Source organism: Rhodococcus sp. NKCM2511, assembly GCF_014905595.1.
Taxonomy (GTDB): Bacteria; Actinomycetota; Actinomycetes; order Mycobacteriales; family Mycobacteriaceae; genus Rhodococcoides; species Rhodococcoides fascians.
In genome coordinates this window covers 234206-291876 of sequence record NZ_BNHJ02000001.1, presented here as the reverse complement: position 1 = coordinate 291876, position 57671 = coordinate 234206, and the positions used below count along the sequence as shown (strand labels likewise).

Genomic DNA, 57671 nt, shown 5'->3' with positions numbered 1-57671 from the left:
AGCAGAACCGACTGCATGATCACCACGATCACGACGGCTACCGACTTGCCGCCGATGATTCCCCACCGTGGGAGTGGCGTGGCACCGAGTCTCTTGAGGGCGCCGTAGCGACGATCGAACCCGACGGCAATCGCCTGTCCGGTGAATGCCGTCGACATGATGGCCACCATCATCACCGCCGGCACGACCCGCGCGACGCGGTCGTCGCCGAGCTCGCCGAACGGCAGCAGGGTGAGTCCGATCAACAGCGTGATCGGAATGAACATCGTCAACAGCAGCTGCTCACCGTTGCGCAGCAACAACTTCAGCTCGAGACGCGACTGTGCGAACAGCATCCGGGCGGCCGACGCCGGCTGTGGGCGCGGCGCGAACAGTCCTGTCTCGAAACGGTTGTCGGCGAGCCGGGCTTCTCTGCGCACCGTCACATCCTCAATTCTCTGCCGGTCAGTTCGAGGAAGACGTCCTCGAGCCGCCGCTGATCGACCTGCAACTCCGTCGCCAGCACGTTCTGTTGTGCGCACCAGGAGGTGACGACCACCAGGATCTGCGGTTCGATCACTCCGGTGACCACGTACGACCCCGGTGACGTCTCCGACGGTACGTAACCGGAGGGCAGGGCCGCGTCGAGCAGGGACAGATCGAGACCGGGGGGAGCGGAGAAGCGCAACTGTCCCTCGGCTCCCTGCTTGGTGAGCTCGGACGGGGATCCGGAGGCGACGACGCGACCGTTGTCGATGATCGTCAACCGATCCGCCAGCTGCTCGGCCTCGTCCATGAGATGTGTGGTCAGCAGAACGCCGACGCCGTCGCGTCGAAGTGCGTCGATCAATTCCCACACCAGCAGTCGGGCCTGGGCGTCTAGTCCCGCTGTCGGTTCGTCGAGAAACACCAACTCGGGGCGGCCGACGATGGCACAGGCCAACGCCAGTCGCTGCTGCTGGCCACCGGACAACCGCCGATAGGGTGTGCGGACCGCCGAGGTCAGGCCCAGACAGTCGAGCAGCCACGTCGTGTCGAGAGGGTCGGCCGAGTACGAGGCGACGAGCTCGAGCATTTCGCCTGCCTTGGACCCCGGGTAGGCACCGCCTCCCTGCAGCATGACGCCGATGCGGGGTCGGAGCTGGGCGGACTCGGCGATGGGGTCGAGGCCGAGGATTCTGACCGTGCCGCTGTCGGGTACGACGAAGCCTTCGCACATCTCGACGGTGGTGGTCTTTCCGGCACCGTTCGGGCCGAGCAGCGCGAGAACTTCACCCGCACCGATGCTCAGGCTCAGTCCGTCGACGGCGGTGGTGCCGTCGTAGGACTTGCGCACGTCGGTCAACTGCACGACAGGTTGCGCCGCATTCGACGTCCCGGAGATCACGAGGACTCAGCGTATTCGTCGGTGTGCCGCTCGGGTGCCGGTGGTCCGATGCGCGTGGGCCATGGCAGCCGGTTCCGTGTCAGCAGATACAACACGACGATGGTCAGGATGGTTATCACTGCGGCCTGCACGATCTGGAACGGCTGGTATTCGCTGCCGTTCGGCATGAGGATCACGCTGACCAGAGACGAGAAGGCAATGGCGGGACGCCGGAAGGACGGAGTGGTGGCCCATGCGGCCAGCGGAATCACCGCCCACAGCAGGTACCAGGGCTGGACTACCGGGAACAGCAGAACCACTGCTCCCAGCGCCACCCCCAGCGCTCCCACCGAGTGCAGTCGGCCCCTCAGGACAGCGACCAGCATGCGGATCACGATGACGCCGGCGACGACGGCTGCGATCGGCCGAGTGAGACTCAACACAGCGGTGGTGTGATCGCCGAGGCCGAGCAGCACGCCGACGAATCCGGTAGCCAGGCCGAGAATCGTGGGAATCGACATCCAGCTGCGCACCACCCCCGCGGTACCCAGAGTGTGGATCCAACCGAATCCGAGTCCGCTACCCAGGCTCACGGCGACTTGGACGGCAACGGCGATCGTGCCGAGCAGCAGCGCAGCGTAGACGACCGATCTCAGAGTGCCGCCCCACCGTCTCGACAGCGCCATGCCGACGAACCCCAGCGCTATCAGCGACGGGATCTTGATCGTCGACGAGAGTGCGATCACACCCGCTCCGCCGATGAGGAACGCGATATCGGTGCTGCGCAACGCACCCGGGCGCTCGATCGCACGCAGCGCCAGTTCGGTACCCGCGAGCATGAGCCCGATCATCAGGGCCTCGTTGTGAATTCCGGCGACCAGGTGGAACAGCAACAGCGGGTTCGCTGCACCGAGCCACAGTGCCGTGACCGACGCGACCCCGCAGCGGCGTGCGAGACGCGGCAGCGCCCAAACGATCAGCGCGACTCCCGCCAAGGCGAGCAGTCGGTGCAGGAAGATGCCGGCGACGATGTTCTCGCCGGTCAAGTACGTGATCCCGCGCCCCATCCACAGGAACAGCGGACCGTAGGGTGCCGGAGTCTCTCGCCAGATGTTGGGCACCGTCCGGGTCAGGACGTTGTCGGCCCCCAGTGCATCCACGGGGCCGATCTCGTAGGGGTCGAGACCGCGGGCCGTGATCTCGCTCTGGGCCAGGTAGGAGTAGACGTCGCGCGAGAACATCGGCGGTGCGACGCTCAGCGGCAGGATCCACAGCAGCAGAGTTCGGTCCATCTGCGATCGGGACAGGCGGCGAGGAGTCGCGCCCGATCGCGTCCGCCCCAACGCGAACCTGCCGAGCAGTAGCCACGCGAGGACCACGACGACGGTTCCCGTCATGGTCACCGTCAGAGCCGACGTGGCCATGCGCGACGGCAGGCTCAGTAACCGGACGCCCGCGATCGGGTTCTGCAGTACCGGCTGCGCACCCGCGCCGAGCGCGCCGATCGCCATCAGCAGCGCGCCCGCGGCTCCGAAACGGCGAATGTTGCGTAGCTGAACGGTCTCGGCGGGATCGAGACCGGGCGCCTCCGGCTCGTCGCCGTGCAACGTGGCGACACCGGCACCCGGTGGGGTCGGTTCCAGGCCGAACACGCGCCGAGCAGGGGTGAGAATCATCCTGTGCAGCAGCGTGCCGCGCGTGGATTCGGGGTTCTCGGGATCGGGGGACGAGCTGGCACCGGTCGCGGAAGGCGAGTTCTCGGAACTCTGCTCACTCTCGGTCGATGGCACAGTGGGAGCGTAGCTGTGTGCCATGGCGCGATTCACCCGGTCCTCCGGACTCCGCGGCCTGCGTCGCCCGGCTCGGATTCACCTGAGGGATAGGGCACCCTTGCTGGACCAGGTGAAACAATTCCGTCACACTGGTGTTGTGAAAACAACCGAGAGCTCGCTCGTGCGTCCGGAAAGCGTCGATCCATCGACCGCCGGAGCAGGCGCGTCGTCGGTGCGACCGGCATCGGCCCCCGAGGGGCAGACGCGGGGCGCAGTGGTCACCCTACTGCTCGAAGAAGGCCCCATCACCGCGTCCGATATCGGCACTCGCCTGGGATTGAGCGCGGCCGGTGTCCGGCGCCACCTCGATGCGCTCATCGATGCAGGCGAGGCCAGGATCACCACCCCGGCGGGAGCACGTCAGCGTGGACGCGGGCGACCGGCCAAGCATTTTCAGCTCACGGCAGCCGGCCGCAATCGGCTGGGCCACACCTACGACGATCTGGCCGGAGCCGCCATGCGGCAGCTGCGCAAGATCGGTGGCAACGACGCCATCGAGACGTTCGCGCGGCAACGCGTCAACACCATCGTTGCCGACGTCGAACCCGCGACCGGTTCCGACACACATGCCGTGGAAACGGCGGCGGGAAGAATTGCCGACGCGTTCAGTGCGGCGGGATTCTCGGCCACCACGCGGCAAGTCGGCAACGGAGTGCAGATCTGCCAACACCATTGCCCGGTGTCGCACGTCGCAGCAGAGTTTCCCGAACTGTGCGAGGCCGAACAAGCAGCGTTCGCCGAGATCCTCGGCACGCATGTGCAGCGTCTTGCCACCATTGCGAACGGCAACTGCGCTTGCACCACACACGTACCGCTCACCTCGACGCGATCGAGGAGCGGTCGATCCGATACCGACGTATCGACAGATAGTTCACACAAGATGACGTCCGACACGCAGCCCCGTGTCGGAGAACGCACACGCCTCCGGAAGGAGCCCGCATGACCGTCACACCAGACCAGGTGACACCCGCCGCGCCGCTGACTCAGGACGAGACCATCGCATCGCTCGGCACCTACGGATACGGCTGGGCCGATTCCGACGTGGCCGGCGCGAGCGCCAAGCGCGGCTTGTCCGAGGCTGTCGTCCGTGACATCTCGGCCAAGAAGAGCGAGCCCGAGTGGATGCTCGAAGCCCGTCTGAAGGCTCTCAAGACCTTCGACCGCAAGCCCATGCCCAACTGGGGTTCCGACCTGGACGGCATCGACTTCGACAACATCAAGTACTTCGTGCGGTCCAGCGAGAAGCAGGCCGCTACGTGGGACGACCTGCCCGAGGACATCAAGAACACGTACGACAAGCTCGGCATCCCCGAGGCCGAGAAGCAGCGCCTCGTGTCCGGTGTCGCCGCTCAGTACGAGTCCGAGGTCGTCTACCACTCGATCCGTGAGGACCTCGAGGCGCAGGGTGTGTTGTTCCTCGACACCGACACCGCACTCAAGGAGCAGCCGGAGCTGTTCCGCGAGTACTTCGGCACCGTCATTCCGGCAGGCGATAACAAGTTCTCTGCGTTGAACACCGCAGTGTGGTCCGGTGGATCGTTCATCTACATCCCGCCGGGCGTGCACGTCGACATCCCGCTGCAGGCCTACTTCCGGATCAACACCGAGAACATGGGCCAGTTCGAGCGCACGCTGATCATCGTCGACGAGGGTGCCTACGTGCACTACGTCGAGGGCTGCACCGCGCCGATCTACAAGTCCGATTCGCTGCACTCCGCCGTGGTCGAGATCATCGTCAAGAAGGGTGGTCGTTGCCGGTACACGACCATTCAGAACTGGTCGAACAACGTCTACAACCTGGTCACCAAGCGCGCCAAGGCAGAAGCAGGCGCAACGATGGAGTGGGTCGACGGCAACATCGGCTCCAAGGTCACCATGAAGTACCCGGCTGTGTGGATGACCGGCGAATACGCCAAGGGCGAGGTTCTCTCGGTCGCGTTCGCAGGGCCCGATCAGCACCAGGACACCGGTTCCAAGATGCTGCACCTGGCACCGCACACGTCGTCGAACATCGTCAGCAAGTCCGTCGCCCGTGGCGGTGGACGGACGTCCTACCGCGGTCTGATCCAGATCAACAAGGGCGCGCACGGCTCGCGTTCGACGGTCAAGTGCGACGCCCTACTGGTCGACACGATCAGTCGGTCCGACACCTACCCGTACGTCGACATCCGTGAGGACGACGTGTCGATGGGTCACGAGGCCACTGTCTCGAAGGTCAGCGACGATCAGTTGTTCTACCTGATGAGCCGTGGCATGACCGAGGACGAAGCGATGGCCATGGTCGTCCGCGGATTCGTCGAGCCCATTGCTCGCGAACTGCCGATGGAGTACGCGCTCGAGCTCAACCGGCTCATCGAGTTGCAGATGGAAGGGTCGGTCGGATAAGTGAACAACCCCCTCACCGGAGTCATGGGTGCCGTGGCATCCGAGAACCCCGATTCCGCCAAGGAAGACAAGTCGAAGCTCGTCGCCAACAAGGGCGCTCAGTTCACGTCGTACGACGTGAACGCGTTCGAGGTGCCGTCGGGCCGCGACGAACTGTGGCGCTTCACGCCGCTGCGTCGTCTTCGCGGCCTGCACGACGGTTCGGCAGTCGCCGACGGGACCGCTCAGGTCACCGTCGGGGCTGCGGACCAGGTGGTCGTGGAGACCGTGGGACGTGACGACGATCGACTCGGGAAGGCCGGCGTGCCTGCCGATCGGATTGCCGCACAGGCATATTCGGCCTTCACCGAGGCCACGATCGTCAGTGTTCCCAACGAGGTCGAGGTAGCGGAGCCGATCGAGATCACGATCGACGGACCGGGCGTCGACCACGTCGCCTACGGACACGTGCAGATTCGCCTCGGCACGTTCGCTCGCGCCACCGTGGTGATCGATCAGCGCGGCAGCGGCACGTACGCCGAGAACGTCGAGTTCGTGCTGGGTGACAGCTCGCAGTTGCACGTCGTGCTGATCCAGGACTGGCAGTCGGACGCGGTGCACGTGGCCGCCCACCACGCCCTGCTCGGACGTGACTCGGTGTTGCGCCACTACAACGTCAGCCTCGGCGGCGACTTGGTGCGCATCAGCCCGACCGTGCGCTACAGCGCGCCCGGCGGTGACGCGAACATGCTCGGTGTGTACTTCGCCGACGCCGGTCAACACCTCGAGCAGCGACTGCTCGTCGACCATTCGGCTCCGCATTGCAAGTCGAACGTGATGTACAAGGGCGCGCTCCAGGGCGAAACCGGACCCGGCACCGTCGACGCACACACCGTATGGATCGGCGACGTTCTCATTCGCGCCGAGGCCGAGGGCACCGAGACGTACGAACTGAACCGAAATCTCGTGCTCACCGACGGCGCTCGCGCCGATTCGGTACCGAACCTGGAAATCGAAACCGGCGAGATCGTCGGAGCAGGGCACGCCAGTGCTACCGGCCGATTCGACGACGAGCAGCTGTTCTACCTACGTGCTCGCGGCATCTCGGAGGAGGTGGCCCGCCGACTGGTCGTCCGCGGCTTCTTCCACGAAATCATCGACAAGATTCCGGTCCCCGCCGTACGCGAGCGTCTCGATGCTGCCATCGAGACCGAGCTCGCCGTCGTCGGCGCGTAGGCCCAACCGAACCTTTCTCGACTGCACAAAGGAACTTTGATGTCCACACTCGAAATCCGCGATCTGCACGTCAGCGTCGCCAACACCGACTCGTCCGCCGAGCCGATCGACATCCTCAAAGGTGTCGATCTGACCGTGAAGTCCGGCGAGACGCACGCGATCATGGGACCCAACGGCTCCGGCAAGTCCACCTTGTCGTACGCCATTGCCGGCCACCCGAAGTACACCGTCACCTCCGGCACCATCACCCTCGACGGTGAAGACGTTCTCGAGATGAGCGTCGACGAGCGCGCCCGCGCAGGTCTGTTCCTGGCGATGCAGTACCCGGTGGAGGTGCCCGGAGTGTCGATGTCGAACTTCCTGCGCACCGCCGCCACCGCCGTGCGCGGCGAAGCCCCCAAGCTGCGGCACTGGGTCAAGGAAGCCAAGACCGCCATGAGCGAGCTCGAAATCGAGGCGAACTTCCTCGAGCGCAACGTCAACGAGGGTTTCTCCGGCGGCGAGAAGAAGCGTCACGAGATCCTGCAGCTGGGACTGCTCAAGCCGAAGATCGCCATTCTCGACGAGACCGATTCCGGCCTCGACGTCGACGCTTTGCGCGTGGTGTCCGAGGGCGTGAACAAGTACAAGGAGCGTGAAGACGGGGGAGTGCTGCTGATCACGCACTACACCCGCATTCTTCGCTACATCAAGCCCGACTTCGTGCACGTCTTCGTCAACGGTGAGATCGTCAAGTCCGGCGGCGCCGAGCTGGCCGACGAGCTCGAGGCCAACGGCTACGCCGGCTACACGCAGGCCGCGACCACCGGAGCATGAGTATGGCTGCACCGGCAGCTGTGACGGTAGCGACATCGTTCGATGTCGCTACCGTTCGCCGCGATTTTCCTATCCTCTCGCGCACCGTCCGCGACGGAAAGCCGTTGGTGTATCTGGATTCCGGCGCAACCTCGCAGCGGCCGGTGCAGGTACTCGACGCCGAACGCGAGTTCCTCACCACCTGTAACGCGGCGGTGCACCGCGGGGCGCATCAGCTGGCCGAGGAGGCCACCGACGCGTACGAGGGAGCCAGGGCGGATATCGCCGCGTTCGTCGGTGCAGACGTCGACGAGATCGTCTTCACCAAGAACGCAACCGAGTCGCTCAACCTCGTGACGTACGTGTTGGCCGATCAGCGCTTCGATCGTCATCTCGGACCCGGTGACGAGATCGTCGTCACCGAACTCGAACACCACGCCAATCTCGTTCCGTGGCAAGAGCTTGCGGCCCGTACCGGCGCAACTCTGCGGTGGTACGGGGTGACCGACGACGGTCGAATCGACCTCGACTCGCTGGAATTGTCGTCCGCGGTGAAGGTCGTCGCGTTCACCCACCAGTCGAACGTGACCGGTGCCGTCGCTCCCGTCGAGGAGTTGGTGCGTCGCGCCCGAGCTGTCGGCGCGCTCGTCGTTCTCGACGCGTGCCAATCCGTGCCCCATATGAAGGTCGATTTCCACGACCTCGATGTCGACTACGCAGCGTTCTCCGGCCACAAGATGCTGGGACCCTCAGGTGTCGGAGTGTTGTACGGAAAGGCCGCGCTGCTCGATGCGATGCCGCCGTTCATCACCGGCGGATCGATGATCGAGACGGTCACGATGGAGAAGACGACGTTCGCGCCTCCGCCGCAACGCTTCGAGGCCGGTGTGCCCATGACGTCGCAGGTCATCGGGCTCGGTGCCGCCGTTAGGTACCTCGACAACATCGGTATCGACGCCGTGGCAGCTCACGAAAAGACCTTGGTCGCAGCGACTCTCGCCGAGTTCGCAAAGATCGACGGCGTTCGAGTCATCGGCCCGACGGAGAACGTCGATCGAGGTTCGGCAGTGTCGTTCGTCGTCGACGGTATCCACGCACACGACCTTGGGCAGATTCTCGACGACGAAGGCGTCGCCATTCGCGTCGGTCATCATTGCGCGTGGCCACTGCATCGGCGCTTCGGAGTGGCAGCGACCGCGCGGGCGTCTTTCGCGTTGTACAACACGGTCGAGGAAGTGCAGGTGCTCGCGAACGCGATTCGTCGCGCGCAATCGTTCTTCGGCACCGACCGCAATGGTGAGGAGGGACACGCCTGATGCGAATGGAACAGATGTACCAGGAAGTGATCCTCGATCACTACAAGCATCCGCACGGTCGTGGACTGCGCGAGCCGTTCGGTGCGGAGGTGCACCACGTCAATCCCACCTGCGGCGACGAGGTGACTCTGCGGGTTCACGTCGACAACGGCACCGTTGCGGACGTCTCGTACGACGGCCAGGGTTGCTCGATCAGCCAAGCCGCCACGTCGGTGCTGACCGATCAGGTGGTCGGATTGTCAGTCGAGGACGCCTTGAAGACCGTGGATTCGTTCAGCGAGATGGTCGGCAGCAGAGGTACCGTCGAGGGAGACGAAGACGTCATCGGCGACGGCATTGCGTTCGCCGGTGTGGCCAAGTACCCGGCTCGCGTGAAATGCGCCTTGCTGGGTTGGATGGCTTTCAAGGATGCGGTTGTTCAAGTAGTGGACGCAGAAACGACAGCTACGACGGGCGAGACCGCCCAGTCGGCACTTTCCGGAGGACAGCAATCATGACCGACGCAACAGAGACCACACCGGCTGTGACGACGACGCCGGTGAAACTCACCGCCGACGAGATCAAGGTGCTCGAGGACCTCGAAGAAGCGATGCGCGACGTCGTCGACCCCGAGCTGGGAATCAACGTCGTCGATCTCGGTTTGGTCTACGACATCAAGATCGACGCCGAGGACATCGTCACCGTCGACATGACACTGACATCGGCGGCCTGCCCGTTGACGGACGTCATCGAGGATCAGGCCCGTGGTGCGCTCGTGCGCAGTGGGCTCGCCGCCGACCTCAAGATCAACTGGGTCTGGATGCCGCCGTGGGGACCGGACAAGATCACCGACGACGGACGCGAGCAGCTTCGGGCCCTCGGCTTCACCGTCTGACGGTCTGGTCCGGCTGCCCCGTCACGCACCCTTCGCTTCGTCGGTCGACGGGGCAGCCTTCTTTGCTGCGGCCTTCTTGGCCGGAGCCTTCTTTGCCGGGGTCTTCCGCGCGGTGGTCTTCTTGGCAGCGGTCTTCTTGGCCGGTGTCTTCGACGACGAAGATTTCGAAGATGATGATGTCGACGAATCGGACCCCGACTTCGCGTTCTTTCCCGCGGCCTCGACGCTGCGCTGGAGCGCGGCGACCAGATCCACGACCTCCGCGTCCTCGCCGTCGTCCTGTGACTCGGCCTCGGTGTGGATGACCTTCTCGCCACCGTTCGCCAGTGTCTCGTCGATCAGTTTGCGCAGTTCGATCTGGTAATCGTCGGTGTACTCCGTCGGATCGAATTCCGAGGACATGCTCTCGACGAGCGACGTCGCCATCTTCACTTCTTGCGGGCGCGCCGACGGTGCGTCGTCGAGCGACGGGAATTCTGCGGCTCGTACCTCGTCCGGCCACAGCAGAGTCTGGATGACCAGCACGTTGTCACGGACCCTCAAAGCGGCCAGCCGCGTCTTCTGTCGCAGCGTGAAATGGACCAGCGCGGTGCGTTCGGTTTCTTCCAGCGTCTCTCGCAGCAGTACGTACGCCTTGGGCGACGACGAGTCGGGCTCCAGGAAGTAACTCTTGTCGTAGAGGATCGGATCGATCTGCTCGGTCGGAACGAATTCGAGAACGGGGATCTCGTGCTTCTCGGCAGCGGGGAGTTTGTCGAAGTCGTCGTCGGTGAGGATCACGCGCTCGCCGTCGGGCGAGTCGTACGCCTTGTCGATATCGGCGAACTGGACCGATTTTCCGCATTCCTGGCAGATGCGGTCGTACTTGATTCGTCCGCCGTCCTTTGCGTGCACTTGATGAAACCGGATGTCGTGTTGCTCGGTGGCCGAGTAGACCTTCACCGGAACGTTGACGAGTCCGAAGGCGATCGAGCCTTTCCAAATGCTGCGCATGTGTTCATGATCGCCGACCGGGCGCCTGTGTGTCGACCGTTGCCGAGAAACTCAGCCGCGTCTCGGAGCGTGGACGACGGTGCGCGCGATGGCGAGCCTGGCCGAGACCGGAAGCGTAGGGAACATTCTCAGCATTGCGGTCATGGTCCCCATGGCGTCGTCGTGGCCGGACAGGTAGGAGCGTTGCAGTTCGACCGGCAGCGAGAAGAAGCTGGCGAAGAACTGCGGAACCATCTCCGGCTCGAGGCTCAACGCAGTGCGCAGACCTAGATTGCGTAGCTTCTGCACCGTCCAGGTGTGGAGTGCACGTCGGCTCCCCGGCTTGCCGGTGCGAAGTCCGTCGACCAGGTGATCGGCAGACGCCAACGACGCGGCGACGCTGTATCCCGTCGCCGGATGCATCAGATTCGACCGCGACCCGAACAAGACGGGACCGCTTCGTGGGGTGTGCAGCCGCGAGCGCGGCGGAGGTTCGACCGAAAAGCGCACCCGCTCGACGTCCTCGGTCCCGGTCGGCACGAGATCGCGTCGGGCGAGACGATGATGCAGACGAGTCCGGAGTACATCGAGGTGGAGGGCAGGCCTGCCGACCAGGCACGTTTCTTCGAGCAGAACGCGGTGGTCGTCGAGTGCGACGGCATAGAGAAAACTCGGAACTTCACCGGGTCGTACGCCGTTGTCGGTACGCCAATCCATGAACCAGGCGTCGGAGCCTTCCAGAACGGGCTCGGCGCGTTCCCGCTCGACGACGATTCCGTATGCGGTCTGTTGCGCCAGATCACGCGAGTCGAGCGTTCCTCGCGCATCGACGACGTGGCGAGCCGTGACGACCGTCCCGTCGACGGTGGTGACGCGGGTGCCGGTGACGTCGACTGCGGTGCCCGCGTGCACTCGTACGAGTTCGAGAGACAGCGAGGCTTGCAGGGCATGCGTGTCGAGCACGCAGTACGTCCGGTCGATGACGCGATGTCGATCGGTCCACACTGCGGGCCTGCGTGCAGTCGAGGCGATTGCGGACTCCGAGAGCCATGACGGCAATTCGTCCGCCCATGCCGAGTAGGTCGGCGTCCAGGTTCTGGACGGGTGCGGATCGAGTGCGAGAACGTCCATACCCGCGGCCGCGCAGCGGTGGGCGATCGCGCGACCCGCCGGTCCCAGCCCGATCACGGCGACGTCGGCCGACAGGTCGCTCACATTCCGCCGGTGGCGAGCAGGCCACCGTCGACGCGCACCGTCTCGCCGGTGATCCACGAGGACGCGTCCGAGACCAGGAACGCGACGAGCGATGCCACGTCCTCGGGGGTACCGAGCCGCTTCATCGGGTAGCCGGCCGCTGCTGCTTCTTCACCGCCGGCGAACAACGCCTCGGCGAACTTGGTCTTCACCACGCCCGGCGCCACCGCGTTGACGCGGATCTTCGGACCGAGCTGCCATGCCAGCTCCTCGGTGAGCCGAATCAACGCAGCTTTGGATGCGCCGTACGCGGCAATGACTCCGGTGGAGCGGATGCCTGCGACGCTGGCGATGTTGACGACCGCACCGCCGTGTTCGCCCATCCACGCATGGAACGCGTTCTGCACGAAGCCGAGCGTGCCGACGACGTTGGTGTCGAAGATCTTGCTGACACCGACGAGGTCGGCATCCATCAGCGAGCCGTAGACGGGGTTGATACCGGTGTTGTTGACCAGGATGTCCAGCGAACCGAAGGTCTCGACGGTGCGGTCCACTGCGGTGCGCCGGTGTTCCGGGTCGCCCGCGTTACCGTCCAGCGCGAGTACGGAGTCGCCGAGTTCCGCCGCGACGGCCAGCAACGGTTCCCGCTTACGCGCAGTGATGGCCACGTTGGCACCGCGCGCGAGCAGTTCTGCGGCGATCGCGCGGCCGATGCCTCGACTACCCCCGGTGACCAGTGCGGTCCGTCCGGTGAGGTCGAGGGGCAGGGCTGGGCGGGCAGTGGCCGTTTCGGTGACGTCGGTCATCGCTCAGACGTTACCGGGGTCACCTGCGTTCCTGGGTGGAGGCACGTGAATGCTGAGCTAAAATGGGGGTTTGCTGTGCCGACCTACGGCGCTTTCATTGCTCGCTCGTCGGTCGACGAGCACTCATCTTGTTCGGCAATCGCTAGGAGCTCACGCGTGATCACCGCCACCGACCTCGAAGTTCGTGCCGGTGTGCGGACCCTTCTGTCCACCGAGGGGCCCGCGCTCCGCGTGCAGGCAGGTGACCGCATCGGGCTGGTCGGCCGCAACGGTGCCGGAAAAACCACCACGCTGCGCATCCTGGCGGGCGAGGGCGAACCGTATGCCGGTGAGGTCGTACGCACCGGAGACCTCGGCTACCTCCCGCAGGATCCCAAAGAGGGCGATCTGGACGTGCTGGCCAAGGACCGGGTGCTGTCGGCCCGCGGGCTGGACACCCTCCTGCACAGTATGGAGAAGCAGCAGGCTCTGATGGCCGAGGTTGCCGACGAGACATTGCTCGACAAAGCCGTCCGTAAGTACGGCGAGCTGGAAGAGCGGTTCGCGTCCCTCGGCGGCTACGAAGCCGAGAGCGAAGCGGCTCGCATCTGCAACAGCCTCGGCTTGGCCGACCGCATTCTCGGTCAACCGCTGCGAACCCTGTCCGGTGGTCAGCGCCGACGCGTCGAACTCGCTCGCATTCTGTTCGCCGCATCCGACGGCAGTGGCGGACGCTCGAACACCACATTGCTGCTCGACGAGCCCACCAACCACCTCGACGCCGATTCCATCACCTGGTTGCGCAGTTTCCTGCAGAACCACGAGGGCGGACTCATCGTGATCAGTCACGATGTCGAACTGCTCGGTGATGTCGTGAACAGGGTGTGGTTCCTCGATGCCGTGCGCGGTGAGGCCGACATCTACAACATGAACTGGAAGAAGTACCTCGACGCACGCGCCACAGACGAGCAACGGCGCCGTCGCGAACGCGCGAACGCGGAGAAGAAGGCGGGTGCGCTGCGCGTCCAGGCTGCCAAGATGGGTGCCAAGGCAACCAAAGCCGTTGCGGCACAGAACATGGCCAAACGAGCAGACAAGCTGATGGCCAACCTCGATGCGGAGCGCGTATCGGACAAGGTTGCGCACATTCGCTTCCCTGAGCCTGCCCCTTGCGGCAAGACACCGTTGATGGCCAAGAACCTGACCAAGATGTACGGGTCGCTCGAGATCTTCGCCGGCGTCGATCTGGCGATCGACCGCGGAAGTCGAGTGGTGGTGCTCGGGCTCAACGGTGCGGGCAAGACGACGCTGCTCCGGATCCTGGCCGGAACCGAGAAGGCCGACACCGGCGAGATCGAACCCGGCCACGGCATGCGCGTAGGTTACTTCGCCCAGGAGCACGACACCCTCGACGACATGGCGTCGGTGTGGGAGAACATCCGGCATGCGGCACCCGACACCGGCGAGCAGGAGCTCAGATCGCTACTCGGCGCCTTCATGTTCACCGGACCCCAGCTCGAACAGCCCGCAGGAACGCTGTCCGGCGGCGAGAAGACGCGTCTGGCGCTGGCCGGGCTGGTGTCTTCGGCTGCGAACGTTCTGCTACTCGACGAACCGACCAACAACCTCGATCCGATCTCACGCGAGCAGGTTCTCGACGCACTGCGCAGTTACAAGGGTGCTGTCGTTCTGGTGACTCACGATCCGGGTGCCGCCGAGGCGCTCTCACCGGAACGTGTCATCCTCCTTCCCGACGGCACCGAGGACCACTGGTCGCAGGACTACCTGGAACTGATTCAGCTGGCCTGACCCGGGTCGCGCCTGCGTACCGATTCTTCGACCAGATCCAGAATGGCCGACAGGTTCGACCCGCCGTTGCCCGACGCGATTCTGGCGACCAGACCGTCGAGAACGAGGTCCAGATAGTCGGCCAGAACGTCGTTGGGAACGTCGTCCCGCAGTTTTCCTGCCGTTTTCTGGCGTTCGAGTCGGCCGAGTGTCGCGTCGGTCAGCTCGGCCGACCGCTCGGCCCAGCTGGTTCGGAAGTCGGCGTCGGTTCGTAGTCGTCGGGTGATCTCGAGCCGCGTTCCGAGCCACTCGAACTGCTCGGGCTGGGCCAGCATGTCTCGCATCACCTGAACCAGACCCTGCGTCGCCGCGACTTCGGCCATACGCCGGGCGTCCTCCTGCGCCAACGCGAGGAAGAGACCGTCCTTGTCCTTGAAGTGGTGAAAGATGGCTCCGCGGGAGAGGCCTGTCGCCTCCTCGAGGCGTCGCACGGTGGCACCCTCGTAGCCGAACTCTCCGAAGCATTTACGCGCACCGTCGAGAATTTCGCTGCGGCGGGCCGCCAGGTGGTCTTCACTGACCTTGGGCACGTGTGAAACTCCTACTTTCCGATGAAGGGGCCCGTACCGATACGGCGATGGGCCCGAAACACGTATCGAGTTCCGGGCCCATCGCTGTGCGTGGCGTTTATCAACAGTGCCGTGTGACTAGCCTCTGATCATGTTGCGCAGGACGTACTGCAGGATTCCGCCGTTGCGGTAGTAGTCCGCTTCACCGGGGGTATCGATACGGACCACGGCGTCGAACTCGACCTTGGTTCCGTCTTCCTTGGTCGCGGTCACCGCCATCGTCTTCGGGGTGGTGCCCTCGTTCAGCTTCTCGACGCCGATGATGTCGAACGTCTCGGTGCCGTCGAGCTTGAGCGACGCGGCGCTCTCGCCTGCCGGGAACTGCAGCGGAACGACGCCCATGCCGATGAGGTTGGAGCGGTGGATGCGCTCGAACGACTCGGTGATGACCGCCTTGACGCCCAGGAGCGAGGTGCCCTTGGCCGCCCAGTCACGGGAGCTTCCGGAGCCGTACTCCTTGCCGCCCAGCACGACCAGCGGGATGCCGGCCTTCTGGTAGTTCTGCGACGCATCGTAGATGAACGACTGCGGGCCACCGTCCTGGGTGAAGTCGCGGGTGTAGCCACCCGAGACGTCGTCGAGCAGCTGGTTCTTCAGACGGATGTTCGCGAACGTTCCGCGAATCATGACCTCGTGGTTGCCACGACGCGATCCGAGCGAGTTGTAATCCTTGCGCTCCACGCCGTGCGAATCGAGGTACTGAGCGGCAGGCGTACCGGCCTTGATGGGTCCTGCCGGGCTGATGTGGTCGGTGGTGACCGAATCGCCGAGCAGGGCCAGCACGCGGGCACCCTTGATGTCCTCGACCGGAGCCGGGTCCATCGTCATGCCGTCGAAGTACGGAGGCTTCCGCACGTACGTCGAGTTGGGATCCCACTCGAACGTGTCGCCCTCGGGGGTCGACAGGTTCTGCCAGCGGCTGTCACCGGCGAAGATCGTCTCGTAGGACTTGCTGAACATGTCCCGGCTGATCGAGGACTTGATCGTGTCCTCGATCTCCTGCGACGACGGCCAGATGTCCTTGAGGTACACCGGGTTGCCCTCGTGGTCGTTACCGAGCGCGTCGGTCTCGAAGTCGAAGTCCATCGTGCCCGCGAGGCCGTAAGCGATGACCAGCGGAGGAGAGGCCAGGTAGTTCATCTTGACGTCGGGGGAGATGCGACCCTCGAAGTTGCGGTTGCCCGACAACACGGCGGTCACCGAAAGATCGTTGTCGTTGATCGCCTTCGAGATCGGCTCGAGCAACGGGCCGGTGTTACCGATGCACGTGGTGCAGCCGTAGCCGCCCAGGAAGTAGCCGAGCTTCTCGAGGTACGGCCACAGGCCGGCCTTCTCGTAGTAGTCGGTCACGACCTGCGAACCGGGTGCCATGTTGGTCTTGACCCACGGCTTGGTGGACAGGCCCTTTTCGACGGCGTTGCGAGCGAGCAGTGCTGCGCCGAGCATGACCGACGGGTTGGAGGTGTTGGTGCAGGAGGTGATACCTGCCACCACGACGGCGCCATGGTCGAGAACGAACTCGCCTGCTTCGTCGGTGATGACACGAACCGGCTTGCTCGGGCGACCTTCGGAGCCGTATGCGGCGGACCGCACGTCGACTGCATCGTCTTCTGCGAAGCTCAGCGACGCGGGATCGCTGGCCGGGAACGACTCGTTGAGGGCCTCGTCCAGCTTGCTGTCACCCTCGTGCGCCGGGTGGTTCTCCTCGACGTAGTTGTGGATGTCCTTGCGGAACGCAACCTTGGACTCGGACAACAGGATTCGGTCCTGCGGGCGCTTCGGGCCTGCGATGGACGGGACAACCGTGTTGAGGTCGAGCTCGATGTACTCGGAGTACACGGCTTCGTTCTTCGGGTCGTGCCACATGCCCTGTTCCTTGGCGTACGCCTCGACGAGAGCGAGCTGCTCGTCGCTGCGGCCGGTGAGGCGCAGGTAGTTGATCGTCTCTTCGTCGATCGGGAAAATGGCTGCGGTGGAGCCGAATTCGGGGCTCATGTTGCCGAGGGTGGCGCGGTTGGCGAGGGGAACCTCGGCCACACCTTCGCCGTAGAACTCGACGAACTTTCCGACGACGCCGTGCTTGCGCAGCATCTCGGTGGCGGTCAGAACGACGTCGGTGGCCGTGACGCCCGGCTGAATCTCGCCCGAGAGCTTGAAGCCGACGACACGGGGGATCAGCATCGACACGGGCTGGCCGAGCATGGCAGCTTCGGCTTCGATTCCGCCGACGCCCCAGCCGAGCACGCCGAGGCCGTTGACCATCGTCGTGTGCGAGTCGGTTCCGACGCAGGTGTCGGGGTACGCCTGGCCCTTGCGGGTCATGACGGTCGGTGCGAGGTACTCGATGTTGACCTGGTGCACGATGCCCATGCCGGGCGGGACGACCTTGAAGTCGTCGAAGGCACCCTGGCCCCAACGCAGGAACTGGTAACGCTCGCCGTTGCGCTCGTACTCGAGGTCGACGTTGCGCTCGAGTGCATCGGCGCGGCCGAACACGTCGAGGATGACCGAGTGGTCGATGACCATGTCGGCGGGGGAAAGGGGGTTGACCTTGTTGGGGTCGCCGCCGAGGGTGGTCACGGCCTCACGCATGGTGGCGAGGTCCACGACACACGGAACGCCGGTGAAGTCCTGCATGATGACTCGCGCAGGGGTGAACTGGATTTCGATACTCGGGTCGGCCGAGGGATCCCACGACGCGATCGAGCGAATATGGTCGGCGGTGATGTTGGCACCGTCCTCGGTGCGAAGGAGGTTCTCCGCGAGGACCTTCAGTGCATAGGGCAGTTTCTCGGCACCGGGCAAGGCCGACAGCCGAAAGATCTCGTACGAGTTCTCTCCGACTTCGAGGGTGCCCTTTGCACCGAATGAATTGTTACTTGCGGTCACTTCAGCTCCACTCGTCTATGAGGCACACCGCCGACGGGGCTGTGTCGACGGTTGAAGCGAGGCGCTGACCGTGTGTCTCGGCATGGCATCCGGCGTGCGGATTGCTTGCGGACCCTCGGGCAGTGTCTCGATGGAAGTCTAACAGTACGCTTGTCCTGTGAAAACGTGCGGGTCCGTTTCGCGGTGGACACCGAGAGAACGACCCACGTCACAATCCTCACGTAGTGCTTCGTGCGACGCAATGAAGGGCGGCCTCAGTTGCCGCGTCGGGCATACCTGCCTCCCGAGAATCGACGGCACCGTGACGTAGGGTTCCACGCGACTGGTTCCTACCGACTGGACGCGAGAGATGACTGAGCCGATCCACGCTGTTTCCCCACTTGCCACCGATATCCCGGCAGGTCTGGACGTCGACAGCATCGTCGCCACGGTCCGCGAGTCAGGAGTCAGTGCTCCTGCGGCAGAGCAGGACGGACTGACTGCCGCCGTGAACCGAGCCGAGGACCACGGAATCGATCTGAGCATCGTGATCGTCCCCGACGAACCGCGCCACGATTCGCAGCTACGCGACCTCGCCACTGCGGTCGGTGCCCGCGAGGGCGGAACGGTGTTGGTGCTGAGCCCGGGGCAGGTCGGAACGTTCAGCGACTCGATCAGCCGAGTGACACTCGAAGCCGGGCAGGATCGCACCTACACCGGAAATCACGTCGTCGCCGCCGACAACTTCGTCGACACCCTCGTCGAGGACCAGACTCCGTGGGGCTTGCTGACGGGTGGGTTGGTGGTGATCGTCGCCGCGGTGGCCGCGTTGACAGCAGCTGTGAAGGTCCGGCGATACCGCGCGCGGTCGGCCACTGCCGACCCGCACGAAGCGCAGCCCGTCGAGCGCTGACGTAGCGCGCACATTCGTCATTCGACCGACCGACACCGACGCGCGATTACGCCACCGGACGTCGGTCCGGAAAAAGTCCGAAAAATTGTTTCGGGCAAACACCGAGTTCACGGCATTGTGCCTGGTGGAATTACAAATGTGTCATTTGTGACTGGAGTTTCTTTAGTGTGCGAAGTGTCGTACGGTGCCATTGGCACTGCTGGGGAAGGAGTGTCGCAGAAGGCAGGTGTCGTCCGTGGGGAACTCGGGAGGCCACTGCTTCGGGTGTGACTGACGTGGTTCGCACCTGTCGTGTCGCTGCGCGCCACTTTCCCGCCCGGCGAACATGTTCACCGTCACCTGCGATCGGGGTGGGAACGGGGAACGCCTCGACGGCACGACGGTCCTCTCGGGACCCGAGTGAATGCCGGACCCGAGGGAGACATTTGTGAGCCGACGTCCAGTTCGCGGCACGCGCCGCAGAGCGCTCGTCCGTACCCGATTCGTACTGGCAGGTGCCGGTCTGGTTCTCGCGCTGACCGCGACCATGCCCGGAGTCGCCGCCGCGGTACCGCCACCCCCGCCCAACCCGTCCGATACCGACATCGCCGCGGCCGGCAGCGCCGTCGACTCACGCCTGGGGCAGGTCGGACAGCTGATCGGCGCGATCGCATCCGCCAACCAGCAACTCGCACAGCTCGACGACGAGGTTGCCGTGAAGCGAGAAGGCGTCAACAAAGCCCTGGTCGACCTGCAGAACGCCCGGGACGCCGCCGACGTGGCCGCAGCAGTCGTGGGAGCAGCGCAGCAGGCGCTCGCCGATGCAGGCACACAGATTCAGGCAGCCCAGCGCAAGTTCGACGAATTCGCCAAATCGAGCTACACCCAGGGCTCGGGCGTCGCCTCGATGGCGTCGTTCCTCGGTTCGAGCGGACCGGACGACGTTCTCGACCGCGCCCAGGTCCTGAAGGTGCTGTCCAACAGCCAGAATGCCGTGCTCGACAGCCTCCAGCGGGCCCGAACCGAGCAGGCGAACCGGGACTCTGCCGCCCGCGAATCCAAGCAGCAGGCGGACGCGGCAGCGTCCGAAGCCGAATCGAAGAAAGCCGAGGCCGAGCAGGCCATCGCTGCAGCGCAGGCAGCGTTGCAAGCCGAGGCCGATCAGAAAGCCGCTATCGAGTCCCAGCGAGACGCCGCTCAGACCGAGCTCGACGCTGCCCGGAGCAATGTGGCCGGCCTCCAGGGTCAACGAGCCGCATACAGCGACTGGGAGGCGCAGAAGGCAGCAGAGGACGCAGCAGTAGCAGCAGCCGCAGCTGCCGCTCGTGAGGCCGCGGTTCAGGCAGCGGCCCGGGTGTCGGCCAACCTGGCCGCGCAGCAGCGAGCCGCTGCGATCGCCGAGGGCCAACGCTCGCACGTCGATGTCGACGACGACTCGAGTTCGTCCACCGACTCCGACAGTTCGAGCGGAACCACGACTCCGACCCAGCCCACACCCAGCAAGCCCACTCCCAGCAAACCCAAGCCCTCGACCACACCGTCGGTGACGGGCAGTGCTGCCGTGGAATTGGCGATCGACCGCGGGATGAGCCAGCTCGGTGTTCCGTATTCCTGGGGCGGCGGCGACGAGAACGGGCCGACCAAGGGAATCCGAGACGGCGGAGTTGCAGACAGTTACGGCGACTACAACAAGGTCGGCTTCGACTGCTCCGGCCTGATGATCTACGCATTCGCAGGTCTGGGTATCTCTCTGCCCCACTACACCGGCTACCAGTACACGGCAGGCAAGCAGGTTCCGTCGTCGCAGATGAAGCGTGGCGACATGATCTTCTACGGACCGAACGCCAGTCAGCACGTCGCGCTCTACCTCGGCGACGGGAAGATGCTCGAGGCTCCGCAATCGGGATCGGTGGTCAAGGTCTCCGACGTCAGATACAGCGGTATGACGCCGTACGCCGTGCGCATGGTGTCCTGAGCTCGCTGTTGCTCCCGAGGTCGCTGTTCGGTACTTCTGCGTCGTTCCGCAGGCTCCACTCCGGCGCGCGGGTCAGGGGTGGGTTTCGGCGCGCGCGAGCATCACCTGGAATAGTTGATCTCGGCGGTATGGAACGTGCCCGACGATGATCGACTGAAAGCGGTGAATTCTTGGTGACATCACGTGACGGCCGGATTTCGAACGACGAGGAGCCGACACAGATCGGGTCTTCGAGTCCGAATCCGCAGGGTGGGGAGCCGGAGCGGGTGGACAGTCCCGATCTCGCCGACGACGTTCGGCTTCTCGAGAAGGCCGTGTACGAGGTCAAAAGGGTGATCGTCGGTCAGGATCGTCTGGTCGAGCGCATTCTGGTCGGCTTGTTGGCCCGTGGGCACGTGCTGCTGGAAGGCGTTCCCGGCGTGGCGAAGACCCTCGCAGTGGAGACGTTCGCCCGCGTTGTCGGTGGCTCGTTCTCCCGTGTCCAGTTCACCCCGGACCTGGTACCCACCGACCTGGTCGGAACCCGCATCTACCGTCAGGGCCGCGAAGAGTTCGACACCGAACTCGGCCCGGTCGTCGCGAACTTCGTCCTTGCCGACGAGATCAACCGAGCACCGGCGAAGGTCCAGTCGGCGCTGCTCGAAGTCATGGCCGAGCGGCACGTGACCATCGGTGGCAGGACGTTCCCCATGCCCGATCCTTTCCTGGTGATGGCGACGCAGAACCCCATCGAGAACGAAGGCGTGTACCCGCTCCCGGAAGCCCAGCGCGACCGCTTCCTGTTCAAGATCGTCGTCGACTATCCGACGGTGGAAGAAGAACGCGAGATCGTCTACCGCATGGGGATCAAGGCCCCCGAGCCCAAGCAAATACTCGACCCTGTCGAATTGGTCCGTCTGCAGAACCTGGCCAGTTCGGTGTTCGTGCACCACGCGCTCGTCGACTACGTGGTTCGGGTCATCGCCGCCACCCGCACGCCCGAACAGTTCGGATTGGACGATGTCGGCAGCTGGATCGCATACGGGGCCTCCCCGCGTGCCACCCTCGGCATCATCGCTGCGTCCCGCGCCCTCGCCCTGCTGCGAGGCCGCGACTACGTCGTTCCTCAGGACGTGCTCGAGGTGATTCCCGACGTGCTCCGGCATCGGCTGGTGCTGTCCTACGATGCCCTCGCCGACGAAGTGACGCCCGAGACCGTGATCTCCCGCATTCTGCAGACCGTCGGACTACCGCAGGTGTCGCCGCAGGCGGTTCCGATGTCGCAGGACAACGGCACCGCACCCGGTCAGCCCTTCGGTGGCCAACAGGGCACACCGCAGTTCCCGGGAGCGGGGCCGCAGTATCCGGCTCAGGGACCGTATCCGGCCCAGGGGCAGTACCCGGGGCAGGGACAGAGTCCGGCCCAGGGACCGAATCCGGGGCAGGGACAGAGCCCGGCCCAGGGGCAGTACCCGGGTCAGCCGCAGTTCCCCGGGCAAGGGCCCGGCTCGGCACCCCAGCCCGGACCCGAGCAGCGCCCACCGGGCGGTCCGGCCGGCGAACCCGCTCCGTCGCTGCACAAGCCGTCGGGTGATGCATCGTCGACCGGTTCGCCGGGTCAGTGAGCGCAGCCGACAGAGCCGGCCGAGGTGCGGTCTCACGGCCGCCGTCGTTTCGGTCCGGCGAACTGCGTGATCCGAAGTTGGCCGCTGCGCTGCGCACGCTCGAGATAACGGTACGTAGGCGTCTCGACGGCGTTCTGCACGGCGACCACCTCGGCCTGATACCCGGCCCGGGATCCGAACCGGGGGACGCGCGCGAGTATCAGCCCGGTGACGACGTTCGGCAGATGGACTGGTCGGTCACTGCCCGGACGACACACCCACACGTGCGGCAGTCGGTGGCCGATCGCGAACTGGAAACGTGGCTTGTCGTCGATCTGTCGGCCAGCCTCGACTTCGGAACCGCGGGGTGCGAGAAGCGCGATCTCGCGGTCGCGGCCTCGGCCGCCATCACCCACCTGACCGGCGGCGGTGGTAATCGCATCGGAGCTGTCGTGGCCACCGGCGCGACGACGACGCGAATCCCAGCGCGCGGGGGGCGGGTGCACAGCCAGTCGATGCTGCGGACGATCGCTACGACACCGTCCGCCGCGGACGGCGTCCGAGGAGATCTTCGCGATGCCGTCGAGGCGCTGCGGCGTCCCGAACGCCGTCGCGGTCTGGCCGTGGTGATCAGCGACTTCCTCGGCCCGATCGACTGGGAGCGATCGCTGCGGGCGATCTCTGCCAGACACGACGTACTTGCCGTCGAGGTGCTCGATCCGCGAGATCTCGAACTTCCGGATGTGGGAGACGTGGTTCTGCACGACCCGGAGTCCGGCCGCACTCGGGAGTTCGCCGCGACGCCCCGGCTCCGCGCCGACTTCGCGCGAGCAGCCGAAGCACACCGCGACGACGTGGAGAAAGCGTTGCGCCGATGCGGGGCACCGCGTTTGACTCTGCGCACCGACGGTGACTGGATCGCCGATGTCGTCCGCTTCGTCACTGCTCGCAGGCACACCATCGGCTCCGGTTTCACCAATACCGCTAGGGCAGGTTCGCGATGAGCCTCACCGATTTCTCTGCGCCGTGGTGGCTCGCGTTTCTGGTCGTCGTCATCGCCCTGACGGCGGGGTACGTCTGGATTCAACGCCGCAAGCAGAAGCACGTGCTGCGTTTCTCCAACATGGAGTTGCTCGAGTCGGTCGCGCCGAACCGGCCCAATCGTCTGCGTCATCTCCCGACCGCACTGGTACTGGTCGGGCTGATGTTCCTGACCGTCGCGTTGGCCGGCCCCACTGCCGATCAACGTGTTCCACGCAACCGCGCGACGGTCATGCTCGTCATCGATGTGTCGCTGTCCATGGAAGCGACGGACGTCGAACCCACTCGGCTGGCTGCGGCCCAAGAAGCAGCGAAGTCGTTCGCCGATGGCCTCACGCCCGGCATCAACCTCGGTCTCGTCGCGTTCGCCGGCACTGCCTCGGTACTGGTCTCACCCACGGCCAACCGCGACGCCACCAAGTCGGCAATCGACAAACTGCAGCTCAGCGAGCGTACGGCCACCGGTGAAGCAATCTTCACCTCGCTGCAGTCGATCGACACTCTCGGCGCGATCCTCGGGGGTGGCGACGCGGCACCGCCGGCCCGCATCGTGCTGCTCTCCGACGGTAAGCAAACCGTTCCCCAGAACCTCGACGATCCACGAGGCGGCTACACCGCAGCGCGCGCAGCCAAGGACAAGGGAGTGCCGATCTCGACGATCTCGTTCGGCACCAGCTACGGGTCGGTCGAGATCGAAGACGAAGGTGGAGGCGGGGTCGAGCGCGTGCCCGTTCCGGTCGACGACCCGTCGTTGCGCGAGATCGCGACTCTGTCCGGGGGAAGTTTCTTCACGGCCTCCTCGCTCGAGGGCCTCCGAGACGTCTACGACACCCTGGAGGAGCAAATCGGCTTCGAGATCACCCGCGGGGACGCATCGCGACCCTGGTTGATCCTCGGTGTCCTGTGCATCTCGGCCGGGCTCGGTTCGGCGTTGGTGATGCGGCAACGATTGCCGTGATCGCTGTTATTACTCACCAGTAAGTTTCGCTTTGTCATTCCAGGACGAACAGATAGGTTGCTAGGCATGTCCACACCTGACTTCATCGCGCGATCGGTACTCGTCACCGGAGGTAACCGGGGTATCGGTCTGGCCATCGCCCAACGGCTCAGTGCCGACGGACACAAGGTGGCCGTCACCCACCGCGGATCCGGGGCTCCCGACGGATTGCTCGGGGTCGTCTGCGACGTCACCGACTCCGATTCGGTCGACGCGGCCTTCAAGGAGGTCGAGGAGAAGCACGGACCCGTCGAGGTACTCGTCGCCAACGCGGGCATCACCGACGACACCCTGCTGATGCGTATGACCGAGGAGCAGTTCCAGCGGGTCATCGATGCGAACCTGACCGGAGCCTTCCGAGTCGCCAAACGCGCCAACCGGGCCATGCTGCGCGCGCGCTGGGGTCGGATGATCTTCCTCAGTTCCGTTGTCGCGATGGCCGGCGGGCCGGGGCAGATCAATTACGCGGCGTCCAAGGCCGGAGTCATCGGCATGGCCCGGTCGATCACGAGGGAGTTGGGTTCGCGGTCCATCACGGCGAACGTCGTCTCACCGGGATTCATCGAAACCGACATGACCGCAGAGTTGTCGGACGACTTGCGCGGCAAGGCGAAGGAATACATTCCACTTCAGCGTCTCGGTCAGCCCGAGGACGTTGCAGCAGTCGTGAGTTTCCTTGCGGGTCCGGACTCGTCGTACGTGTCCGGTGCTGTCATTCCCGTCGACGGCGGCATGGGCATGGGGCACTGAGAAACCCTCTCGCACAACGATTTCGATAGATATTCACCTCCGAATTAAGGACGCAGCATTATGGGCGGATTGCTCGAAGGCAAGACCATTCTCATCACCGGCATCATCACCGACGCGTCGATCGCGTTCCACGCCGCGGCCATGGCGCAGGAGCAGGGTGCCAAGGTGATCATCACCGGGTTCGATCGGCTGCGGCTCATCGACCGCATCGCGCAGCGGCTGCCCAAGGAGGTGCCCCCGGCGATCGAGCTCGACGCCACCAACGAAGAGCACCTCGCCGCGCTGGCGGACCGAATTCGTGAAGTAGCGCCGGAGGGTATCGACGGAGTTCTGCACTCCATCGCATTCGCACCTCGCACCCTGATGGGCCCGGACGCCAAGCCGTTCCTCGACGGCCCCGGCCCCGACGCGGCGAGGGCATTCGAGATCTCGGCGTGGAGCTACGCATCTCTCGCGCGTGCCGTGCTCCCGGTCATGAACGAGGGTGGCTCGATCGTCGGAATGGACTTCGATCCGCGGACGTCGATGCCGTACTACAACTGGATGGGCGTAGCCAAGGCTGCTCTCGAGTCGGTGAATCGTTACGTGGCACGGGAAGTGGGCGCAGCCAAGCGTATCCGCTCCAATCTCGTTGCAGCAGGACCGATCAGGACTCTTGCCGCCAAGGCGATTGCGGGCACCGCGACCGGCGATGCGGCCAAGATGGACCAGCTGAACGTGTACTGGGACGGCGCCGCTCCCATCGGATGGGACGTCAACGATCCGACCGTCGTCGCCAAGTCGATCGTCGCGTTGCTGTCGGATTGGCTGCCCGGAACCACCGGGTCGATCGTGTACGTCGACGGCGGAGCGAGCCACAACACGTACCTGCCCGAAAACATGTGACACGTCGGTGAGTGGAGTCCGACGTGGGCTCGCTCACCGTAGGTTTCGTCGACCGATTGCGCCCCTGCCGCAGCCCTGCTGCGACAGGGGCACAATGGATTCATGACCACCCCTGGAGATTTCGACGCACTGTTGGTGCTCTCGTTCGGCGGACCGGAAAAGCCCGCCGACGTTCGCCCGTTTCTCGAGAACGTCACTCGCGGACGTGGTGTGCCGCCCGAGCGTCTCGACGCCGTCGTCGAGCACTACATGCACTTCGGTGGCGTGTCACCGATCAACGAACTCAATCGCGACATCATCGCCGCGCTGCAGGCCGAGTTCGATTCGGCCGGAATCGAATTGCCGATCTACTTCGGTAATCGCAATTGGCATCCGATGGTCGAGGACACCGTTGCGACGATGAAGGCGGACGGCGTCCGCTCCGCGCTCGTCTTCCCGACTTCCGCGTGGGGCGGGTATTCCGGGTGCAGGCAGTACCACGAGGACATCGCCAGGGCCCGTGCATCGGTGGGGGACGACGCCCCGCATTTGCTCAAGATCCGTCAGTACTACGACCACCCGTTGATGGTCGAGGCGTTCGCCGAGGCCGTCGATGCCGCGCGCAGGTCTCTGCCGGAGGAGCATCGGGCAGGAGCGCGGCTGGTGTTCACCGCGCATTCCATTCCGTCGGCAGCCGACGCCAATGCAGGCCCACCCGCGGATGGTGGCCACCTGTACAGCCGGCAGGTTGCGGAGGCGTCGCGCCTGGTGGCGGCCGCATCCGGCAGCACCGAATACGATCTGGTGTGGCAGTCTCGTTCCGGACCACCGCAGGTTCCGTGGCTCGACCCCGACATCTGCGATCATCTCGAAGCGCTGTCCGAGAAGTCCGTCGACGCGGTGATCGTGTGCCCGATCGGTTTCGTGTCCGACCACCTCGAAGTGGTGTGGGATCTGGACACCGAAGCCGAGGAGAAGGCCCGTGAACTCGGGATGGCGTTCGCTCGCGCGGGTACGCCCGGTTCCGATGCTCGATTCCCGAAGATGATCAGGGAGCTGGTGGACGAGTATCGCGTCGGCGGGACGTGCCGAGGACTCGGCAGCGTTCCCGGCTACGGATCCACCCTCGACGGCAATCGATGTGCCGTCGGATGTTGCGAGCAGCCGACGCGTCCGTCACGGCCTGCGACGGCACCTGCCTGACTGGCGGCTCCTGCCTGACGGGTGGCTTCTTGCCTGTCTCGCGACCCAGCCCCGACAGGACCGCTACGTGTCGGTCCTGTCGGTCATCGGGCCGACTGCATCGAGGCACCGATGCTCGTCGCCACGGCGATGGTCCGGGCCGTGCGCACGGCGGCCCACAGCGGCCGGACGAGTTCTTCTCGGGCGGCCGCTGCGGCGGCAGTCGGTGCCTCCGACGGAGCCGATCCGGCGGCGACGGTGAGGATGGCCGCAACCCGATCGGCCGATTCGAGCACTCGGAAGGCGCGTTCGGACATCTCGGGGGGATAGCGGTGCCGTGCAGCGTCGGCGATCAGCTCGGCGATGCGAGTGCGCGGGTCGGCCTCGAGAGTGCGGGTGGGGAGCGATTGCATCTGTGCGAGTGCATCCGCCGCGCCGCGCACGGCCTCGCGCATCTCGTACTCGGCCTCACCGAGACCTCGATCTCGGTGGGCGTGAGAGGGAACGTCGATCGAATACACGGTCCAGCGCAGCACGTCGGGGCCCTCGACGACGGGTACCACCCCGATTCCGGCGGAGCCCGGGGTACCGATCATCACCGCCTGCTCGGCACCGATCGCTGCACGAGAGAATTCTGTCCGAGCCGGCAGTTCGGCCACTGCGCCCGCTGCGGGCAGCACCAGACGTATCCGTTCCTCCCCGGCTGCGGGTGAGGGTCCTGCGTTCGCGGCGGTTCGGACCGCGGCGAGCGCCCCGGCGATGCCCTCTGCGTAGCCCGGAAATCGAAGCCCGTACGTCGTTGCTGCCTCGTCGTCACCGGCACCGACCAGATGCATCGGTGCCCACTCGGACATCGCGTCGATGACGTCGTCCGGCGAACCGACACCGGCCAGCCAGGAACCGGCCCACAGGGCAAGACTTGCACTCGGAGAACACACGACTCACGAGCATAGGTCGGCGTGGCGAACCGTGCTCGGGACGCCGGTATCGCTAGCGTTGGTCGCCGTGAACGACATGTACGGCGGAGACATTCTCAAAGGGCACAGTCGCATGCGGAAGGTCCCGGCACCGGAGGTGCCGGCCGAGCGCGGCATGGTGGTCGAGGACGCGGGTTCGGGTTATTGCGGTGCTGTGGTCGGCTTCGAGCGCACATACGACGGAGATTTCGTCCGACTCGAGGACGGTGCCCGAACGACGCGACTGTTCGCCCTGCGCGAGGCCGCATTCCTGATCGACGGCCGTCGGGTGACGCTGGTCCGCCCGAAGCCCGCGACCGCGGCGAAGCCGACCAGATCGGCGTCCGGATCCACCAAGGTCGAGGGCCTGCGGGCCCGGACGGCTCGTGCCAGCCGTATCTGGGTCGAGGGTGTGCACGACGCGGCCCTGGTGGAAAGCGTGTGGGGACACGACCTTCGAGTGGAGGGCGTGGTCGTCGAACATCTCGAGGGCCTGGACAATCTGGGGGAGCGGTTGGCCGATTTCGGCCCCGGCCCGGGCCGTCGCGTCGGGGTCCTGGTCGACCACCTGGTGACCGGGTCCAAGGAATCGAAGATGACCAGATCGTTGGGCGAACACGTTCTCGTCACCGGCCATCCGTTCATCGACGTGTGGGAGGCCGTCAAGCCGTCGGCGGTCGGCATTGGGGCGTGGCCGAAGATTCCGCGCGGTCAGGACTGGAAGACCGGAATCTGTCGAGAGCTGGGCTGGGGAACTCCGCAGGATGGATGGCGGCGGGTGTACTCGTCGGTGTCGAGCTTCCGAGATCTGGAGGCTCCATTGATCGGTGCCGTCGAACAGTTGGTCGATTTCGTCACCGAGTAGCTGTTACGACCAGCTGATCCGTCGGCGGATGTCCGATTCGTGCCAGGATGGAGCTTGTGGCAGCGATCTTGTGGCTCATAGCGGCGGTTGTGCTTGCCGGTGCCGAAGCACTGACGGGGGACTTCTTCCTACTGATGATCGCCGGCGGTGCGCTCGGTACCGCCGGGGTGTCGGCGTTGACCGACTTCCCGGTATGGGCAGACGCAATCGTTTTCGGCGTGTTGTCGTTGGCGTTGGTTCTGGGTCTGCGTCCGATCTTGTTGCGGCGCTTCGCACATCCGCCGGACACCCCGATGGGGGTTGCGGCTCTCACCGGTAAGAGCGCAGTCGTGCTCGAACAGGTCACTGCGCACGAAGGCCAGATCAAACTCGGTGGCGAGGTGTGGACCGCGCGTCCGTTGGACGAGACAGAGGTCTACGCCCCCGGTACCACCGTGACCGTGATGGAAATCGACGGTGCCACCGCCGTCGTATGGAAGGGACCGTAAAGCCAGTGGAAGCACTCATAGCACTGGCCGTCATCGTTGCGTTCGTCGCCGTGTTGATGGCCAAGTCCATCTCGATCGTCCCGCAAGCCGAGGCAGCAGTGATCGAAAGACTCGGTCGGTACACGCGTACCGTGTCCGGTCAGCTCACGTTCCTCGTCCCGTTCGTCGATCGCATCCGTGCGAAAGTCGATCTGCGAGAACGGGTCGTCTCGTTCCCGCCGCAGCCGGTCATCACCAAGGACAACCTGACGGTGTCGATCGACACCGTCGTCTATTTTCAGGTGACCAATCCACAGTCGGCCGTGTACGAGATCAACAACTACATCGTCGGTGTCGAGCAGTTGACCACCACCACGCTGCGTAACGTCGTCGGCGGAATGACGTTGGAAGAGACTCTGACGTCCCGTGATTCGATCAACGGTCAGCTCCGAGTGGTGCTGGACGAGGCCACCGGTCGGTGGGGTCTTCGAGTCGCCCGCGTCGAGCTCAAGAGCATCGACCCGCCACCCTCGATTCAGGAATCGATGGAGAAGCAGATGAAGGCCGACCGCGAGAAGCGCGCGACCATTCTCACGGCCGAGGGGCACCGTGAATCGGCGATCAAGACAGCCGAGGGCGACAAGCAGAGTCGAATCCTCGCTGCCGAAGGCGGTAAGCAGGCGGCCATCCTCACTGCCGAGGGTGAGCGGCAGTCCAGAATTCTGCGGGCTCAGGGTGATCGCGCCGCGAAGTACCTCGAGGCGCAGGGGCAGGCGAAGGCCATCGAGAAGGTCTTCGGTGCCATCAAGGCGGGTAAGCCCACTCCAGAACTGTTGGCCTACCAGTACATGCAGACGTTGCCTCAGATGGCGCAGGGCGACGCGAACAAGGTGTGGATGATCCCGAGCGATTTCGGCGACGCTCTCAAAGGGTTCGCCAAGACCCTCGGAGCCCCAGGCGAGGACGGGGTGTTCCGATACGAGCCCAACGAGTCCGCGGGCAACGAGCCGAAACCCGAGGACGACTCGGACGAGGTTGCGGAGTGGTTCGAGACCAAGACCGATCCGGCTGTCGCCGAAGCCGTCAAGGCCGCCGAGGCGGTGGCCCGTAAGCCGGTGGACACATCGTTGGCCGCATCTCCGGAGCTGTCCAAGGGTATGGATATCGGTGCCCTGTCGGCATCTCCCGAGGCAGAACCGGAAGCGCGCTGATCACGAATTGATCGCGAATCCCACGCCCGCTGCCGCCAGTGCCCACAGAACGCTGGCGAAGGTGCCGATGATGAACTGTTCGGAGGCGTGGGATTCGCGCAGTTCGGGGTAGCGCGCAAGTCCTTTGACCGCCAGTACGATGGCGATTCCCTCGGGCCAGCCGGTGAGAATGGATACCGCAACCGCTACACGTTCGAGAATTCCTATCGTCAACCCTCCACGCAGCGGCTCGACCGGCTCGTCGTCGGTCGAGTCGTTCTGTCGTCTGGCGACGCGAAAGACGCTCGGCACCACGGCAGTGCCGCCGACGGCGGCCACGGCAACGCTCAGGACGACTCCGACTGCATGACCGACGCCGTGTGCCGGCCCGGCGAGCGTGGCAAGCACAGCGGCTGCGGTGAGCAGAGTCGAGGCAGCCACAGTGGGGACCCACAGCCTGATGCGGTCGCCGGCCGGGACGAGGGCGACACCTGCCGTCAGAGCCAGAAGAACGAGGGCGACGACGATCATGACGTGTGACTTCCTGTCGCGTCAGCCGCGTTCAACAACCTCGCGGCAAGGGTGCGGCCGGCATTTTCGACGTGCCAGCCGGCGACGGAAAGTCGTTGCGACATAGCCTGTTTGCTGATACCGAGCCTTTCGGCCGCGTCGGTCTGCGACATTCCCTCTGCCATGAGCGCAACCGCCTCTCGGCCCTGGTCCGAGCGACGAGCGACGAGTATGGCAACCAAGGTCGATGCGGTTTCGGCGTCCTCGGCCGCTTCCGGCTCGGGTCCGGTGACGGCGAGCGCAGCAGGCGCATTCTTCGCTCTGGTGACGGCGTCTCGGGCAGCCTCGAATGCCTGGCCCCGGCCGGCGCGCGTCGTGTCGGGTAACGGAAGCTCGACCGAACCGACGCCGATTCCCACGCTCCAATGTGGCGTCGCCACCAGGTCGAGGGCGATCGCGACGACGGTTGCTGCGTCCTCACAGACGGCCTGGACCTCGTCGCCTGCGGTGCGTTCGAACGGGCGGATCAGATCGAAATCGCGATACCGGTCCAGTAGATCGGGCACGCGATCGATGTCACGTCTGCTGCGACGCTGGTCGACGGTCATCACGAACATGCGACAAGGCTAGAGCGTTGATTTGATCAAGTCAAGCTTCCAGGCTTGATTGTCCCGAATCAAGGTTCTCGCCCTGACGCCTGTTCTCCGGTGCCGATGCGGCCTCACGAGTCCGCGACAAACGCCAGTCGACGAACAACCCGCTCACGCCGATCGCAATGCAGATTCCGGACAGCACCAGCAGTACCGGATGGGTCTGCCCGCCGATTGCTCCACCGATCACCACGATCCCGAGGGTGCCGGGCAGCATGCCGGCGGCAGTGGCCAGAGCGAAGGGGACAAGCCGAACCGCCGACACACCGCAGGCGTAGTTCACCAGAGAGAAAGGCACCGGGGCGATCAATCGCAGAGAGCCGACCGCGAGCCACCCTCGTCGGCGCAGGCTCTCGTCGACAGAGTCGAGAGCTGAATGCGACATTCGCGCCGCCACGGCTTCTCGCCCGATCGCCCGAACCAACAGCAGGGCGAGGACCGCGCTGACCGTAGAGGCGCCGATCGTCACCGCCAGACCGGTGAATGGCCCGAACAGCACTCCGGCGCTCAATGTGAACAGGGTTCTGGGAATGGGTGCAATGGTCACCAGTGCATGGACGGCGAAGAACACGAGCGGAAACGCAGGACCGACCGAGGTGCCCCACTGGCGCATCTGCTCGACACTCGGATGCGGGGCGAACACCGCAACGACAGCCAGGACGACGATCACCGCCAGTAGCGCGATCAGACGAAGGTCGCGCAGGTGCCGGGTCACGAGAGGCAAGAGTACCGGCGTGAGATGACAGAACGGTTCGGGAGCGGAGCCTGCGGAGTGACCCAGGGGGGCGGGAGCGGAGCCTGCGGAGTGACCGAAAGGGGGCGGGAGCGGAGCCTGCGGAGTGACCAGACGGTTCGGGAGCGGAGCCTGCGGCGTGGGTCACCGAACGTGAGGTGATCCTCACGATAGCCTGCATGTAGGTGGGGTTAGCATCACTTCAAGTCGGGTGTAGGACTGCCCGCCGAACCGAGGGAGCAGCACACGTGTCCATCGCGTCGCACGAAGATGCCGCACGCAGTGCCCACGCGGCCTGGCAGCAGGCGGTGGCCGGGGTCCTGGCGAAGTCTCGCCGGGTCGATGTGGCGGATCTGCCTGCCGATCCCGAACATCTTCTCGATTCCACGACGTACGACGGAATCACGGTGTCTCCGCTGTACACCGCGTTCGACGAGCGCCCCGAGGGTCCGTTGCCGGGGCAGTTTCCGTACCTGCGGGGGCGTGATCCGCATCGGGACGTCAATGCGGGCTGGAAGGTGTGCACGCGTCACGGTTCCGACGTTCGTGACGGTGTGCCCGCGCTGAACGGTCAGATCCTCGATTCGCTCGCCAACGGCACCAGTGCCCTCTGGTTGACGGTGGGGTCGCGTGGGTTGGATCCGTCGGATCTGTCGGAGGCTCTCCGTGGTGTGCTGCTCGAGCTGGCCCCGTTGACGATCGATGCCCGCAGGGATGTTCGCGCGGCAGCGACGGCACTGTTCGACGTTCTCGATGCGGCAGAGATCGACGATCGCGCCGCCGTCGACGTCAGACTCGGAGTGGACACTCTCACTGCTGCAGTGGCAGGCACGGAATCCATAGAGATGGCCGATGCACTCGACCTGGCTCGCGCGTGCATCGACCGCGCCGAGTCGATGCGTGCCATCACCGTCGACGGCACCGTGTTCCATAATCTCGGTGCGTCGGATGCGCAGGAACTGGGTGCGTCGATCGCGGCCGGGCTCGAGTACGTCCGATCGATGACCGAGAACGGTGTGGCCGTCTCGGATGCTTTGCGCCAGATCGAGTTTCGATTCGCAGCAACCGACGACCAGTTCCAGACCATCGCCAAGTTTCGCGCTGCTCGCATTCTGTGGGCACGGATTGCGCAGGTGTGCGGTGCGCCCGACGCCGGTGATGCTCCTCAGCATGCGGTGACGTCGGAAGCGATGATGTCTCAGCGCGATCCGTGGGTGAACATGCTGCGTACCACTCTTGCGTCGTTCGGGGCCGGAGTGGGTGGTGCGGATTCGGTGACGGTGCTGCCGTTCGACGCGGCACTGAACGGTGGCGCCGCCGGAGTGTCCAAGACGTTCGCTGCCCGTATCGCGAGAAACACTCAATTGCTCCTGCTGGAGGAAGCCCATCTGGGTCGGGTTCTGGATCCGGGTTCGGGCTCGTGGTACATCGAGGAACTCACGGCTGCGGTTGCCGCGACGGCGTGGGACTTCTTCCGGCGCGCCGAGGCTTCGGGCGGATTCGCTGCAGCAACCGCGGACGGTTCGCTGGTCGCCGACATCGAGAAGACCCGTGCAGAGCGCGAGTCCGACATCGCGCATCGCATCACTCCGCTGACCGGTGTCAACGAGTTTCCCAATCTGGCCGAGGCCCCCCTGACTCCCGAGCAGACGCAGCCTGCCGGCTCGGCACCCGTGTATCGGTACGGCCGGGCATTCGAGTCGCTCAGAGATCGATCGGATTCTTATCTGGCCCAACATGATTCGCGGCCCCAGGTGCTACTGGTCCCGTTGGGGACCGTCGCCGAGCACAACGTCCGGACGACCTTCGCGTCCAATCTGTTGGCGTCGGGGGGAATCGAAGCGGTCAACCCCGGCCCCCTGGGCGTGGACGCTGTCGCCGGTGCTGTCGAAGCGTCGGGAGCCTCGATCGCCGTGGTGTGCGGAACCGACAAGCGCTACGGCGACGAGGCCGCTACTGCCGTGGACGCTCTGCGTGCAGCAGGGGTCTCGCGGGTTTTGCTCGCCGGCCCGGAAAAGATCTTCGCCGGCGTCGACGGCCCGTCCCGTCCCGACGGATTCCTGACCGCCAAGGTCGACGCCGTCGCCGTGCTGACCGAACTTCTCGACACGCTGGGAGCCTCGAAGTGAGTACCGACGAGAACCGAATCTCGCACACCATCGGCAGTTTCGCCGACGTACCGCTGGTCGATCCCGACGAGCCGACGCCGTCGCCGCCGTCCGCGGAGGACGTGGCCACACACGTGAAGAACGGTGCCAAGGCGAACTTCTACACCCCCGAGCAGGTGGTGTGGTCCACTCCCGAGGGCATCGACGTCAAGCCGGTGTACACCGAGGCAGACCGGGACGCCGCCGAGGCCGAGGGCTACCCGTTGCACAGCTATCCGGGTGCCCCGCCGTTCCTCCGCGGGCCGTATCCCACGATGTACGTCAACCAACCGTGGACCATTCGTCAGTACGCCGGATTCTCCACCGCGGCCGAGTCCAACGCCTTCTACCGCCGCAACCTCGCGGCCGGGCAGAAAGGCCTGTCGGTGGCGTTCGATCTGGCCACGCACCGGGGCTACGACTCCGATCACCCGCGAGTGCAGGGTGACGTCGGAATGGCCGGTGTGGCAATCGATTCCATTTACGACATGCGTCAGCTGTTCGACGGTATCGACCTCGGTAGCGTCTCGGTGTCGATGACGATGAACGGAGCGGTGCTGCCGATTCTGGCGCTGTACGTCGCCGCCGCGGAGGAGCAGGGCGTCGGGCCGGAGAAACTCGCCGGCACCATCCAGAACGACATCCTCAAAGAGTTCATGGTGCGCAACACCTACATCTATCCGCCGAAGCCGTCGATGCGCATCATCTCGGATATCTTTGCGTACACCAGCGAGAAGATGCCGAAGTACAACTCGATCTCCATCTCCGGCTACCACATCCAAGAAGCCGGTGCCACAGCCGATCTCGAACTCGCCTACACCCTCGCGGACGGTGTCGAGTACATCCGGGCCGGCCTGGACGCCGGCATGGACATCGACACGTTCGCGCCGCGGTTGTCGTTCTTCTGGGCCATCGGAATGAACTTCTTCATGGAGGTTGCCAAGCTCCGCGCCGGGCGGCTGCTGTGGGCCGAGCTCGTCCAACAATTCGAGCCCAAGAGTGCCAAATCCCGTTCCCTGCGCACTCATTCGCAGACGTCGGGTTGGTCGCTGACCGCACAGGACGTGTTCAACAACGTCGCCCGCACCTGTGTCGAAGCCATGGCCGCGACCCAGGGCCATACGCAGTCCCTGCACACCAACGCGCTCGACGAGGCACTGGCGTTGCCGACCGATTTCTCGGCCCGTATCGCCCGCAACACTCAGCTGCTCATCGCGCAGGAATCCAACACCGTTCGGCCGATCGATCCGTGGGGCGGGTCGCACTACGTCGAGTGGCTCACCCATCAGCTGGCGAATCGGGCTCGCGCACACATTGCGGAGGTCGAGGAAGCGGGCGGCATGGCGCAGGCCATCGGCGAGGGCATTCCGAAGTTGCGCATCGAGGAGGCGGCGGCTCGTACCCAGGCGCGCATCGACTCCGGGCGCCAACCGCTGGTGGGCGTCAACAAGTACGTGCCCGACGAGCCCGACACCATCGAGGTACTCAAAGTCGAGAACTCGAAGGTGCGAAAAGAACAGATCGAGAAGCTCGAGCGTCTTCGTGCCGAGCGGGACACCGCCGAGGTCGAGGCGGCCCTGGCGAACCTGACCCGGGCCGCAGCGTCGGACCAGCCGGGCATGGAGAACAACCTGCTGGCTCTCGCCATCGATGCCGCCCGCAAGATGGCCACCGTCGGTGAGATTTCCGACGCCTTGGAGAAGGTCTACGGGCGCCACCAGGCCGAAATACGGACAATCAGTGGTGTGTACCGCGACGAGGCAGGTAAATCCGAGAACATCACCCGCGCCACCGCGTTGGTCGAACAGTTCGCCGAGGACGAGGGCCGTCGTCCTCGTGTTCTGGTGTGCAAGATGGGGCAGGACGGACACGACCGAGGCCAGAAGGTCATTGCCACGGCGTTCGCCGACATCGGCTTCGACGTCGACGTCGGTCCGTTGTTCCAGACGCCCGAGGAGGTGGCCCGGCAGGCGGCGGACAACGACGTCCATGTCGTCGGAGTGTCGTCGCTGGCGGCAGGCCATCTGACGCTGGTGCCCGCCTTGCGACAGGCCTTGGCCGAGGTCGGGCGCGAGGACATCATGATCGTCGTCGGTGGCGTCATCCCGCCCGGCGATTTCGACGAGCTCTACGCGGCGGGTGCCGCGGCGATCTTCCCTCCGGGCACCGTCATCGCCGACGCGGCGATCGGCCTGGTGGAGAAGCTGTCCGTTGCGCTCGGGCATGCACCACGCGAGGCCAACGCCTGAATATGAACTCTCCGAACAAGGGCCGCGTCATCGACATCGATGCGGTGGCCGAGTCGGTCCGAGCGAACGAACGATCCGGGCTGGCGCGGGCGATCACGTTGGTCGAGTCGACCCGCGCGGATCATCGGGATCTGGCGCAGCAGTTGCTCCTTCGGGTGTTGCCCGACGCGGGCGGATCGCACCGGGTGGGCATCACCGGAGTTCCGGGCGTCGGCAAGTCGACGTTCATCGACGCGCTCGGAATGCGGTTGATCGAACAGGGCCACCGGGTCGCGGTTCTGGCCGTCGATCCGTCGTCGACGCGGACCGGTGGTTCCATCCTGGGTGACAAGACCCGCATGTCGCGCTTGGCCGTGCAGGAGAACGCGTACATCAGGCCGTCGCCTACCTCGGGAACGTTGGGCGGAGTGGCCCGGGCGACTCGGGAGACCATCGTATTGCTCGAAGCCGCGGGGTTCGACGTGATCCTGGTCGAGACCGTGGGCGTGGGCCAGTCCGAGGTGACGGTCGCGAACATGGTCGACTGCTTCACGTTCCTCACGCTTGCGCGTACCGGGGATCAGTTGCAGGGCATCAAGAAGGGCGTTCTCGAACTCGCAGATCTGGTGGCCGTCAACAAGGCCGACGGCAAGCACGCGACCGATGCGAAGAACGCGGCGCGGGAGTTGGCGGGTGCGCTACGGCTGATCTATCCACACGATGCGATCTGGAAGCCCCCGGTGTTGACGATGAGCGCCATCGAAGGCACCGGCCTCGACGAGTTCTGGAACACGGTGCTCCGCCACCAGCAGGTGCTCCGTGACGCAGGCGAGTTCGCCGAGAAGCGTCGCAAGCAGCAGGTGGACTGGACGTGGACGATGGTCAACGATCAGCTACTGCGTCGGTTGGCTCAGAGCCCGTCGGTGAAGGCAATTCGAGACGACGTGGAATCTCGCGTGCGCGACGGGTCGCTCACGGCGGCGTTGGCCGCTCAGGAGCTACTCGACGCCTTCGATTCCTGACGCCTGCTGTCCCCGCTGGGCGGGGTACAGAGTCGCCGCCAGCTCGCCGACGCGTTCGACGAGCTGATCGAAGAACGCCTGAGGATCGGCGTGGGTGGCGATGGCTGCGTTCGGAGGCTTGCCCCACATTCCGCGCCAATCCGCCACCGTCGTTCCGCGAGTGAGGGTTCCGACCAGTTCCACGTCCACGGTCGCGTGCCGGTAGGTGGCGATATCCGGTTGCACCGCCACTGCTGCGGCGAACGGATCGTGCATGTGGGCCAGGAAACCCTGATCGTGATCGCGATGGAATTCGAAGTAGAAGCGGACCGCGTCCGAGAAATGACGCACGATCGGGTTCGAGGCCGTCGATCGCGCCCCCGGCGCATCGGTCGACGAGATCAGCTCGGCCGGAACGCTTCCGGCGCGTTCACCGAGAAGGCGAATGTGCTCGGGTGTCATCTCGACGGTCTCGGTGATGTCGAGTGCGCACACGATCGGACGTCGGTCCTCGGGTAGTCCGGAGAAAGCGGCGAAGACCTCCGCTGCAGCCTCGGGGTCCACCGCGATGTTCCACTCGCTCGTCGGCGTCGTGTTGCCCTGATGCTGAAAAGCACCACCCATCAACACCAATCGCTTCAACAGCCGAGGCAACTCGGGGTCTCGGCGAACCGCCAGCGCGAGATTGGTCAGCGGACCGGTGACGAGACCGGTGATCTCACCCGGTCGCGAGCGAACCAACTCGATCCACATCGTGGTGGCATCGCGTGCGGACAGGTCCCGACTCGACACCGGCAGCTCCGCATATCCGATGCCCTGCGGTCCGTGCGTGTCCTCGGTGGTCATCAGTGGTGCCACCAACGGCACCTGCGCACCGAGCGACACTTCGATATCGGCCGCGCGGCACAGGTCGAGCCAGGCCAGGTTGTTCGCGGCGACCTGGTTCACCGGCACGTTACCGGCGGTGGACGCTATGCCGAGGATCTCGGCCTCGTCGGTGGCCAACAGGTAGAGCAGTGCGAGCGAGTCGTCGATCCCGGTGTCGACGTCGACGATCATCGGTACGGTCATGCGTTCACCTGAGTCGTCGGATTGTGGCGGACCGGGAAGTTGACCGATCGAGCGATGAAGCACTTGGCTGCGGCCTCGGCGTGCAGTTCCTCCGCACGGGTCACCATCGAGGAATCGGCGACCGTCACTACCGGAGCCAGGGTCACCTCGACGAACTGCCCCGAGCCGTCGGATTGCTCGGTCATGACCCCGGTGGGGGAGTCGACGTAGTCGGTGACGGTCACGTGCGACGCGGCGGCCAACCCGAGGTACCAGAGCATGTGGCAGCTCGACAGTGATGCCACGAGTAGCTCCTCTGGATTCCACCGCTCGGGATTGCCTCGAAAGCTCGGATCGGAACTGGCCGAGAGATCGGGTTTTCCGGGTGCCGTGACGAGATGATCGCGGTCGTATGCGGCTGCATTCGCCGTCCCGTGTCCGCGATTGCCGGTCCAGCTCACGGCCAGGGCGTAGTCATGGGTGGGCATGGGTCCATCGTGCCAGGCCGCCGTCCACCGTCGTCACGCACGCCGAGGAGACCTGTCCGTATTGCGATCAATGCGCCAATTGTCAAGGTAGTGACCAAGATTCGATCGACCGTCCTCTACCTGGGGGAATGTACGCTCGTGCGTGCCAATGTCCGTTTCGGCGTTTGTCTGCTGGTCATTGCGCTCGCTAACGTTGCTGCAATGACGGTTGCGCAAGGTCCAGAATCGCCCGAGTCGTCACCCCAGATCCCGAAATGGGGCCAGCGCCACGTACAGCGTCTGCGGCGTGACGCATTCTTCAAACGTATGCGTCGCAAGCCGGCGATGTCGGAAGAAAGCATCACGGTCGTGGACCAGCCCATGCTCAAGCGGGCCGTGTCTGCAGCGGCACTGGGCAACACGATGGAATGGTTCGACTTCGGTGTGTACGGCTATCTGGCCGCGACACTGGGCAAGGTGTTCTACCCGGACGCGTCACCCGCAGTCCAGCTGCTGTCGACCTTCGCCACGTTCGCGGCCGCGTTCGTAGTACGGCCACTCGGTGGACTGTTCTTCGGCCCTCTCGGCGACCGCATCGGACGCCAGAAGGTCCTGGCCGCCACCATGATCATGATGTCGATCGGTACGTTGGCCGTCGGCCTGATTCCCAGCTACGACTCGATCGGAATCTGGGCTCCCATCCTGCTGCTCGTCGCCCGCCTGGTTCAGGGGTTCTCGACCGGTGGTGAATACGGCGGTGCCACGACCTTCATCGCCGAATATTCACCCGACAAAAGACGTGGTTTTCTCGGCAGTTGGCTCGACTTCGGCACTTTCGTCGGATACGCGATGGGGTCCGGATTGGTGACGATTCTCAATGCGGTACTGGGCGACGCCACCATGATCGAATGGGGCTGGCGCATACCGTTCTTCATTGCCGGACCGATGGGCATCATCGGTTTGTACCTGCGCCTCAAGCTGGAGGACACCCCCGCGTTCCGCAAGCAACTCGACGAGCACGACTCCAAGGTCAAGGCGCAGGAGACCGGACGCAGCTCGATCGGAAAGATCTTCACGGTCCATTGGAAAGCACTGCTCATCTGCATGGGAATCGTGTTGCTGTACAACGTCACCAACTACATGGTGACCTCGTACCTGCCCACGTACTTCACCGAGGTCGTCGGTCGCAGCCAGCTCAGCGCCGATCTGCTGGTCCTGTCCGCGATGGTCGTGGTCGTGTCCATCATCGTGGCCGTCGGTCGGCTGACCGACCGAATCGGCCGCAAGCCGGTGTTCGTGTTCGGTGCCATCGGACAGATAGTCCTGGCCATCCCGTGCTTCCTGCTGATCCAACGCAGCGGATGGATCGGGCCTCTGATTGCGTGCCTGCTACTGGGAGTGGTGCTGGCGTGCTTCGCCGCACCCAGCGCCTCCACCTTGCCTGCACTGTTCCCGACGCGCGTGCGCTACGCCGCACTGTCGATCGGATTCAACCTGTCGGTGTCCATCTTCGGCGGCACCACACCGCTGGTCACCTCGGCCCTGGTCAGTTCCACCGGCAGCACCATGATCCCGGCCTACTACCTGATCATCAGCGGCGTCATCGGTCTGATCGCCGTCGGTTTCCTCCGCGAGTCGGCTACTCAGCCGCTCGATGGTTCTCCGCCCCAGGTGGATTCGACCGAAGAGGCCAAGGATCTGTACACCGAGGCTTCTGCGCTGACCGGGAGTAGCTCTGCAGATCGGTCAGCGCGGTAACCAACCGGCCTCGTCGCTACCCCAGACGTGAGCCGGGTACGCGTAGTCGGAGTAGCAGTCGAACACCGGTCTCGCTGCCGTCACCGAGCCGTGCGTGACCACGCACTCGGGTGGCGGTAGCGCGGCGGGGCCGTGTTCGGGGTTGCGCCCGGGAAGACCGGTCAGCCACGCCGCGGTTCTGGCGAGCGCTACGTCGACCGGTGCCGCAGTGCCCGACCCTTCTACGCGCGCCGCCAGTTCCGAGACGATTCCGGCAGCCAGCAGATAACCGCTCGCATGATCGAGCGCCTGAGCCGGGAGCCGACCGGGCCGACCGTCACGGCCTTCCAGAACAGAGATACCGCTCGCAGCCTGAACGAGGCTGTCGAAGCCCCGCCGCCGCGACCAGGGACCCTCTGTGCCCCATGCGCTGATGCGCCCGTGGACGAGGTCCGCCCGGTGTTCGAGGCGGAAACGATCGAGGGCCCCCGGCCGATACCCGGTGACGAGCACGTCGGCCGAGTCGAGGAGCCCGAGCATCCGATCGAGTCCCTCCGCCGTGTCCAGGTCCAGCAGGGCCGACCGCTTGCCCTGGCCGTTCTCCAGATGCTGCCAGGGCAGTTCCGGGTGCCGGGGCGAATCGACACGGAGCACGTCGGCACCGAGAAGTGCGAGAGCGCGCGTAGCGACAGGACCGGCAATCACCCGCGTCAGATCGAGCACCCGGATACCCGCCAACGGGTAATCGGCACCCCGCGGCCGAAGTGACGGACGCAGCCGGAACGACGGAATGCGCACTCGGGCAGCCGGATCGGCCGCACCTCGTGTAACGACCGGACCGGAGCTCGCGGCAATACCAGCGGGGTGAGCGGACCATTGTTCTTCCGTGCGGACCCGCACGGCCAGAGCGCCCGACGCCGCGCACAGCTCTTCGAGCTCGAACCCGGACATTCCGCGGAGTCGATTGCCGAACACGTCGATCGACTCCGCCGAGCCGGCGCCACCGAGGCCCACCACACCGAGCAATGCCTTTCGGTGGTGTGGGTAGTTGGCGTGGGTTCTCACCCAACCGTCGGACACCGGGAAGAAGCCGGACAGATCGGCGAAACCCTGCACCGGCTCGCCGTCGATCCGCAACACGGTGTCGCCCATGAACGACGCGGCGATACGCGCCATGGACGCTGTCGGCGTCACCGTCTCGGATTCCGTCGTCACCGATCCCAGCGCGCTTTGCAACTGGGCGACGGCGGTGCCGAGGGCACCGACCGACTCGGCGGCGAGCGCCGCGACCGGAAGCGTCGATGCGAGATATCCAGTGGTGCCCGGCGTTCCCTGCACCGCAATCAGTTCCGCTTGGCCCAGATCTCCATGCCGGCCGCATTCAGACGGTCCACCAGAACGTCGCCCATGGCGGTTGCGGGAGTGAGAACTCCGCTGGCTTTCGGCAGTGCGTCTTTACCGAGAACCAGCGCGAGTGCGGACTCGGCGAGCATGACCGCCGTCGCCTTGTAGCCGGGGTCGCCGGACGCCTTGACCCGGGCCCGGTATCGCGCCCCGGACGTCGTCAGGGTGTACAGATCGACCGTGAAATGGCCCTTCTCTCGGGCCTTTTCACTGGGGCCGCTACCGGGCTTGGGCAGGATGCGATCGAGCACCTTGCCCGGCAGTACCGTCATGGCCGACACTCCGACGAACAGTCCTGCCGACAGTGCACCGGCGAGCACCGGGCTGACGACGGACGAGCCGACGCTCATCACCTCGCTGTACCGGAACTGCTTTCCGTAGGCCCAGTCTCGAAGTGCATTGGTACGCCGCACGACTCGTGTGTTGTACGAGGCCATCACGAACGGAGCCTTCCACCCGCGCAGGCTCGGATCGATCTTCTTTCCGTCGATGAGCACGGTATCGAGTTGGCGGCCGAGCTGGGGCTCGAGGCTTCGATCGGGGCTCAGCGAATACGGACGGGCCGCGATGCGTCTGGCCCGCTTGTCCTTCTTCATGGCCTCGATCTGACCACGGAGCGAGTCGACGGTACCGCCACTGACCCCGCCCGACATCGAGGTGACCACGAGCGTGGTGTCGGTGAGTTCGCCCGCATTGTCGGCCGTGACGGCCTCGTACAAAGCGTGGACACCGATGTCGGACGGAACCGAGTCGAACCCACACGAGTGGACGATCCTGGCACCGGTACGTTGTGCGATCTCGTGGTTGGTGTCGATGCTCTCGCGAGCGAAGAGCACCTCGCCGGTGAGGTCGACATAGTCGGTTCCGGCCTCGGCGCACGCAGTCGCCAGTGGCATGCCGTACTTGGCATACGGGCCGACCGTCGTGATGACGACTCGGGTCGATTCGGCCATGGATCGCAGCGCAGCGGTGTCGGCGGCGTCGGCTTCGATGACGGGCCAGTTCTGGGCGGTGGGTCCCAGTTCCTTTCGCGCTGCCTCGATGCGTCCGGTGGACCTGCCTGCCAGCGCGATACGGGTGTCGGCAGGCGCGTGTTCGGCGAGGTATTTCGCCGTCAGCTTTCCTACGAATCCGGTGACGCCGTAGACGACGATGTCGTGGGTGCGGTCGGGGCCTGAGGTGAAATCCGAGTCGGACGTAGTCATGGTTACGACACTAACGCGGACGCCGCCGGCAGCGTCGGCTAGTGGGTCCAGGTGTGCACGGGTTCTCCCGTGTCCATCCTGTCCACGTAATCTCCCAACATCCCCGCGAGAGCCTGCTCCCGAGTGTCGCCGGCCCGTTCGCGCGCGACGACGGCGGCTCGCTGCCACCCCGAACCCGACTGCTTGGCCAGGCACCGCGCTTCGATAATGCCGAGATAGCGGTCACGTACGGCAGAGTCGACGCCGTACGCGGCGAGACCGGCCTCGGCCATCGGAAGCAATCGGCGCAGTACCAGCTCCTGCGGACTCACCCAGCCGACCTCGGGCCAGTAGAGCATCGAATCGAACCCGCCGCGCGCTGCGGAGTGCACGTTCTCCTCGGCGGCATCGAACGACATCTGCGACCACAGGGGCCGATCGGCATCGGCGAGAGCCCGTACGGTGCCGTAGTAGAACGCGGCATCGGCGAGGGTGTCGACGACTGTCGGTCCGGCAGGTAGAACGCGATTTTCGAGCCGGATGTGGTGCCCGTCGCCGGATCGATCGTAGATCGGCCGGTTCCACCGGTACACGGTTCCGTTGTGCATCCGCAGTTCCGACAGCGACGGTGTATCACCTCGGGCCAGAGCGGCTTTGGGGTCCTCTTCGCTGCACACCGGGAGCAGGGCGGGGAAGTAGCGCGAGTTCTCCTCGAACAGGTCGAAGATCGAGGTGATCCATCGCTCCCCGAACCACACTCGCGGGCGAACTCCCTGGTTCTTGAGTTCCTGCGGCCTCGTATCGGTGGCCTGCTCGAACAACGGTATGCGGGTCTCGTGCCACAGTGCACGCCCGGCGAGGAACGGCGAGTTCGCGGCGAGCGCAACCTGAACACCCGACAACGCCTGTGCGGCATTCCAATACGACGCGAACTCGTCAGGGGCGACTTGCAGATGCAGTTGGACGGACGTGCAGGCCGCTTCGGGCAGAATCGTGTCGGTCACGATATCGAGGTTCTCGGCGGCCGCAGACCCGGGCAGACGCACGCCCGCGATCTTCAGTTCGATGTCCTCACCACGGGCGGCGAAGATCTGCTGGTTCAGTAGGTCGTATCGCGGATTCGCCGACAGCCAGCGGTGTTCGAAGTGTTCCTTCGTCAGAGTCGGGAGCATGCCGATCATGGCAAGTCGACTACCCGAGCCACGGGCCCGCTCGTCGGCAGCATTCAGCGATCGCCGCAGATCCGTCTCCAACTCGGCGATCGACGAGCCCCGCAGCGGTCGAGGATCGACGTTGATCTCGATGTTGAACTGGCCCAGCTCGGTCTGATAATCGGGATCGGCGATGGCGTCGAGTACCTCGGCATTGGCCATCGACGGTGCCATGTCCTCGTCTACGAGGTTGAGCTCGATCTCCATGCCGATCTGGGGTTCGCCGACCTGGAACGTCTCGTCGGCCAACATGATGGCCAACGCGTCGAGACAGTCCTGAACCTTCTGCCGAAACTGGTGTCGGTCCTGTCTGGTGAACTTTCGGCGTTCGACATCCTCGCCCATGGTGACCGCCTAACGCTGTGTCTCGGTGCCGTTCGCTCACGCGAGACGGCGTCGTTTCCGAGTATCGCAGCCCGGGGTTGCTCCGGGGCATCCACGTGCAGAATCGCCCGGAGGAACGACCCCGGGGCCGATCGTCACCAGGGCGAGGGCTGGTAGTCCTTGAGGAACGAGCCGTACAGATCGACTCCGAGTTCGCCCTGCACGATGGGGTCGTACACCCGCGCAGCACCGTCGACCAGATCCAGCGGCGCGTGGAAGCCCTCGTCGGCCAGCCGCATCTTGGTGGGGTGCGGGCGCTCGTCGGTGATCCATCCGGTGTCGACGGCGGTCATCAGGATGCCGCTCTCCACCATCTCCTTGGCACTGGTGCGAGTCAGCATGTTCAGAGCCGCCTTGGCCATGTTGGTGTGCGGATGCCCCGGGCCCTTGTATGCCCGACCGAACTGACCCTCCATGGCAGAAACGTTGACCACGTACTTGCGTCGAGCCTGCGACGCCTCCATCGACGCGCGCAGGCGTGAGACGAGAATGAACGGTGCCACGGAATTGCACAGCTGCACTTCGAGCAACTCGACCGGATCGACCTGCTCGACGGTGTGAATCCAGCTGTTGGTCTCGGCGAGGTCGGGCACCAGGCCGCCCGCGTCGATCGCCAGTCCGTTCTCGATGCGCTCCGCTGTCACCGAACCCGCCACCATCGCCAGAGATGCGACGTCGTCTGCGCTCAGAGTCGCCGAGACCTGCTGACCGCCGATCGCCGTGGCCGGCAACGAGCTGGCCAACGACGCAGGGTGGGCGTCGCTGGTCTTGCCGAACGTGATCCGTTCCGGCCCAGCACCGTCGGTCAGTGCCGCGGGCAACGGTTCCGCTTCGGCGTCGGCCAGCGCGCTGTACGAGCCGGGGGAGCGCTTGACCGTCTGCGCAGCGTTGTTGATCAGGATGTCGAGCGGTCCCTCGGCGGCGACCGAATCGGCAAGTGCCACAACCTGAGCGGGGTCTCGTAGATCGATACCGACGACGCGCAGGCGGTGCAACCACTGATCGCTGTCGTCCATCGCAGCGAACCGGCGCACGGCATCGTTGGGAAAACGCGTGGTGATCGTCGTGTGTGCGCCGTCGCGGAGCAGCCGGAGGGCGATGTACATGCCGATCTTCGCCCGACCTCCGGTCAGCAGTGCTCGCCGGCCGGACAGGTCGGTTCGTGCGTTGCGTTTGCCGCGGTTGAGCGCCGCGCACTCGGGACACAGCTGGTGGTAGAACGAATCGACATCGGTGTAGCGCTGCTTGCAGATATAGCACGGGCGCGCCCTGATCAAGGTGCCCGCGATCTCACCCTCGGCGCGCGAGGTGAGGGACAGACCTGCGGTCTCGTCGTCGATACGATCCGGGGATCCGGTCGCCGTGGCCGCCACGACTGCCCGGTCGGCTGCGCTGACGGCGTTCCGTGCGGCAACGCGTCGAGCACGCTTGAGATCTTTGAACATGGCACCGGACGCCCGCTGGACGGCGATGGAATCCGGATGGTTCTTGTCCAGCTCGGCGGCTTGTGCGAGCACCCGCAGACACGTGTCGAGATCGGTGGGGTCGATCGAGTCCATCTTCAGTCTCCTAGCATCGGCCCGGTCGAGCCGTCGACGTGAGAACAACGAAAAAGACCCCGATTCCGAAGAATCAGGGTCAGTTTCGTCTGTCTCAACTCAGATCTTTGAAAATCTTTGTCTGTGAACAACATTCAGACGGTGTCCGAGGGGGGACTTGAACCCCCACGTCCGTTAATAGGACACTAGCACCTCAAGCTAGCGCGTCTGCCATTCCGCCACTCGGACATGTGCGACCGTTGCCGCATATTCTCTTGTTGCTCTCACAGCTGGTCGCTGTGCGCTGCGTAAGATTATCCGACGGGTTCCCGATAACCCAAATCCCCACGTCAGTTCATGCGTCGAGCGGTTTTCGGTGGTGCCCCGGCCCCTCGGTGATGGTAGGAACGACGATGTGGCAAACGATTCGAACGATCCCGAAGTGAGCAATGCCCGAAGCCGAGGAGAACGCGCTCCCACCGTCGCTCTCGACGAAGTGGTGGAGCTGGTCAGCTCTCTGATCAGATTCGACACCTCGAACACCGGCGAACTCGACACCACGGTCGGCGAGAAGGAATGCGCCGAATGGGTGGCGAGCAAGCTCGAAGAGGTGGGGTACGAGACCGAGTACGTCGAATCCGGTGCCCCCGGACGCGGCAACGTCTTCGCTTGGCTGCGCGGCGCCGACTCGTCCCGTGGAGCTCTGCTCGTACACGGACACCTCGACGTCGTCCCGGCCGAGCCGGCCGACTGGAGTGTGCACCCGTTCTCCGGAGCCGTCGAAGACGGCTACGTCTGGGGTCGAGGTGCCGTGGACATGAAGGACATGGTCGGGATGGCACTGGCGCTGGCCCGCCAGTTCAAGTCGAACGGCACGGTTCCGCCCCGCGACATCCTGTTCGCGTTCCTCGCCGACGAGGAGGCAGGCGGCAAGTACGGATCGCACTGGCTGGTCGACAACCGACCGGATCTGTTCGAGGGCGTCACGGAGGCAGTCGGCGAAGTCGGCGGGTTCTCTCTGACGGTCGCTCGACCTGACGGCACCGAGAAGCGGCTGTACATGGTCGAAACCGCCGAGAAGAGTCTGGCGTGGATGCGGCTGACCGCGAAGGCGCGGGCCGGACACGGATCGTTCCTGCACGACGACAACGCCGTGACCTACCTGGCCGAGGCCGTCGCGAAACTGGGCAATCACACATTCCCCCTGGTGCTCACCGAGTCCGTATCGCAGTTCTTGCAGGCGGTCTCCGAGGAATCCGGACTCGACTTCGATCCGACGTCACCGGACATCGACGGGACACTGCTCAAACTCGGCAGCATCGCCCGCATCGTCGGCGCGACCCTGCGCGACACGGCGAACCCCACGATGCTCTCGGCCGGCTACAAGGCCAACGTGATCCCGCAGACCGCGACGGCCGTGGTGGATTGCCGCGTGCTGCCCGGACGCCAGGCGGCCTTCGAGAAGGAGGTCGACGAACTGATCGGCCCGAATGTCGAACGGGAATGGATCACCAAGCTCGAACCGTACGAGACCACGTTCGACGGGGATCTCGTCGACGCGATGAACGACGCGGTCCTCGCGCACGACCCCAACGGCCGCACCGTGCCGTACATGTTGTCCGGCGGCACCGACGCAAAGGCGTTCGCACGCATCGGAATTCGTTGCTTCGGGTTCGCTCCGCTCAAGCTTCCGCCCGAACTCGATTTCGCGGCGTTGTTTCACGGCATCGACGAACGAGTACCCGTGGAGTCGTTGGAGTTCGGCACACAGGTGCTCGAGCACTTCTTGATGCACAGCTGATACGAAAGGAACCATCGTGGCGTACAACCCATACGACTCGCTTCCGGACCTACCGTCCTTCGAGTTGACGTCCGAGGATGTGCAGGACGGCAAGCCCCTGAAGGCCCAGCAGGTCAGCGGAATCATGGGAGCCGGTGGACACGACAACTCCCCGCAGCTGTCCTGGTCCGGGTTTCCCGAGGGCACCAAGAGCTTCGCGGTGACGGTCTACGATCCCGACGCACCGACCGCCTCGGGGTTCTGGCATTGGGCCGTGGCGAACATTCCGGTCGAGACGACGTCGCTGGTCTCGGGAGCAGGCGACGACGGTGGTACCGGGGTGCCCAGTACGGCCGTGACGCTGAAGAACGACGCGGGCCTGTTCCGGTACATCGGTGCGGCCCCGCCCGCAGGACACGGCCCACACCGCTACTTCATCGCGGTGCACGCGGTGGACGTCGATCGGCTCGAGGTCGACGAGACGGCGACCCCGGCGTACCTCGGGTTCAACCTGTTCTCGCACGCCATCGGACGTGCCGTGATCACGGGTACCTACGAGGCCTGATCTGGGTCTCGTCGTGCGCGTTTTGCGTACCTCTGGGTACGCAAAACGCGCACGACGGGGGTGTCAGTGCCTGTTCTCCGAACCCACTGCGTCGGCCAGACGAGCGAATCCGTGCTGCTCGAGTCGGGACAGCAGACCACGGTTGATGTTCCTGATCCACAGCGGTCCGCCGTAGATGAACCCGGTGTATCCCTGCACCAGGGACGCACCGGCAACGATGCGTTCCCAGGCCTGCTCTTCCGTTTCGATTCCTCCCACCGAGATCAGCGTCAGCTGCGTCCCGACCCGGCGGTAGAGGCGCCGAATGACGTCCAGCGAGCGAGCCTGCAGTGGAGCACCGGACAGCCCGCCTGCACCGATGGCCGCGACCGCCTCCGCGTCGGTACGGAGTCCGTCGCGAGAGACAGTCGTGTTGGTCGCCACGATGCCGTCGAGGCCGAGTTCGACAGCCAGATCAGCGACGGCGTCGATGTCCTCGTCGGACAGGTCCGGCGCAATCTTGACTAGAACCGGCACCGACACCACCGACTGCACGGCAACCAGAATCGGCCGCAACGATTCGACGGCCTGCAGATCCCGTAGACCCGGCGTGTTGGGGGAGCTGACGTTGACGACGACAAAATCTGCCAGGGGCCCCAGCAAGCGGGCGCTGGTGGTGTAATCGGCGGCGGCGTCCGCCGGCTCGACGATCTTCGTCTTGCCGATGTTCGCACCGATGGGAATCCGCGTTCTGCGCAAACGCAGTTTCGCGGCCGCGTACTGCGCACCGTGGTTGTTGAAGCCCATCCGATTGATGATCGCGCGGTCGAGAGGCAGCCGGAACAGACGAGGCGTCGGATTGCCGGGTTGCCCCTGCGCAGTCACGGTGCCGATCTCGGCGAACCCGAACCCCAGCGGGGCCCACGCATCGATGCCATCGGCGTTCTTGTCGAACCCGGCCGCAAGCCCGAGGGGTGCCGGAAATTCGATTCCGAATGCCGTCGAACGCAACCGCGGATCGTCGACGACGAACAGTGCACTTGCCAGCTTGCGAAGCGGAGGAAGCGCCGCAACAGCCCTGAGAACACCGAACGCGAGGTGATGAATCCTCTCCGGTGATACGAGGAACATCAGGCGCAACAGGACGCGGTACAGACGGTCTCCCACGGTCTTCTTTCCGGTCGGTACTTCAGGGTCGGTACTTCAGGGTCGTTGTTCGGAGTCGATCGGTGCTGCCGTCGAGCCGGTCAGATTCCGGGCTCCGGCACATGATGGGCGGTTTTCTTGCGCTTGAGCAACACGCGGCGACTTCCGTCGGTGTACAGACGTACCCGAGACAGCTCCCAGCCGCCGAATTCGGCCTGAATCGCGAGCCGCATCGATGCGGTCACGCGAGTGACGTCCGGTGGCAACCGGAGAGGGACGTACTCCCAATCGTCGGACGGGGACACCTCCCACCCGACGGGCATCTTCGCTCGGCCCGGCATCGAATTCTCGTGTGCGTTCACGTGCCTCCACCATTCTCGAGGGTCGTTCCTGCGGGTACCGTCTCCTGCCGATTCAGCAGGTCAACGGCCCGCGGCGGGGATGCGCTGCAGCCCGTCCCCGGTCGCCGATCCCACGTACAGATCGCCGGTATCCGCGTCGACGGCAACCGAGTTCGGCTGTCGCACAGTGGGCAACCGTTGCGCCTCGACCGGAATTCCGGTGTCGAGTGTGTACCCGACCACCTCGTTGCGAGCCGGCAAGGTGACCCATGCAATACCGGATTGTTCATCGTAGGCGATCGCCCAGGGCGCGGACCCGACCGGAAACCGTTGCCGCATCAGCAGATCGTGCGAGGTGAAGACCAGCAGCTCGGTGCCGGTCGAGTCGGTGACCAGAAGTCGTCCGTACTCGTCGCTGGTCATCTCGGCGGCGCCTTCGCCCGCGCGCAGGGCCACACCGAGTGTGTCGTCGTCGAGGTTCAGATCGGTGATCGAGGTCTGGCGGCGATCGAGTACCGAGACACCGTCCGGTGTGCTGGCCAACGCGTCGGCAGAGGTCACGCCCGGTCCGGAGACGGTGCTCGTCACCTGTCCGGCGGCGTCGAGAATGCGGATACGCCCGGTGGCGTCACCCACCGCCGTGGTGCCGTCGGGTAGATCGGCAGCCGACAGAGTCCGGCCGTCGACCGGAGTATCGGTGCGCTGAGCGTCTGCCACGGTGATCCGCGAGAGAACTCCGTCCATCGGAACCAAGACACTCGAGTCGCGTCCGGCGACCAGCTCTGCAGCGGATCCGCCCAGATCCACCACGCGGGGCTCGCTCGACGCCTCCCCGTCCACCAGGCTCACGGTGGTCGACGCGTCGGTCAGGGCAACCAGAGTGCGCGTTGCAGAATCGAAAGTCAGTGCGTCCACGGGAGCGAAGGCGCGGACGACTCCGGCCGGAGCCACTGCAGTCGCGGGGGACAAGGCAGGCGGCTGCGGCTCGACGGAGATCTCGTCGGCGTTCTCGTCCTCGCTCGAGCAGCCACCCAAACCGACGAGTGTGACGACGGCGAGCGCGGACGCCACTGCCGTCCTGGCCGTACGTGCCGACGGTGTTCGCATGGAACCGAACCTACTTCCTGTGGTGACTGCCCCTGGTAAGGCGCTGCCACATCTGTACCAGCGCGCGTCGACCTCGGCGAAATCGACAGCCCGGGACTCGGTGCCGTTCGTCGGGGGCGCGGAGACGGTAGCGTGTTCGATCGGTATCGAATTCGTGAACGAGCACGACATGGGAGCGGATGTGGGATCCGAAGGAACGCACTTCGTGGTCGAGGAAGTGAATGCGGGTACGCACGCCAACGGCTTCGGCAGAACAGACGACGGACGCGCGTTCGCGTTCAGAGTGCAGCGCAGCACGCTCTACGTGAAGATCTATCGGGCCGATGTCGTGTCGGCCGTTCCGGATCGAACCGAAGTGGACGCCGTCGCCGAGCACTCGGTCACCGAGATCGATCTGACCGACGAACGCAGCATCATCGGGGTAGTTCGTGACGCAGTCGCTCATGCTCAGCAGCTGTCGGATGTGTCACTGCGAGACACGGCAGTCCGGGCCTTCTTCAATCGCGTCAACTCTGCGCTGGAGGGTTTCTGAACCCTGGTCGTTCCGCAGGCTTCACTCCTGCCCCCCGCTTCGGAATCACCAGTTGCTCACCGGTGACGGGGTGGTCGAAGACATCGACCGGGTGTCGGTAGATCCGGCCGAGCCGCTCGGCGGTGAGAACCTCCCGGGGCGGTCCTGTAGCCACCAGCTCGCCTGCGTCGAGAATCGCGACCCGATCGGCGTAGGCCGCAGCAAGACCCAGATCGTGCAGTACGACAACCACGGCACGACCGGACACGGCCAGTGAACGCACCACGGCCATCACCGACTCCTGGTGTCCCACATCGAGCGCCGCGGTGGGTTCGTCGAGCATGATCGTGGCGGTGCGCTGTGCCATGACACGGGCCAACGCGACTCGGGACTGCTCACCGCCGGACAGGGAACCGAACGGACGTTCGGCGAATTCGGACACGTCGCAGGCGGCCATGGCGGCGGCCACCTGCGCGTCGTCCTCGCGTACCGCCGACGTTCCGGTCCACGGAGCTCGGCCCATCCGCACGATCTGCTCGGCGGTGAATGCGAACCCGATCGCGTGCTGTTGCGGGAGCACGGCGCGTCGTCGCGCGAGGTCGACCGGCCGGAAGCGGGACAGTGGTCTCTCGCCGAGCAGTACCGATCCGGAACTGGGCTCGGTGTCTCCGGACAGGACCGACAGCAACGTGGACTTACCCGCCCCGTTCGGGCCCACGAGAGCCAGAATCTCTCCGACGACGACCTCGAGATGCACGTCGTTCAGAACGGCCCGGTCACCGCGGTGTGCGCCGACCCCCACGGCGACCAGGGTGCGTGAACCCGCTGTCGGGTCGGCAGGAATGTCGGAACGGTGTCCACCGAACTTCCCGATCATGCCCAGCCGCCCTGACGAGCCCGGGTGCGGCGCAGCAGCCAGAAGAAGAACGGTGCGCCCGCCAACGAGGTCACCATCCCGAGCGGAAGGTCGACGTTCGCCACGAGCGTCCGCGTGACGAGATCGGCCCCGAGGAGGACCACGCCTCCCGCGAGTGCGCTGGCAGGGATGAGTACCCGGTGCGCCGGACCGAGCACCATGCGCATGGCGTGGGGTACCACCAGACCCACGAACAGGATGATCCCGGTGAACGCCACTCCGGACGCGACGAGCACTGCGACGACCACGATGGCGAACTGACGCAGGCGCTCGACGTTCACGCCGAGATGGCGCGCCACGTTCTCACCGAGTGCGAGCAGGTCCAGTCGGCGGGCGATCATCGACGACGCTCCGATCCCGACCAAGGCCAGCGGACCGACCACCGCGACCGACTGCCACGTGGCACCGGCAAGGGATCCCAACTGCCAGAAGACGATCTGGTCGCGAGCGGCCGGGCTGGCGATGAACGTGAAGAACGCGATCACGCCGCCGGCGAACGCATTGACGGCGACTCCGGTGAGGATGAGGGTCACCACCTCGGTTCGGCCGGCATTGCGAGCCAGGAAGTAGACCGCAATCGTGGTGACGAGTCCGCCCACGAAGGCTGCGAGCGCAACGGTCCAGACCCCGGCAAAGCTGCCGCCCAGGACGAAGACCGAGCTCGCACCGACAGCCGCGCCCGACGACACGCCGACGACACCGGGTTCGGCGAGAGGGTTGGCGAACACACCTTGGAGCAGTGCACCCGCGCATCCCAGACAGGCACCGACGAGCATCGCGAGGGTCAGCCGAGGAAACCGGACCTGCCAGAGGGTCACCTCGCCGCTGGGGTGAGCGGGCAGCGGGCCGATGTCGAGGCCCACCCGATGCGTCAGACTCCCCAGAACTTCCGCCGGAGTCGTCGGTACCTGCCCTACGACAGCCGACACCAAGGCCAGGACCAACAGCGCGACCGCCAGCGCGACGAATGTCGAGACCACTCGCGTCGTACCCGACCGCGAGCGTGCAGACGACACGTCGCTCATGAGGCAGGTTCGTAGACGGCCTTCGACAATGCAGCCAGCACCTTTCCGGTGTTCGGACCGAAACTGAGAACGGTGCCGTCGTCCATGTCGACCACCCGACGCTGCTGGCCGGCGGGCGTCTGCGCGATACCGGGTATCTGCTCGAGCCCGTCGATCCCGCCGATCGATTGCAGCCCCTTGGTCATCATGAGAATCACGTCGGGTGCCGCAGCGATGAGTGCCTCACTGGTCACCGGGACGAACTGTTCGGTCAGACCCGATTCGACCCCTGCATCCCGAGCACCGATCGCCTCGATGAGAGCGTCCGCTCCGGAACCCGGACCGGCGAGCATCTTGATCGCCGGACCACGCATGTACAAGAACGCAACCTTCAGCGGCTCGTCGGATCGGGGCGCGTTCTGTGTCGCGGCGGCAATCTCTTCGGTTGCCCGTTGCGCCAGTGCGGAACCGGCGTCGGGAACCCCGAGAGCCGCCGCAACAGCGTCGATCTGTCCTGCTACCCCGGCCAGAGTTCGAGCGGGGTCGAAGTAGACGACCGGAATTCCCGCGGCCCGAATCTGATCCTGGACAGCGCGCGGGCCGATGCTGGTGTCGGTCAGGACGACCGTCGGCGACAGCGCGAGAATGCCTTCGGCACTGAGCGAGTGGCCGGTAGGGGTGACGTCGGGTACGTCTGCTGCCGCGGGAAACGACGCCGAGGTGTCGCGCCCGACGAGATTGTCGCCGAGTCCGAGCGCGAACACCGTCTCGGCGAGGGTGCCGTACTGGTCGGCCGCCACGATCCTGCTGTTGTCCGAAACCGTGACGGGCACGCCGTCGAAACCGGTGACGGTGACCGGTAGTGCGGCGGCCGGATCGACCGCGATGGGCTCCGGATCAGGGTCGTCGACGACGGCGGTGCGGGGGCCGATCGTGCCGGAGTCCGGTGCCGCGGAGTTGTTCACCGAACACGACACCAGCAGTCCGGCCGTCAGCAGCGCGGCGGCGAGGCGTTTGACGATCACGACCATAGGTTAGCCTGCCCGACCTTCAGGTGACCTCACCCAGGCCGAGCGGCACCTGCGATCAACCGCTGACGTCGTCCAGGGCCGACGTGATGGCCGCCGGCAGTTCGAGCTCCTCGGCCATCAGAGCACCCATCAACTGGGCCAGATCGCGGGCACCGACGATCGCACTGCTCACCCCGGGACGATCACGGGCCCACGCAAGGGCGACGACCAGGGGAGAGGTGGCAAGACCATCGGCGGCCGTGACCGCCGCATCGACGACACCTACCGCCGAGTCGGTCAGGTACGCATTCACCGCGTCGGCGTGTAGCTCGTCGGCCCCGCGCGAATCGGCCGGAATCCCGTTGCGGTACTTACCCGTCAGGACACCACCCGCCAGGGGAACCGCCGCGAGGATGCCGATGCCGTGGTGCAGGGCGGCGGGAACCAGTTCGTCCTCGATCCCACGGGCCAACAGTGAGTACTCTGCCTGCGTCGACACGATCCGTCCGATACCGGCCGCACCGGCAGCCGTGGCCAATTGCCAGCCCAGATAGCCGCGGGCGCCGGTGTAGCGAACCCGTCCACTCGAGACGGCGTAGTCGAGTGTCGCCGCCACCTCGTCGACCGGGGTCATCGGATCCCACGTGGCCACCTGCCACAGGTCGAGATAGTCGGTACCGAGCTCCCGCAGCGTTGCGTCCAACTGACCGAGCAGTCCACGCCTCGAGCAATCGACGTGATACCGGCCGTACCGCGAACCGACCCCCGCGGCACTGCTGATCACCAAGTCCTGCCGAGGAACCACATCGTCGAGCAACTCCGCGAGTACTCGCTGAGCTCGACCGTCGCCGTACGCCGGAGACGTATCGACCAAGGTGCCGCCCGCCTCGGCGAACGCCGACAACTGCGCCGCAGCGTCGTCCCCATCGGTCCCGCTGCCCCACCCGAGAGTGCCGAGGCCGAGCCTCGACACCCGAAGTCCGCTGGTGCCGACCGATCTCTGCTTCATATGTGCCGAATGTCCTTTTGCCTGTGATCGTCGGGTTCGTACTGGCCTGCCGCCAGTGCACAGTAGTGCGCGGCGCCGCTCGGTGTGTGAGTGCCGCGCCGGGTACGGTCGTCCCCGTGAATCGCGAATCCAGGGGGCGGGCACTCGCCCACGCGCCGGCAACAATCGAATCGTCCACTTCGACGCTGGGACGGGGCGCCGCATGATCGACATGACGTGGCTGCAGGCGATGATCCTCGGCGCAGTCCAGGGACTGACGGAATTCCTTCCCATTTCCTCTTCCGGGCATCTGCGAATCGTGTCGGGGGTCTTCTGGAACGAGGACGCCGGCGCGTCGTTCACCGCGGTGACGCAGCTGGGTACCGAAGCCGCTGTCCTGCTGTTCTTCTGGCGCGACATCGTCAGAATCATCAAGGCCTGGGTCGTCGGATTGCGCAGGAAAGAAGAACGGGGTCTCGACTACCGCATGGGGTGGTACGTGATCATCGCCACCATCCCGATCGGCATTCTGGGTCTGTTGTTCAAGGATCAGATCCGCACCGGTGCGCGCAATCTGTATCTCATCGCGTTCATGCTGATCGCTTTCGCCGTAGTCATCGCCGTCGCGGAGAAGCTGGGCCGTAAGGAACGGCCGATCGAGAAACTCACCACCAGGGACGGCATCGTCATGGGCCTCGCTCAATGCCTGGCGCTGATTCCCGGAGTGTCCCGCTCCGGAGCCACCACCAGCGCTGGCCTGTTCCTCGGACTCGAACGCGAAGCTGCAGTGCGCTTTTCGTTCCTGCTCGCCATCCCGGCCGTCACGGCGTCCGGCTTGTTCTCGCTGCCCGACGCCTTCGAGCCGGTCGGCTCCGGCCTCGCCGCGTCGGGACCACAGCTGCTGGTGGCCACGATCATCGCGTTCGGCCTGGGTTATGCCTCGATCGCCTGGCTGCTCAAGTTCGTCGCGAACCATTCGCTGTACTGGTTCGTCGGTTACCGCATCGTGCTCGGTGTCGTTGTTCTGGGTCTGCTGGCCGGCGGGGTTGTCTCGGCTACGTGAACCGTTCCTCGTTAGGCTCGGAGCAATGACAGTCATCTTGCTTCGCCATGGACGTTCGACGTCGAACACCGCGGGCACGCTCGCAGGTCGGAGCGAAGGGGTGGAGCTCGACGACCGGGGCCGAGAGCAGGCACAGGCGGTTGCCGAACGGCTGGGGGTCCTCCCGGTCGTGGAGATCGTGCGCTCTCCGTTGTTGCGGTGCGAGCAGACCGTGGAACCGCTGGCCACTCGGTTGGGGCTGACTCCGATGGTCGAGG

53 protein-coding genes and 1 tRNA gene (2 of these 54 running past the window's edge) are annotated in these 57671 nt (G+C 65.2%); 28 read left to right on the top strand and 26 right to left on the bottom strand.

Features of this window, described 5'->3' with window-relative positions; genetic code table 11:
* The 3 genes in view from JLZ96_RS01165 to mptB are tightly spaced (each overlapping or abutting the next) and all read right to left on the bottom strand, a layout consistent with a single transcriptional unit that may run on beyond the window.
* Window positions 1-425 carry the 5' portion of an ABC transporter permease gene (locus JLZ96_RS01165; RefSeq protein ID WP_032365764.1) on the bottom strand. It extends 376 nt beyond the left edge of the window, so only the first 425 of its 801 coding nucleotides appear in the window; its start codon is at window positions 423-425; its stop codon lies beyond the left edge, outside the window.
* Window positions 422-1366, bottom strand: a complete 945-nt coding sequence (locus JLZ96_RS01160; RefSeq protein WP_032365765.1) for an ABC transporter ATP-binding protein — start codon at window positions 1364-1366, stop codon at window positions 422-424. Before JLZ96_RS01160 ends, JLZ96_RS01165 begins: the two co-directional genes overlap by 4 nt.
* Window positions 1363-3021 (bottom strand): polyprenol phosphomannose-dependent alpha 1,6 mannosyltransferase MptB, encoded by a 1659-nt coding sequence (gene mptB, locus JLZ96_RS01155; RefSeq protein WP_236254043.1) that lies wholly within the window; start codon window positions 3019-3021, stop codon window positions 1363-1365. Before mptB ends, JLZ96_RS01160 begins: the two co-directional genes overlap by 4 nt.
* 217 nt (window positions 3022-3238) lie before the next feature.
* Between mptB and JLZ96_RS01150 the strand changes: the two genes are divergently transcribed.
* The 7 genes from JLZ96_RS01150 to JLZ96_RS01120 are packed head-to-tail and all read left to right on the top strand — an operon-like array spanning window position 3239 to window position 9762.
* Window positions 3239-4120 carry a transcriptional regulator gene (locus tag JLZ96_RS01150; RefSeq protein ID WP_308436827.1) on the top strand — a complete coding sequence of 294 codons (882 nt, stop codon included), beginning with the start codon at window positions 3239-3241 and terminating at the stop codon, window positions 4118-4120.
* Window positions 4117-5562 carry a Fe-S cluster assembly protein SufB gene (gene sufB, locus JLZ96_RS01145; protein WP_027497021.1) on the top strand — a complete coding sequence of 482 codons (1446 nt, stop codon included), beginning with the start codon at window positions 4117-4119 and terminating at the stop codon, window positions 5560-5562. Before JLZ96_RS01150 ends, sufB begins: the two co-directional genes overlap by 4 nt.
* A gap of 24 nt (window positions 5563-5586) precedes the next feature.
* On the top strand, window positions 5587-6777 hold the full coding sequence (sufD, locus tag JLZ96_RS01140) for a Fe-S cluster assembly protein SufD (protein ID WP_094694594.1): 1191 nt from the start codon (window positions 5587-5589) through the stop codon (window positions 6775-6777).
* Between the two features lie 39 nt (window positions 6778-6816).
* Complete coding sequence (gene sufC, locus JLZ96_RS01135; RefSeq protein ID WP_027497023.1) at window positions 6817-7593, top strand: Fe-S cluster assembly ATPase SufC; 777 nt, start codon at window positions 6817-6819, stop codon at window positions 7591-7593.
* Window positions 7594-7595: 2 nt separating this feature from the next.
* Window positions 7596-8888 (top strand): cysteine desulfurase, encoded by a 1293-nt coding sequence (locus JLZ96_RS01130; protein WP_032388406.1) that lies wholly within the window; start codon window positions 7596-7598, stop codon window positions 8886-8888.
* Window positions 8888-9385 carry a Fe-S cluster assembly sulfur transfer protein SufU gene (gene sufU, locus JLZ96_RS01125; protein WP_032365767.1) on the top strand — a complete coding sequence of 166 codons (498 nt, stop codon included), beginning with the start codon at window positions 8888-8890 and terminating at the stop codon, window positions 9383-9385. The genes JLZ96_RS01130 and sufU overlap by 1 nt, the downstream gene beginning before the upstream one ends.
* Entirely contained in the window at window positions 9382-9762 is a 381-nt protein-coding gene (locus tag JLZ96_RS01120) for a metal-sulfur cluster assembly factor (RefSeq protein WP_201009372.1), read from the top strand. The genes sufU and JLZ96_RS01120 overlap by 4 nt, the downstream gene beginning before the upstream one ends.
* A 21-nt stretch (window positions 9763-9783) precedes the next feature.
* Here the strand turns inward: JLZ96_RS01120 and JLZ96_RS01115 are convergent, their stop codons facing one another.
* The 3 genes from JLZ96_RS01115 to JLZ96_RS01105 are packed head-to-tail and all read right to left on the bottom strand — an operon-like array spanning window position 9784 to window position 12734.
* Window positions 9784-10755 (bottom strand): Ku protein, encoded by a 972-nt coding sequence (locus JLZ96_RS01115; protein ID WP_032365768.1) that lies wholly within the window; start codon window positions 10753-10755, stop codon window positions 9784-9786.
* 51 nt (window positions 10756-10806) lie between these two features.
* The gene (locus JLZ96_RS01110) at window positions 10807-11949 is read right to left on the bottom strand and encodes a lycopene cyclase family protein (protein ID WP_236253801.1); all 1143 of its coding nucleotides are present in this window, start codon (window positions 11947-11949) and stop codon (window positions 10807-10809) included.
* A complete protein-coding gene (locus tag JLZ96_RS01105; RefSeq protein WP_045841762.1) occupies window positions 11946-12734 on the bottom strand; it encodes an SDR family oxidoreductase in 789 nt (262 codons plus the stop codon). The genes JLZ96_RS01110 and JLZ96_RS01105 overlap by 4 nt, the downstream gene beginning before the upstream one ends.
* 156 nt (window positions 12735-12890) lie before the next feature.
* Here JLZ96_RS01105 and JLZ96_RS01100 point away from each other — a divergent pair, with 156 nt between their 5' ends.
* On the top strand, window positions 12891-14522 hold the full coding sequence (locus JLZ96_RS01100; RefSeq protein WP_027497030.1) for an ABC-F family ATP-binding cassette domain-containing protein: 1632 nt from the start codon (window positions 12891-12893) through the stop codon (window positions 14520-14522).
* Here JLZ96_RS01100 and JLZ96_RS01095 read toward each other — a convergent pair.
* Both JLZ96_RS01095 and JLZ96_RS01090 read right to left on the bottom strand, forming a co-directional pair.
* Complete coding sequence (locus JLZ96_RS01095) at window positions 14510-15091, bottom strand: TetR/AcrR family transcriptional regulator (RefSeq protein ID WP_027497031.1); 582 nt, start codon at window positions 15089-15091, stop codon at window positions 14510-14512. The two genes, JLZ96_RS01100 and JLZ96_RS01095, sit on opposite strands and share 13 nt — an antisense overlap.
* A 117-nt stretch (window positions 15092-15208) precedes the next feature.
* Window positions 15209-18019 (bottom strand): aconitate hydratase, encoded by a 2811-nt coding sequence (locus JLZ96_RS01090; RefSeq protein ID WP_027497032.1) that lies wholly within the window; start codon window positions 18017-18019, stop codon window positions 15209-15211.
* Window positions 18020-18368: 349 nt separating this feature from the next.
* Here JLZ96_RS01090 and JLZ96_RS01085 point away from each other — a divergent pair, with 349 nt between their 5' ends.
* The 8 genes from JLZ96_RS01085 to JLZ96_RS01050 all read left to right on the top strand — a co-directional run bounded on the left by JLZ96_RS01085 (window position 18369) and on the right by JLZ96_RS01050 (window position 27303).
* The gene (locus JLZ96_RS01085) at window positions 18369-18911 is read left to right on the top strand and encodes a DUF6676 family protein (protein WP_032372454.1); all 543 of its coding nucleotides are present in this window, start codon (window positions 18369-18371) and stop codon (window positions 18909-18911) included.
* Between the two features lie 403 nt (window positions 18912-19314).
* Window positions 19315-20865, top strand: coding sequence for an NlpC/P60 family protein (locus tag JLZ96_RS01080; RefSeq protein WP_374758018.1), 1551 nt, complete (start codon window positions 19315-19317; stop codon window positions 20863-20865).
* 221 nt (window positions 20866-21086) lie between these two features.
* The gene (locus JLZ96_RS01075; protein WP_374758042.1) at window positions 21087-22469 is read left to right on the top strand and encodes an AAA family ATPase; all 1383 of its coding nucleotides are present in this window, start codon (window positions 21087-21089) and stop codon (window positions 22467-22469) included.
* Window positions 22466-23452: a DUF58 domain-containing protein gene (locus tag JLZ96_RS01070; RefSeq protein ID WP_201009368.1), complete on the top strand. Its 987-nt coding sequence runs from the start codon at window positions 22466-22468 to the stop codon at window positions 23450-23452. Before JLZ96_RS01075 ends, JLZ96_RS01070 begins: the two co-directional genes overlap by 4 nt.
* Window positions 23449-24447 carry a VWA domain-containing protein gene (locus JLZ96_RS01065; protein WP_032365772.1) on the top strand — a complete coding sequence of 333 codons (999 nt, stop codon included), beginning with the start codon at window positions 23449-23451 and terminating at the stop codon, window positions 24445-24447. Before JLZ96_RS01070 ends, JLZ96_RS01065 begins: the two co-directional genes overlap by 4 nt.
* A 66-nt stretch (window positions 24448-24513) precedes the next feature.
* Window positions 24514-25236, top strand: coding sequence for a 3-oxoacyl-ACP reductase FabG1 (fabG1, locus tag JLZ96_RS01060; RefSeq protein ID WP_032365773.1), 723 nt, complete (start codon window positions 24514-24516; stop codon window positions 25234-25236).
* Window positions 25237-25296: 60 nt separating this feature from the next.
* Window positions 25297-26121 carry an NADH-dependent enoyl-ACP reductase InhA gene (inhA, locus tag JLZ96_RS01055; RefSeq protein WP_027497037.1) on the top strand — a complete coding sequence of 275 codons (825 nt, stop codon included), beginning with the start codon at window positions 25297-25299 and terminating at the stop codon, window positions 26119-26121.
* Window positions 26122-26223: 102 nt separating this feature from the next.
* A complete protein-coding gene (locus JLZ96_RS01050; protein WP_032365774.1) occupies window positions 26224-27303 on the top strand; it encodes a ferrochelatase in 1080 nt (359 codons plus the stop codon).
* An 83-nt stretch (window positions 27304-27386) separates the two neighbouring features.
* On the opposite strand, the gene JLZ96_RS01045 is transcribed toward JLZ96_RS01050, so the two are convergent.
* On the bottom strand, window positions 27387-28220 hold the full coding sequence (locus JLZ96_RS01045; protein WP_176457081.1) for a hypothetical protein: 834 nt from the start codon (window positions 28218-28220) through the stop codon (window positions 27387-27389).
* A 76-nt stretch (window positions 28221-28296) separates the two neighbouring features.
* Here JLZ96_RS01045 and JLZ96_RS01040 point away from each other — a divergent pair, with 76 nt between their 5' ends.
* The 3 genes from JLZ96_RS01040 to JLZ96_RS01030 are packed head-to-tail and all read left to right on the top strand — an operon-like array spanning window position 28297 to window position 30781.
* Window positions 28297-29103: a DUF3097 domain-containing protein gene (locus JLZ96_RS01040; RefSeq protein ID WP_201010622.1), complete on the top strand. Its 807-nt coding sequence runs from the start codon at window positions 28297-28299 to the stop codon at window positions 29101-29103.
* Between the two features lie 56 nt (window positions 29104-29159).
* Window positions 29160-29591, top strand: a complete 432-nt coding sequence (locus JLZ96_RS01035) for an NfeD family protein (RefSeq protein ID WP_027497041.1) — start codon at window positions 29160-29162, stop codon at window positions 29589-29591.
* 5 nt (window positions 29592-29596) lie between these two features.
* A complete protein-coding gene (locus JLZ96_RS01030) occupies window positions 29597-30781 on the top strand; it encodes an SPFH domain-containing protein (RefSeq protein WP_027497042.1) in 1185 nt (394 codons plus the stop codon).
* On the opposite strand, the gene JLZ96_RS01025 is transcribed toward JLZ96_RS01030, so the two are convergent.
* The 3 genes from JLZ96_RS01025 to JLZ96_RS01015 are packed head-to-tail and all read right to left on the bottom strand — an operon-like array spanning window position 30782 to window position 32635.
* The gene (locus JLZ96_RS01025) at window positions 30782-31291 is read right to left on the bottom strand and encodes a hypothetical protein (RefSeq protein WP_027497043.1); all 510 of its coding nucleotides are present in this window, start codon (window positions 31289-31291) and stop codon (window positions 30782-30784) included. It lies immediately after the preceding gene.
* Complete coding sequence (locus tag JLZ96_RS01020; protein WP_027497044.1) at window positions 31288-31887, bottom strand: hypothetical protein; 600 nt, start codon at window positions 31885-31887, stop codon at window positions 31288-31290. The genes JLZ96_RS01025 and JLZ96_RS01020 overlap by 4 nt, the downstream gene beginning before the upstream one ends.
* Before the next feature lie 31 nt (window positions 31888-31918).
* Window positions 31919-32635: a TVP38/TMEM64 family protein gene (locus JLZ96_RS01015; protein ID WP_027497045.1), complete on the bottom strand. Its 717-nt coding sequence runs from the start codon at window positions 32633-32635 to the stop codon at window positions 31919-31921.
* 266 nt (window positions 32636-32901) lie between these two features.
* Here JLZ96_RS01015 and mutA point away from each other — a divergent pair, with 266 nt between their 5' ends.
* From mutA to meaB, 3 genes are read left to right on the top strand one after another with little or no spacing between them, the layout of a single operon-like run.
* On the top strand, window positions 32902-34782 hold the full coding sequence (gene mutA / locus JLZ96_RS01010) for a methylmalonyl-CoA mutase small subunit (protein ID WP_201009367.1): 1881 nt from the start codon (window positions 32902-32904) through the stop codon (window positions 34780-34782).
* The gene (gene scpA, locus JLZ96_RS01005) at window positions 34779-37049 is read left to right on the top strand and encodes a methylmalonyl-CoA mutase (protein WP_094652831.1); all 2271 of its coding nucleotides are present in this window, start codon (window positions 34779-34781) and stop codon (window positions 37047-37049) included. The genes mutA and scpA overlap by 4 nt, the downstream gene beginning before the upstream one ends.
* A 2-nt stretch (window positions 37050-37051) precedes the next feature.
* Complete coding sequence (gene meaB, locus JLZ96_RS01000) at window positions 37052-38050, top strand: methylmalonyl Co-A mutase-associated GTPase MeaB (protein WP_032365780.1); 999 nt, start codon at window positions 37052-37054, stop codon at window positions 38048-38050.
* Here the strand turns inward: meaB and JLZ96_RS00995 are convergent.
* Both JLZ96_RS00995 and JLZ96_RS00990 read right to left on the bottom strand, forming a co-directional pair.
* The gene (locus tag JLZ96_RS00995) at window positions 38027-39100 is read right to left on the bottom strand and encodes a nucleoside hydrolase (RefSeq protein ID WP_201009366.1); all 1074 of its coding nucleotides are present in this window, start codon (window positions 39098-39100) and stop codon (window positions 38027-38029) included. The two genes, meaB and JLZ96_RS00995, sit on opposite strands and share 24 nt — an antisense overlap.
* On the bottom strand, window positions 39097-39567 hold the full coding sequence (locus tag JLZ96_RS00990; RefSeq protein ID WP_032365782.1) for an OsmC family protein: 471 nt from the start codon (window positions 39565-39567) through the stop codon (window positions 39097-39099). The genes JLZ96_RS00995 and JLZ96_RS00990 overlap by 4 nt, the downstream gene beginning before the upstream one ends.
* Window positions 39568-39873: 306 nt before the next feature.
* Between JLZ96_RS00990 and proP the strand changes: the two genes are divergently transcribed.
* Window positions 39874-41304, top strand: a complete 1431-nt coding sequence (gene proP / locus JLZ96_RS00985; protein WP_370878783.1) for a glycine betaine/L-proline transporter ProP — start codon at window positions 39874-39876, stop codon at window positions 41302-41304.
* Here the strand turns inward: proP and JLZ96_RS00980 are convergent.
* From JLZ96_RS00980 to JLZ96_RS00960, 5 genes are all read right to left on the bottom strand, one after another.
* A complete protein-coding gene (locus JLZ96_RS00980; RefSeq protein ID WP_236253800.1) occupies window positions 41293-42621 on the bottom strand; it encodes a CoA transferase in 1329 nt (442 codons plus the stop codon). The two genes, proP and JLZ96_RS00980, sit on opposite strands and share 12 nt — an antisense overlap.
* A gap of 5 nt (window positions 42622-42626) precedes the next feature.
* Window positions 42627-43892, bottom strand: a complete 1266-nt coding sequence (locus JLZ96_RS00975) for a trans-acting enoyl reductase family protein (RefSeq protein ID WP_167325807.1) — start codon at window positions 43890-43892, stop codon at window positions 42627-42629.
* Between the two features lie 38 nt (window positions 43893-43930).
* Entirely contained in the window at window positions 43931-45427 is a 1497-nt protein-coding gene (locus JLZ96_RS00970; RefSeq protein ID WP_032370522.1) for a glutamate-cysteine ligase family protein, read from the bottom strand.
* Window positions 45428-45561: 134 nt separating this feature from the next.
* Window positions 45562-47025 (bottom strand): SDR family NAD(P)-dependent oxidoreductase, encoded by a 1464-nt coding sequence (locus JLZ96_RS00965; protein ID WP_201009365.1) that lies wholly within the window; start codon window positions 47023-47025, stop codon window positions 45562-45564.
* Between the two features lie 142 nt (window positions 47026-47167).
* Window positions 47168-47253, bottom strand: a tRNA-Leu gene (locus JLZ96_RS00960).
* A 193-nt stretch (window positions 47254-47446) separates the two neighbouring features.
* Here JLZ96_RS00960 and JLZ96_RS00955 point away from each other — a divergent pair.
* Window positions 47447-48805 carry a M20/M25/M40 family metallo-hydrolase gene (locus JLZ96_RS00955; RefSeq protein WP_080729261.1) on the top strand — a complete coding sequence of 453 codons (1359 nt, stop codon included), beginning with the start codon at window positions 47447-47449 and terminating at the stop codon, window positions 48803-48805.
* Between the two features lie 16 nt (window positions 48806-48821).
* Entirely contained in the window at window positions 48822-49349 is a 528-nt protein-coding gene (locus tag JLZ96_RS00950) for a YbhB/YbcL family Raf kinase inhibitor-like protein (RefSeq protein ID WP_027497057.1), read from the top strand.
* Window positions 49350-49412: 63 nt separating this feature from the next.
* Here the strand turns inward: JLZ96_RS00950 and JLZ96_RS00945 are convergent, their stop codons facing one another.
* The 3 genes from JLZ96_RS00945 to JLZ96_RS00935 all read right to left on the bottom strand — a co-directional run bounded on the left by JLZ96_RS00945 (window position 49413) and on the right by JLZ96_RS00935 (window position 51922).
* Window positions 49413-50483: a quinone-dependent dihydroorotate dehydrogenase gene (locus JLZ96_RS00945; RefSeq protein ID WP_201010620.1), complete on the bottom strand. Its 1071-nt coding sequence runs from the start codon at window positions 50481-50483 to the stop codon at window positions 49413-49415.
* A 92-nt stretch (window positions 50484-50575) separates the two neighbouring features.
* Window positions 50576-50815, bottom strand: coding sequence for a DUF5703 family protein (locus JLZ96_RS00940; protein WP_027497059.1), 240 nt, complete (start codon window positions 50813-50815; stop codon window positions 50576-50578).
* A gap of 81 nt (window positions 50816-50896) precedes the next feature.
* Window positions 50897-51922, bottom strand: a complete 1026-nt coding sequence (locus tag JLZ96_RS00935) for a YncE family protein (RefSeq protein ID WP_027497060.1) — start codon at window positions 51920-51922, stop codon at window positions 50897-50899.
* Here JLZ96_RS00935 and JLZ96_RS00930 point away from each other — a divergent pair.
* Window positions 51921-52454: a hypothetical protein gene (locus JLZ96_RS00930; protein ID WP_228139215.1), complete on the top strand. Its 534-nt coding sequence runs from the start codon at window positions 51921-51923 to the stop codon at window positions 52452-52454. The two genes, JLZ96_RS00935 and JLZ96_RS00930, sit on opposite strands and share 2 nt — an antisense overlap.
* On the opposite strand, the gene JLZ96_RS00925 is transcribed toward JLZ96_RS00930, so the two are convergent.
* The 4 genes from JLZ96_RS00925 to JLZ96_RS00910 all read right to left on the bottom strand — a co-directional run bounded on the left by JLZ96_RS00925 (window position 52429) and on the right by JLZ96_RS00910 (window position 56372).
* The gene (locus JLZ96_RS00925; protein ID WP_201009364.1) at window positions 52429-53310 is read right to left on the bottom strand and encodes a heme ABC transporter ATP-binding protein; all 882 of its coding nucleotides are present in this window, start codon (window positions 53308-53310) and stop codon (window positions 52429-52431) included. The two genes, JLZ96_RS00930 and JLZ96_RS00925, sit on opposite strands and share 26 nt — an antisense overlap.
* Window positions 53307-54374 carry an iron ABC transporter permease gene (locus JLZ96_RS00920; protein WP_201009363.1) on the bottom strand — a complete coding sequence of 356 codons (1068 nt, stop codon included), beginning with the start codon at window positions 54372-54374 and terminating at the stop codon, window positions 53307-53309. Before JLZ96_RS00920 ends, JLZ96_RS00925 begins: the two co-directional genes overlap by 4 nt.
* Window positions 54371-55375, bottom strand: a complete 1005-nt coding sequence (locus JLZ96_RS00915; RefSeq protein WP_374758041.1) for a hemin ABC transporter substrate-binding protein — start codon at window positions 55373-55375, stop codon at window positions 54371-54373. The genes JLZ96_RS00920 and JLZ96_RS00915 overlap by 4 nt, the downstream gene beginning before the upstream one ends.
* 64 nt (window positions 55376-55439) lie before the next feature.
* Window positions 55440-56372: an aldo/keto reductase gene (locus tag JLZ96_RS00910; RefSeq protein WP_032365792.1), complete on the bottom strand. Its 933-nt coding sequence runs from the start codon at window positions 56370-56372 to the stop codon at window positions 55440-55442.
* Between the two features lie 211 nt (window positions 56373-56583).
* On the opposite strand from JLZ96_RS00910, the gene JLZ96_RS00905 reads away from it, so the two are divergent.
* Both JLZ96_RS00905 and JLZ96_RS00900 read left to right on the top strand, forming a co-directional pair.
* Complete coding sequence (locus JLZ96_RS00905; RefSeq protein WP_374758040.1) at window positions 56584-57414, top strand: undecaprenyl-diphosphate phosphatase; 831 nt, start codon at window positions 56584-56586, stop codon at window positions 57412-57414.
* Between the two features lie 25 nt (window positions 57415-57439).
* Window positions 57440-57671, top strand: partial view of a histidine phosphatase family protein gene (locus JLZ96_RS00900; protein ID WP_027497066.1) — the 5' end (the start) only. Its footprint extends 488 nt past the window's final position; only the first 232 of its 720 coding nucleotides appear in the window; the start codon lies at window positions 57440-57442; the stop codon falls past the right edge of the window.

Excerpts from the sequence above, each read along its gene's own strand:
- mptB (WP_236254043.1), bottom strand. The coding sequence starts at position 3,021 with ATGATTCTCACCCCTGCTCGGCGCGTGTTCGGCCTGGAACCGACCCCA.
- sufB (WP_027497021.1), top strand. The coding sequence starts at position 4,117 with ATGACCGTCACACCAGACCAGGTGACACCCGCCGCGCCGCTGACTCAG.
- sufD (WP_094694594.1), top strand. The coding sequence starts at position 5,587 with ATGGGTGCCGTGGCATCCGAGAACCCCGATTCCGCCAAGGAAGACAAG.
- sufC (WP_027497023.1), top strand. The coding sequence starts at position 6,817 with ATGTCCACACTCGAAATCCGCGATCTGCACGTCAGCGTCGCCAACACC.
- JLZ96_RS01130 (WP_032388406.1), top strand. The coding sequence starts at position 7,596 with ATGGCTGCACCGGCAGCTGTGACGGTAGCGACATCGTTCGATGTCGCT.
- sufU (WP_032365767.1), top strand. The coding sequence starts at position 8,888 with ATGCGAATGGAACAGATGTACCAGGAAGTGATCCTCGATCACTACAAG.
- JLZ96_RS01120 (WP_201009372.1), top strand. The coding sequence starts at position 9,382 with ATGACCGACGCAACAGAGACCACACCGGCTGTGACGACGACGCCGGTG.
- JLZ96_RS01115 (WP_032365768.1), bottom strand. The coding sequence starts at position 10,755 with ATGCGCAGCATTTGGAAAGGCTCGATCGCCTTCGGACTCGTCAACGTT.
- JLZ96_RS01105 (WP_045841762.1), bottom strand. The coding sequence starts at position 12,734 with ATGACCGACGTCACCGAAACGGCCACTGCCCGCCCAGCCCTGCCCCTC.
- JLZ96_RS01085 (WP_032372454.1), top strand. The coding sequence starts at position 18,369 with ATGACTGAGCCGATCCACGCTGTTTCCCCACTTGCCACCGATATCCCG.
- JLZ96_RS01080 (WP_374758018.1), top strand. The coding sequence starts at position 19,315 with ATGCCGGACCCGAGGGAGACATTTGTGAGCCGACGTCCAGTTCGCGGC.
- JLZ96_RS01065 (WP_032365772.1), top strand. The coding sequence starts at position 23,449 with ATGAGCCTCACCGATTTCTCTGCGCCGTGGTGGCTCGCGTTTCTGGTC.
- fabG1 (WP_032365773.1), top strand. The coding sequence starts at position 24,514 with ATGTCCACACCTGACTTCATCGCGCGATCGGTACTCGTCACCGGAGGT.
- inhA (WP_027497037.1), top strand. The coding sequence starts at position 25,297 with ATGGGCGGATTGCTCGAAGGCAAGACCATTCTCATCACCGGCATCATC.
- JLZ96_RS01050 (WP_032365774.1), top strand. The coding sequence starts at position 26,224 with ATGACCACCCCTGGAGATTTCGACGCACTGTTGGTGCTCTCGTTCGGC.
- JLZ96_RS01040 (WP_201010622.1), top strand. The coding sequence starts at position 28,297 with ATGTACGGCGGAGACATTCTCAAAGGGCACAGTCGCATGCGGAAGGTC.
- JLZ96_RS01025 (WP_027497043.1), bottom strand. The coding sequence starts at position 31,291 with ATGATCGTCGTCGCCCTCGTTCTTCTGGCTCTGACGGCAGGTGTCGCC.
- JLZ96_RS01020 (WP_027497044.1), bottom strand. The coding sequence starts at position 31,887 with ATGTTCGTGATGACCGTCGACCAGCGTCGCAGCAGACGTGACATCGAT.
- meaB (WP_032365780.1), top strand. The coding sequence starts at position 37,052 with ATGAACTCTCCGAACAAGGGCCGCGTCATCGACATCGATGCGGTGGCC.
- JLZ96_RS00995 (WP_201009366.1), bottom strand. The coding sequence starts at position 39,100 with ATGACCGTACCGATGATCGTCGACGTCGACACCGGGATCGACGACTCG.
- JLZ96_RS00990 (WP_032365782.1), bottom strand. The coding sequence starts at position 39,567 with ATGCCCACCCATGACTACGCCCTGGCCGTGAGCTGGACCGGCAATCGC.
- proP (WP_370878783.1), top strand. The coding sequence starts at position 39,874 with ATGCGTCGCAAGCCGGCGATGTCGGAAGAAAGCATCACGGTCGTGGAC.
- JLZ96_RS00975 (WP_167325807.1), bottom strand. The coding sequence starts at position 43,892 with ATGACTACGTCCGACTCGGATTTCACCTCAGGCCCCGACCGCACCCAC.
- JLZ96_RS00970 (WP_032370522.1), bottom strand. The coding sequence starts at position 45,427 with ATGGGCGAGGATGTCGAACGCCGAAAGTTCACCAGACAGGACCGACAC.
- JLZ96_RS00965 (WP_201009365.1), bottom strand. The coding sequence starts at position 47,025 with ATGGACTCGATCGACCCCACCGATCTCGACACGTGTCTGCGGGTGCTC.
- JLZ96_RS00940 (WP_027497059.1), bottom strand. The coding sequence starts at position 50,815 with ATGCCGGGCCGAGCGAAGATGCCCGTCGGGTGGGAGGTGTCCCCGTCC.
- JLZ96_RS00930 (WP_228139215.1), top strand. The coding sequence starts at position 51,921 with ATGGAACCGAACCTACTTCCTGTGGTGACTGCCCCTGGTAAGGCGCTG.
- JLZ96_RS00935 (WP_027497060.1), bottom strand. The coding sequence starts at position 51,922 with ATGCGAACACCGTCGGCACGTACGGCCAGGACGGCAGTGGCGTCCGCG.
- JLZ96_RS00925 (WP_201009364.1), bottom strand. The coding sequence starts at position 53,310 with ATGATCGGGAAGTTCGGTGGACACCGTTCCGACATTCCTGCCGACCCG.
- JLZ96_RS00920 (WP_201009363.1), bottom strand. The coding sequence starts at position 54,374 with ATGAGCGACGTGTCGTCTGCACGCTCGCGGTCGGGTACGACGCGAGTG.
- JLZ96_RS00910 (WP_032365792.1), bottom strand. The coding sequence starts at position 56,372 with ATGAAGCAGAGATCGGTCGGCACCAGCGGACTTCGGGTGTCGAGGCTC.
- JLZ96_RS00905 (WP_374758040.1), top strand. The coding sequence starts at position 56,584 with ATGACGTGGCTGCAGGCGATGATCCTCGGCGCAGTCCAGGGACTGACG.